53 protein-coding genes and 3 pseudogenes (2 of these 56 only partly in view) are annotated in these 56,424 nt (G+C 66.1%); 29 read left to right on the top strand and 27 right to left on the bottom strand.

Annotated features, from left to right (window positions below):
- Both aceB and pucL read right to left on the bottom strand, forming a co-directional pair.
- Positions 1–1,349, bottom strand: partial view of a malate synthase A gene (gene aceB, locus LDO13_RS16295; RefSeq protein ID WP_224047714.1) — the 5' portion only. 250 nt of this gene lie to the left of the window's left edge; 1,349 of the gene's 1,599 nt are visible here — the first part of the coding sequence; its start codon is at positions 1,347–1,349; the stop codon falls past the left edge of the window.
- Positions 1,350–1,505: 156 nt separating this feature from the next.
- Positions 1,506–2,414 carry a factor-independent urate hydroxylase gene (gene pucL, locus LDO13_RS16290; RefSeq protein WP_224047713.1) on the bottom strand — a complete coding sequence of 303 codons (909 nt, stop codon included), beginning with the start codon at positions 2,412–2,414 and terminating at the stop codon, positions 1,506–1,508.
- A 406-nt stretch (positions 2,415–2,820) separates the two neighbouring features.
- On the opposite strand from pucL, the gene LDO13_RS16285 reads away from it, so the two are divergent.
- From LDO13_RS16285 to LDO13_RS16260, 6 genes are all read left to right on the top strand, one after another.
- Positions 2,821–3,315 (top strand): nucleoside deaminase, encoded by a 495-nt coding sequence (locus tag LDO13_RS16285; protein ID WP_224047712.1) that lies wholly within the window; start codon positions 2,821–2,823, stop codon positions 3,313–3,315.
- 184 nt (positions 3,316–3,499) lie between these two features.
- The gene (locus LDO13_RS16280) at positions 3,500–3,637 is read left to right on the top strand and encodes a hypothetical protein (RefSeq protein WP_224047711.1); all 138 of its coding nucleotides are present in this window, start codon (positions 3,500–3,502) and stop codon (positions 3,635–3,637) included.
- On the top strand, positions 3,628–4,587 hold the full coding sequence (locus LDO13_RS16275) for an FAD binding domain-containing protein (protein ID WP_224047710.1): 960 nt from the start codon (positions 3,628–3,630) through the stop codon (positions 4,585–4,587). The genes LDO13_RS16280 and LDO13_RS16275 overlap by 10 nt, the downstream gene beginning before the upstream one ends.
- Positions 4,577–7,495 (top strand): molybdopterin cofactor-binding domain-containing protein, encoded by a 2,919-nt coding sequence (locus LDO13_RS16270; RefSeq protein ID WP_224047709.1) that lies wholly within the window; start codon positions 4,577–4,579, stop codon positions 7,493–7,495. The genes LDO13_RS16275 and LDO13_RS16270 overlap by 11 nt, the downstream gene beginning before the upstream one ends.
- Positions 7,496–7,502: 7 nt before the next feature.
- Positions 7,503–8,486 (top strand): aldo/keto reductase, encoded by a 984-nt coding sequence (locus LDO13_RS16265; RefSeq protein WP_224047708.1) that lies wholly within the window; start codon positions 7,503–7,505, stop codon positions 8,484–8,486.
- A gap of 20 nt (positions 8,487–8,506) precedes the next feature.
- Positions 8,507–9,157, top strand: a complete 651-nt coding sequence (locus LDO13_RS16260) for a uracil-DNA glycosylase (RefSeq protein WP_224047707.1) — start codon at positions 8,507–8,509, stop codon at positions 9,155–9,157.
- A gap of 25 nt (positions 9,158–9,182) precedes the next feature.
- Here the strand turns inward: LDO13_RS16260 and LDO13_RS16255 are convergent, their stop codons facing one another.
- The 4 genes from LDO13_RS16255 to uraD all read right to left on the bottom strand — a co-directional run bounded on the left by LDO13_RS16255 (position 9,183) and on the right by uraD (position 11,493).
- Entirely contained in the window at positions 9,183–9,905 is a 723-nt protein-coding gene (locus tag LDO13_RS16255; protein WP_346347024.1) for an SDR family NAD(P)-dependent oxidoreductase, read from the bottom strand.
- A 15-nt stretch (positions 9,906–9,920) separates the two neighbouring features.
- Positions 9,921–10,571 (bottom strand): nicotine blue oxidoreductase, encoded by a 651-nt coding sequence (gene nboR, locus LDO13_RS16250; protein WP_224047706.1) that lies wholly within the window; start codon positions 10,569–10,571, stop codon positions 9,921–9,923.
- Between the two features lie 86 nt (positions 10,572–10,657).
- The gene (uraH, locus tag LDO13_RS16245; RefSeq protein ID WP_224047705.1) at positions 10,658–10,999 is read right to left on the bottom strand and encodes a hydroxyisourate hydrolase; all 342 of its coding nucleotides are present in this window, start codon (positions 10,997–10,999) and stop codon (positions 10,658–10,660) included.
- A complete protein-coding gene (uraD, locus tag LDO13_RS16240; RefSeq protein WP_224047704.1) occupies positions 10,996–11,493 on the bottom strand; it encodes a 2-oxo-4-hydroxy-4-carboxy-5-ureidoimidazoline decarboxylase in 498 nt (165 codons plus the stop codon). Before uraD ends, uraH begins: the two co-directional genes overlap by 4 nt.
- Positions 11,494–11,585: 92 nt before the next feature.
- Here uraD and LDO13_RS16235 point away from each other — a divergent pair, with 92 nt between their 5' ends.
- Both LDO13_RS16235 and LDO13_RS16230 read left to right on the top strand, forming a co-directional pair.
- Positions 11,586–11,828 carry a hypothetical protein gene (locus tag LDO13_RS16235; RefSeq protein ID WP_224047703.1) on the top strand — a complete coding sequence of 81 codons (243 nt, stop codon included), beginning with the start codon at positions 11,586–11,588 and terminating at the stop codon, positions 11,826–11,828.
- Positions 11,829–11,903: 75 nt separating this feature from the next.
- Complete coding sequence (locus LDO13_RS16230; protein WP_224047702.1) at positions 11,904–12,863, top strand: serine hydrolase; 960 nt, start codon at positions 11,904–11,906, stop codon at positions 12,861–12,863.
- Positions 12,864–12,881: 18 nt separating this feature from the next.
- Here the strand turns inward: LDO13_RS16230 and LDO13_RS16225 are convergent, their stop codons facing one another.
- Positions 12,882–13,478, bottom strand: coding sequence for a hypothetical protein (locus tag LDO13_RS16225; protein ID WP_224047701.1), 597 nt, complete (start codon positions 13,476–13,478; stop codon positions 12,882–12,884).
- Positions 13,479–13,576: 98 nt separating this feature from the next.
- The gene (locus LDO13_RS16220; protein ID WP_224047700.1) at positions 13,577–14,422 is read right to left on the bottom strand and encodes an alpha/beta hydrolase; all 846 of its coding nucleotides are present in this window, start codon (positions 14,420–14,422) and stop codon (positions 13,577–13,579) included.
- A 180-nt stretch (positions 14,423–14,602) separates the two neighbouring features.
- Between LDO13_RS16220 and LDO13_RS16215 the strand changes: the two genes are divergently transcribed.
- Positions 14,603–14,770, top strand: coding sequence for a hypothetical protein (locus LDO13_RS16215; RefSeq protein ID WP_224047699.1), 168 nt, complete (start codon positions 14,603–14,605; stop codon positions 14,768–14,770).
- An 85-nt stretch (positions 14,771–14,855) separates the two neighbouring features.
- Here LDO13_RS16215 and LDO13_RS16210 read toward each other — a convergent pair whose 3' ends face one another.
- A complete protein-coding gene (locus tag LDO13_RS16210; RefSeq protein WP_224047698.1) occupies positions 14,856–15,374 on the bottom strand; it encodes a hypothetical protein in 519 nt (172 codons plus the stop codon).
- Positions 15,375–15,561: 187 nt separating this feature from the next.
- Positions 15,562–16,467 (bottom strand): serine hydrolase, encoded by a 906-nt coding sequence (locus LDO13_RS16205; protein ID WP_224047697.1) that lies wholly within the window; start codon positions 16,465–16,467, stop codon positions 15,562–15,564.
- 288 nt (positions 16,468–16,755) lie between these two features.
- On the opposite strand from LDO13_RS16205, the gene LDO13_RS16200 reads away from it, so the two are divergent.
- From LDO13_RS16200 to LDO13_RS16190, 3 genes are all read left to right on the top strand, one after another.
- Positions 16,756–17,688: a 2-hydroxyacid dehydrogenase gene (locus LDO13_RS16200; protein WP_224047696.1), complete on the top strand. Its 933-nt coding sequence runs from the start codon at positions 16,756–16,758 to the stop codon at positions 17,686–17,688.
- Between the two features lie 107 nt (positions 17,689–17,795).
- Positions 17,796–18,605 carry an MBL fold metallo-hydrolase gene (locus LDO13_RS16195; protein ID WP_224047695.1) on the top strand — a complete coding sequence of 270 codons (810 nt, stop codon included), beginning with the start codon at positions 17,796–17,798 and terminating at the stop codon, positions 18,603–18,605.
- Positions 18,606–18,753: 148 nt separating this feature from the next.
- Positions 18,754–19,779 carry a DUF808 domain-containing protein gene (locus tag LDO13_RS16190; protein WP_224047694.1) on the top strand — a complete coding sequence of 342 codons (1,026 nt, stop codon included), beginning with the start codon at positions 18,754–18,756 and terminating at the stop codon, positions 19,777–19,779.
- Positions 19,780–19,918: 139 nt separating this feature from the next.
- On the opposite strand, the gene LDO13_RS16185 is transcribed toward LDO13_RS16190, so the two are convergent.
- Entirely contained in the window at positions 19,919–20,239 is a 321-nt protein-coding gene (locus tag LDO13_RS16185; RefSeq protein WP_224047693.1) for a hypothetical protein, read from the bottom strand.
- 269 nt (positions 20,240–20,508) lie between these two features.
- On the bottom strand, positions 20,509–21,039 hold the full coding sequence (locus LDO13_RS16180) for a hypothetical protein (RefSeq protein ID WP_224047692.1): 531 nt from the start codon (positions 21,037–21,039) through the stop codon (positions 20,509–20,511).
- 364 nt (positions 21,040–21,403) lie between these two features.
- Between LDO13_RS16180 and LDO13_RS16175 the strand changes: the two genes are divergently transcribed.
- The 3 genes from LDO13_RS16175 (at position 21,404) to LDO13_RS16165 (ending at position 25,945) form a co-directional block, all read left to right on the top strand.
- A complete protein-coding gene (locus LDO13_RS16175; protein ID WP_224047691.1) occupies positions 21,404–23,143 on the top strand; it encodes an ABC transporter ATP-binding protein in 1,740 nt (579 codons plus the stop codon).
- Positions 23,140–25,164 (top strand): ABC transporter ATP-binding protein, encoded by a 2,025-nt coding sequence (locus LDO13_RS16170; RefSeq protein ID WP_275959904.1) that lies wholly within the window; start codon positions 23,140–23,142, stop codon positions 25,162–25,164. The genes LDO13_RS16175 and LDO13_RS16170 overlap by 4 nt, the downstream gene beginning before the upstream one ends.
- A gap of 79 nt (positions 25,165–25,243) precedes the next feature.
- Positions 25,244–25,945, top strand: a complete 702-nt coding sequence (locus tag LDO13_RS16165; RefSeq protein WP_224047690.1) for a hypothetical protein — start codon at positions 25,244–25,246, stop codon at positions 25,943–25,945.
- A gap of 48 nt (positions 25,946–25,993) precedes the next feature.
- On the opposite strand, the gene LDO13_RS16160 is transcribed toward LDO13_RS16165, so the two are convergent.
- The 7 genes from LDO13_RS16160 to LDO13_RS16130 all read right to left on the bottom strand — a co-directional run bounded on the left by LDO13_RS16160 (position 25,994) and on the right by LDO13_RS16130 (position 32,604).
- Positions 25,994–26,767, bottom strand: a complete 774-nt coding sequence (locus LDO13_RS16160; RefSeq protein ID WP_224047689.1) for a glucosamine-6-phosphate deaminase — start codon at positions 26,765–26,767, stop codon at positions 25,994–25,996.
- A 10-nt stretch (positions 26,768–26,777) separates the two neighbouring features.
- Positions 26,778–27,476 (bottom strand): N-acetylmannosamine-6-phosphate 2-epimerase, encoded by a 699-nt coding sequence (locus LDO13_RS16155; RefSeq protein WP_224047688.1) that lies wholly within the window; start codon positions 27,474–27,476, stop codon positions 26,778–26,780.
- Positions 27,473–28,456, bottom strand: a complete 984-nt coding sequence (locus LDO13_RS16150) for a BadF/BadG/BcrA/BcrD ATPase family protein (protein ID WP_224047687.1) — start codon at positions 28,454–28,456, stop codon at positions 27,473–27,475. Before LDO13_RS16150 ends, LDO13_RS16155 begins: the two co-directional genes overlap by 4 nt.
- Positions 28,453–29,349, bottom strand: coding sequence for a carbohydrate ABC transporter permease (locus LDO13_RS16145; RefSeq protein ID WP_224047686.1), 897 nt, complete (start codon positions 29,347–29,349; stop codon positions 28,453–28,455). The genes LDO13_RS16150 and LDO13_RS16145 overlap by 4 nt, the downstream gene beginning before the upstream one ends.
- Positions 29,349–30,314, bottom strand: a complete 966-nt coding sequence (locus LDO13_RS16140; protein ID WP_224047685.1) for a sugar ABC transporter permease — start codon at positions 30,312–30,314, stop codon at positions 29,349–29,351. The genes LDO13_RS16145 and LDO13_RS16140 overlap by 1 nt, the downstream gene beginning before the upstream one ends.
- The gene (locus LDO13_RS16135) at positions 30,293–31,600 is read right to left on the bottom strand and encodes an extracellular solute-binding protein (protein ID WP_224047684.1); all 1,308 of its coding nucleotides are present in this window, start codon (positions 31,598–31,600) and stop codon (positions 30,293–30,295) included. The genes LDO13_RS16140 and LDO13_RS16135 overlap by 22 nt, the downstream gene beginning before the upstream one ends.
- A 74-nt stretch (positions 31,601–31,674) precedes the next feature.
- A complete protein-coding gene (locus tag LDO13_RS16130) occupies positions 31,675–32,604 on the bottom strand; it encodes an N-acetylmuramic acid 6-phosphate etherase (RefSeq protein ID WP_224047683.1) in 930 nt (309 codons plus the stop codon).
- Between the two features lie 160 nt (positions 32,605–32,764).
- On the opposite strand from LDO13_RS16130, the gene LDO13_RS16125 reads away from it, so the two are divergent.
- From LDO13_RS16125 to LDO13_RS16105, 5 genes and pseudogenes are all read left to right on the top strand, one after another.
- Positions 32,765–33,670 carry a MurR/RpiR family transcriptional regulator gene (locus tag LDO13_RS16125; protein WP_224047682.1) on the top strand — a complete coding sequence of 302 codons (906 nt, stop codon included), beginning with the start codon at positions 32,765–32,767 and terminating at the stop codon, positions 33,668–33,670.
- Complete coding sequence (gene nagA, locus LDO13_RS16120; protein ID WP_224047681.1) at positions 33,667–34,896, top strand: N-acetylglucosamine-6-phosphate deacetylase; 1,230 nt, start codon at positions 33,667–33,669, stop codon at positions 34,894–34,896. Before LDO13_RS16125 ends, nagA begins: the two co-directional genes overlap by 4 nt.
- Positions 34,897–34,914: 18 nt before the next feature.
- Positions 34,915–35,351 (top strand): annotated as a pseudogene (locus LDO13_RS18615) (ATP-binding cassette domain-containing protein); the annotation flags it as partial.
- Between the two features lie 389 nt (positions 35,352–35,740).
- The gene (locus LDO13_RS16110) at positions 35,741–36,421 is read left to right on the top strand and encodes an ABC-three component system protein (protein ID WP_224047679.1); all 681 of its coding nucleotides are present in this window, start codon (positions 35,741–35,743) and stop codon (positions 36,419–36,421) included.
- A 241-nt stretch (positions 36,422–36,662) separates the two neighbouring features.
- Entirely contained in the window at positions 36,663–38,402 is a 1,740-nt protein-coding gene (locus LDO13_RS16105; RefSeq protein ID WP_224047678.1) for an ABC-three component system protein, read from the top strand.
- 79 nt (positions 38,403–38,481) lie between these two features.
- Here LDO13_RS16105 and LDO13_RS16100 read toward each other — a convergent pair whose 3' ends face one another.
- From LDO13_RS16100 to LDO13_RS16090, 3 genes and pseudogenes are all read right to left on the bottom strand, one after another.
- On the bottom strand, positions 38,482–40,119 hold the full coding sequence (locus LDO13_RS16100) for an AAA family ATPase (RefSeq protein ID WP_224047677.1): 1,638 nt from the start codon (positions 40,117–40,119) through the stop codon (positions 38,482–38,484).
- A 704-nt stretch (positions 40,120–40,823) separates the two neighbouring features.
- Positions 40,824–41,526, bottom strand: a pseudogene (locus LDO13_RS16095) (SCO1664 family protein).
- A 13-nt stretch (positions 41,527–41,539) separates the two neighbouring features.
- A complete protein-coding gene (locus LDO13_RS16090; RefSeq protein WP_224047676.1) occupies positions 41,540–42,205 on the bottom strand; it encodes an MSMEG_4193 family putative phosphomutase in 666 nt (221 codons plus the stop codon).
- Between the two features lie 92 nt (positions 42,206–42,297).
- Between LDO13_RS16090 and LDO13_RS16085 the strand changes: the two genes are divergently transcribed.
- Positions 42,298–43,686, top strand: coding sequence for a sigma 54-interacting transcriptional regulator (locus LDO13_RS16085; RefSeq protein ID WP_224047675.1), 1,389 nt, complete (start codon positions 42,298–42,300; stop codon positions 43,684–43,686).
- A 25-nt stretch (positions 43,687–43,711) separates the two neighbouring features.
- Positions 43,712–45,715: a VWA domain-containing protein gene (locus LDO13_RS16080; RefSeq protein WP_224047674.1), complete on the top strand. Its 2,004-nt coding sequence runs from the start codon at positions 43,712–43,714 to the stop codon at positions 45,713–45,715.
- A gap of 186 nt (positions 45,716–45,901) precedes the next feature.
- On the opposite strand, the gene LDO13_RS16075 is transcribed toward LDO13_RS16080, so the two are convergent.
- Both LDO13_RS16075 and LDO13_RS16070 read right to left on the bottom strand, forming a co-directional pair.
- Positions 45,902–47,062 carry a hypothetical protein gene (locus LDO13_RS16075; protein ID WP_224047673.1) on the bottom strand — a complete coding sequence of 387 codons (1,161 nt, stop codon included), beginning with the start codon at positions 47,060–47,062 and terminating at the stop codon, positions 45,902–45,904.
- 91 nt (positions 47,063–47,153) lie between these two features.
- Positions 47,154–48,119: an exonuclease domain-containing protein gene (locus LDO13_RS16070; protein WP_224047672.1), complete on the bottom strand. Its 966-nt coding sequence runs from the start codon at positions 48,117–48,119 to the stop codon at positions 47,154–47,156.
- Between the two features lie 979 nt (positions 48,120–49,098).
- Between LDO13_RS16070 and LDO13_RS16065 the strand changes: the two are divergent.
- The 7 genes and pseudogenes from LDO13_RS16065 to LDO13_RS16035 all read left to right on the top strand — a co-directional run.
- Positions 49,099–49,446, top strand: a pseudogene (locus LDO13_RS16065) (hypothetical protein); the annotation flags it as partial.
- A 186-nt stretch (positions 49,447–49,632) separates the two neighbouring features.
- The gene (locus LDO13_RS16060) at positions 49,633–49,893 is read left to right on the top strand and encodes a hypothetical protein (protein ID WP_224047671.1); all 261 of its coding nucleotides are present in this window, start codon (positions 49,633–49,635) and stop codon (positions 49,891–49,893) included.
- A gap of 155 nt (positions 49,894–50,048) precedes the next feature.
- Entirely contained in the window at positions 50,049–50,459 is a 411-nt protein-coding gene (arr, locus tag LDO13_RS16055) for an NAD(+)--rifampin ADP-ribosyltransferase (RefSeq protein WP_224047670.1), read from the top strand.
- 120 nt (positions 50,460–50,579) lie between these two features.
- Positions 50,580–51,239: a dihydrofolate reductase family protein gene (locus LDO13_RS16050; protein WP_224047669.1), complete on the top strand. Its 660-nt coding sequence runs from the start codon at positions 50,580–50,582 to the stop codon at positions 51,237–51,239.
- A gap of 138 nt (positions 51,240–51,377) precedes the next feature.
- Positions 51,378–52,253, top strand: coding sequence for an aminoglycoside phosphotransferase family protein (locus tag LDO13_RS16045; protein ID WP_224047668.1), 876 nt, complete (start codon positions 51,378–51,380; stop codon positions 52,251–52,253).
- 179 nt (positions 52,254–52,432) lie between these two features.
- Positions 52,433–53,290, top strand: a complete 858-nt coding sequence (locus LDO13_RS16040) for a phosphatidylinositol-specific phospholipase C/glycerophosphodiester phosphodiesterase family protein (RefSeq protein WP_224047667.1) — start codon at positions 52,433–52,435, stop codon at positions 53,288–53,290.
- Positions 53,291–53,336: 46 nt separating this feature from the next.
- Complete coding sequence (locus LDO13_RS16035) at positions 53,337–54,401, top strand: metallophosphoesterase (protein WP_224047666.1); 1,065 nt, start codon at positions 53,337–53,339, stop codon at positions 54,399–54,401.
- Between the two features lie 153 nt (positions 54,402–54,554).
- Here the strand turns inward: LDO13_RS16035 and LDO13_RS16030 are convergent, their stop codons facing one another.
- The 3 genes from LDO13_RS16030 to LDO13_RS16020 all read right to left on the bottom strand — a co-directional run.
- Positions 54,555–55,235 (bottom strand): VOC family protein, encoded by a 681-nt coding sequence (locus LDO13_RS16030; RefSeq protein WP_224047665.1) that lies wholly within the window; start codon positions 55,233–55,235, stop codon positions 54,555–54,557.
- A gap of 147 nt (positions 55,236–55,382) precedes the next feature.
- Complete coding sequence (locus LDO13_RS16025; protein WP_224047664.1) at positions 55,383–55,760, bottom strand: RidA family protein; 378 nt, start codon at positions 55,758–55,760, stop codon at positions 55,383–55,385.
- A gap of 226 nt (positions 55,761–55,986) precedes the next feature.
- A protein-coding gene (locus LDO13_RS16020; protein ID WP_224047663.1) for an amidohydrolase family protein crosses the window boundary here: on the bottom strand, positions 55,987–56,424 show its end. 705 nt of this gene lie beyond the right edge of the window; only the last 438 of its 1,143 coding nucleotides appear in the window; its start codon lies off the right edge, out of view; it ends in the stop codon at positions 55,987–55,989.

Genomic DNA, 56,424 nt, shown 5'->3' with positions numbered 1-56,424 from the left:
GCCGTCGCGGCGTCCTCCATCAGGTTGTGGATGGCGACGGCGCCGTTGCCCGAGATCCACACCGCCGTGTAGGCGACGGCGACGTAGAGGTTCAGCCGCAGGCCCGCCTCGGTGACCGTGCCGTTCGCGGAGGCGATGTCCAGGAGCTGGTCCGGGGTGACCGACACGTCCGGGCGCTGCCGGTCCAGCTGGTTCGGGCGTTCGCCCAGGACGGCGCCGAACACGTCCCGGCAGACCGGCACCAGGTCCGGGTGGGCCACCCAGGACCCGTCAAAACCGTCGTTCGCCTCGCGGGTCTTGTCCGCGCGCACCTTCTCGAACGCCTGGGCGGTCACGTCGGGTTCGCGGCGGTTGGGGATGACGGCCGCCATGCCGCCCATGGCGAAGGCGCCGCGGTGGTGGCAGGTCTTGACCAGCAGTTCGGTGTAGGCGCGCATGAACGGGGCGGTCATGGCCACGGTGGCGCGGTCCGGGAGCACAAAGCGCGGGCCGGCGTCGCGGAAATACTTGATGATGCTGAACAGGTAGTCCCAGCGTCCGGCATTCAGTCCGGAGGCGTGGTCGCGGAGCTCGTAGAGGATCTCGTCCATTTCGAACGCCGCGGGGATGGTCTCGATCAGGACCGTGGCGCGGATGGTGCCCTGCGGGATGCCGAGGTAGTCCTGGGCGAAGACGAAGACCTGGTTCCAGAGCCGGGCCTCGAGGTGGCTCTCCATCTTGGGCAGGTAGTAGTAGGGGCCCTGGCCGTTCTCCAGCAGCTGCCTGGCAGTGTGGAAGAAGTGCAGGCCGAAGTCCACCAGGGCGCCCACGGTGCGTTCGCCGTCGACCAGCAGGTGCCGTTCGCCCAGGTGCCAGCCGCGCGGGCGCGCCACCACAACGGCCAGCGGGGCGTCGGTCCGGAGCCTGTATTCCTTGCCTTCAGGGGAGGTGTAGGCCAGCGTGCCGGCAGCGGCGTCGCGGAGGTTCAGGATCGATTCGATCACGTTGGCCCACGTGGGCGTGCTGGCGTCCTCGAGGTCGGCGAGCCAGACTTTCGCCCCGGAGTTCAGGGCGTTGATCGCCATCTTGGCCGGGGCAGCCGGGCCCGTCATTTCCACCCGCCGGTCCTGCAGGGCCGCGGGGGCGGCGGCAACGGACCAATCGCCGTCGCGGATGTCGCGGGTCTCCGGCAGGAAATCGAGCCGGCCGGTGCGGGCCACGTCCTCGCGCTTGGCCGCACGGGCCTTGAGGAGCTCCCCCCGGGTGGCGGCGAAACGCTGGTGCAGTTCCTCGATGAAGGCCAGTGCCTCGGGGGTGAGGATCTCCCCGGCGCGGTCAACGGGGCGGTGGGCTGAAACTGTGAGAGCCATGGTGGTCCTTCTTCGTCGGTGAATCAGGCGGTGCATCACTTGGTGCGTCAGGCGGTGGATCTCCGGCGGGAGCGATCCGGGTCGGTCTTGGCGAACAGACTAGCCTCCCTGGACATGATTCCGGCCGCCCGCCGCCGATCATGACTGGGGCCGGCGCTAGCAGAAGCCGGCGATACCGGACCAGGCGGCCTCGGCCGGTACAGCGTCGTCGCGCTGCACGGCCGCCTCGATCAGGCCGTAGGGGCGGTCGGCGGCGAAGAAGACTTCATTGGGGTTGTCGAGGCCAAACGGCGAGAGGTCCACCAGGAAGTGGTGCTTGTTGGGCATCGAGAACCTGATTTCGTCGATTTCGCCGTGGGACTCGAGGACCTTCGCGCCCATGTCGAACAGGGTCTGCTGCAGGGCATGGGAGTACTTTTCGGTGAAGCCCTCCAGCAGCAGGGCCTTGATGTCCTCGTAGCCCTTGTTGAAATCGACGGAGCCAAAATCCGTGCCGGTCCGGTAGCGCCAGCGGGCGGAGACCTCGGTGGCAAGGATCCGGTCGGTGGTTTCGGGCAGGGTGGTGTAACTGTCGCGCGGGTAGCCGGCGAAACCGGATTGTGTGGACTTGAGGACGGTGAGGTCCTTGAGGCCCGAGAGCAGGTGCCGGTCGGCGCCGTCGCGGACCAGCACAGCGGTCCGCACCTCCTGGCCGTTGCGCACGAAGGAGTGGTCGTGGGGCGCGCCGTGGGCCTGGATTCGGTCCCAGCGGTAGAGTTCTGCTTCCCAGCGGCCGCCGGCCACCCAGTCGAAGCTTGACGTGAAGTGCTCGCCGAGCCGGAGCAGGAAGGCCTCCGGGGAGCCGATGCCCTCCCGGGCGAAGGCGTAGACGGTGTTCTTCTGCGTGTCCGTGGCCACCACGTGGCTGTTGTCGCCTTCCAGGTGGGCTGCGGCGAAGTCGCCGCGGAGCTGCGAGGTGACGTTGAGGTCTTCGATCTCGTGGCGCTCCGTGTCGCGGGTGATCTTGACGACGCGGACTTCGGCTTTACCGTACTGATTCTGTCCGAGGACGATCCTGCTGCTCATGGTGCGGTTCCCAACTTCCGGTAGGTGGAGCCAAAATGCCACATAGAAATTTCGTACGCGTTTCGCGTCCGTTTCTTCCTCCGCCGGCCCACAAAAAAGAGCCGGCGTCAGTTGACGCCAGCTCATTACAACCCTGCCTGCTGCTCCCAGGTCACGTGACGCACGCCACGAAGTAGGTTCAAGGCTAGTGCGGCGGCGGGCGCATCACAAGCATCAAAAAATTGATGGCGCAGCCACCTTTCCGCTGCTAGTCTCGCTCGTGTCAACGGCGGGCACCCGGGAGCCGGGAGGCTATCTACCAGGCGCAACACCACCTTCACCGCAAACGCTGAAGCCTGGTAACCGACGCCGACGGCTCATCGCCTTCCGGTACGGTTCCGGCTTCCACAGCAGAGGGAGTCGCATCATGACCGTCATTGCCACGGCCCAGCTGTATCTAGCCAGGTCCATAGAGCTGGCCACCGCCAACGTCATGAACAGCGGCGGGCCCTTCGGCGCCGTCGTTGTCACCGTGGACGGACAAGCGTTCGACGGCGTCAACCGCGTCACCGCCACCAACGATCCCACCGCCCACGCCGAGGTCACGGCAATCCGCCGGGCCTGCGCCGAACTTGGCCGGTTCGAACTCAGGGGAGCCACGCTCTACACCAGCTGCGAACCGTGCCCCATGTGCCTGGCCTCGGCCCTCTGGGCCCGGGTGGAGGGCGTGGTTTTTGCCGCCGACCGGCACGACGCCGCTTCGGTGGGATTCGACGACGCCGTGTTCTACGAGTACTTCGAGAAGGGCCAGCCGGCTGCCGTGATGCCCGTGCGCAAGCTGGCGCTGGACGGTCCGGAGGCGCCCGCCGTGTTGCTGCCCTTCACCACCTGGCAGACCCACCGGTCCCGGATCGACTACTAACGGGTTCCGCGCCGTTTTCGGACAGGCGCTGCGCTTTTGGACAGGCGCTGCGTGGATCCGGGGCGCGGAAATCCGCAACCGCAGCGGATTTTCGGCGGGCCCGGCCGGGGCGGTGCTTTCCCCGGCCCCCGTTTGGAACGAGAATGTGCAGACCATCGCCGCAGGGGAATTAGGGGGTGCAGCAATGTTGGATCTGATGCCCGACGGCGGCCCCCGCCGCGAGTTCGTCGGCTACACCGCCGGGGACGCGTTCGCCGTCGGGCTCACCTGCGGCGGCGAGCTGGAGGTCCACATCGAACTGCAGGAGACGCCATGGACATGAACTCCATCGAGGCGGTGGTCCGCACCTCGGATCCGGCCGACTGGCGGGCCGGGGACGCCTGGCTGGCCGGCGGCACTGTGCTGTTCTCCTATGGCAGCTACGCCTTCGGCACGGAACCGCTTCGGCGGCTCCTGGACCTCGGTTCCACGGGCTGGCCGGCCATCACAGTGTCCGAGTCCGGCATCGAGCTCGCGGCCACCTGCACGGTTGCCGAGCTCTATGCGCTGCCGGCCAGCGAGACCGGCCGGACGCGCGCGGCCGCCTGGGCCGCGCTGGAGCTGATCCGGCCGTGCTGCGATTCGTTTGTGGCGTCCTTCAAGGTCTGGAACATGTCCACCGTGGGCGGCAACCTCTGCACATCCCTTCCGGCCGGACCCATGATTTCCCTTTGCGCGGCCCTGGACGGCGTGGCCACGGTGCTCGGCCCGGGCGGGGCCAGCCGCGGCATCCCGGTGGCGGACTTCGTCACGGGGGACGGGCGCAACGCCCTGGCACCCGGCGAGCTGCTCCGCAGCATCCACCTGCCGGCGTCGGCCCTGTCCTCGCGGGTCGCGTTCCGCAGACTGTCCCTAAGCAACCTCGGACGTTCCGGCGTGCTGCTGATCGGACGGCTCGACGCCGACGGCGGACTGGTCCTCACTCTCACCGCCGCCACCAAACGCCCCGTGCAGCTGCGCCTCGGCAGCAGCGGCAGCGGAACAGCTACGGCTGCCGAGCTCTCCGCCGCGCTGGGCGACGCCATCCCGGACGGGCTCTATCACGACGACATCCACGGCCTGCCCGCCTGGCGCAAGGACATGACCTACCGGCTCGCCGAGGAAATCCGCGCCGAACTGGCGGCCCCCGCAGGCACGGGACCGGTCCATGTTTCCGGCGACTTCTGGCCTCCGCCGCGCACTACGCCGCAGGCTTCGGCACCGCAGCAGGAAGGGCCTGAGCATGGGCACTGAGATCAACGGCGCAATCGAGATCAACGGCGCAATTACGATCAACGGCGTCCCGGCCCAGGCCGAACCGAGTCCCGGGCAGTGCCTGCGGACGTTCCTGCGGGAGCAGGGCAACCTCGGCGTGAAGAAAGGGTGCGACGGCGGCGACTGCGGGGCCTGCACCGTCCACGTGGACGGCGTTCCCGTGCACAGCTGCATCTACCCGGCGGTCCGCGCTGAGGGCCGGGCGGTGACCACCGTGGAGGGCCTCGCGGCCACCGCCCCCAGTACAGAAACCGCCCCCGGCGCCGCGCTCCATCCGATGCAGCAGCAGTTCATGGAACGGCAGGGCTTCCAGTGCGGCTTCTGCACCGCGGGCATGGTGATGACGGCGGCCACCTTCGACGACGAGCAGAAGGCCGACCTGCCGCGGAACCTCAAAGGCAACCTGTGCCGCTGCACGGGCTACACCGCCATTGCGGATGCCGTCTGCGGTGAGGCCGCGCACGGCGAATCCAGCCACCCGGCCCCCGCGGGGACGGGATCCGGGACCGCAGGGGAGGGCCAGCCCGGCCCGCGTCCCGGCCAGCTCGGCGACGACGTCCCTGCTCCCGCCAGCCAGGCCATTGTCACCGGGACCGCGCGCTACACGCTGGACGTTCCCGCGGAGGAGCTACCCGGGCTCCTGCACGTGAAGCTCCTGCGCTCGCCGCACGCCCACGCCCGCGTGCTGTCCATCGATGCCACGGAGGCGTTGCGGATTCCCGGCGTGGAAGCGGTTTTCACCCACGAGGACTCACCCGCGCAGCTGTTTTCCACGGCGCAGCATGAGCTTTACACGGACGACCCGGACGACACCCGGGTGCTGGATGACGTGGTCCGCTTCGTCGGGCAGCGGATCGCCGGCGTCGTCGCCGAAACCGTCGCCGCGGCGGAAGCCGGCGTGCGGGCGCTGAAGGTGGAATACCAGGTGCTGGACGCCGTGTTCACCCCGCAGGACGCGATGCGCCCCGGAGCCCCGGCGATCCACGGGGACAAGGACGCCGCCACGGCCCGCATCGGGCGGCCGGAGCGCAACGTGGTGGCCGAGCTGCACTCCGAACTGGGCGACGTCGCGGCGGCCTTCGCCACCGCGGACTTCATCCACGAGCAGACCTACCGCACCCAGCGGGTGGCGCACACGGCGCTGGAGACCCATGCCGCCATCGCCTCGATCGACGACGACGGCCGGCTCCAGGTCCGCACGTCCAGCCAGGTGCCGTTCCTGGTCCGCCGCACGCTGAGCCGGGTCTTTGGCCTGCCGGAGGAAGGGATCCGGGTCGTCACGGGACGGGTGGGCGGCGGCTTCGGCGGCAAGCAGGAAGTCCTCACCGAGGACATCGTGGCCCTCGCCGCGCTGAAACTGCGGCGCCCCGTGCAGCTCGAGTTCACCCGCACCGAGCAGTTCACCGCAGCCACCACCCGGCACCCGTTCACCATCCACCTCAAGGCCGCCGCCAGCAACGACGGCAAGCTGACCGCCCTGCAGCTGGAGGTCCTGACCAACGCCGGCGCCTACGGCAACCACTCCGTGGGCGTGATGTTCCACGGCTGCGGCGAATCGCTGGGCGTGTACACCTGTGCCAACAAGAAAGTGGACGCCCACGCCGTCTACACGAACACCGTGCCCTCCGGCGCCTTCCGCGGCTACGGGCTGAGCCAGACGATCTTCGCGATCGAGTCGGCCGTCGACGAGCTTGCCACCGGAATCGGCATGGACCCGATGGAGTTCCGCCGCCGCAACATGGTCCGCGAGGGTGACGACATGCTCTCCACCCGCGCCGAACCGGCGGAGGACGTGCTCTACGGCAGCTACGGGCTGGACCAGTGCACCCGGCTGGTGCAGGACGCCCTGGAGCGCGGCCGGGACCGCTACCGGAACGCCGGCCCCGGCGACCTCGGGCCGGGCTGGGTCACGGGGGAGGGCTCGGCGCTGTCCATGATCGACACCGTCCCGCCGCGGGGGCACTTCGCGCATTCCAAAATCCGGGTCCTGCCGGACGGGAGCTACCAGGTGGACGTGGGGACCGCGGAGTTCGGCAACGGCACCACCACCGTGCACACCCAGCTCGCCGCCACCGCACTGTCCACCACCGCGGACCGGATCTCGCTCCGGCAGGCGGACACGGACCTCATCGACCACGATTCCGGCGCCTTCGGCTCGGCCGGGACGGTGGTGGCCGGCAAGGCGACGCTGGCCGCGGCAGAGGAGCTTGCCGTGCGGATCCGCGCCTTCGCCGCCGGCATCCGGCAGGTCCAGGCCTCCGGGTGCGTGCTCGAGGACGACGCGGTGATCTGCGAGGGAACCCGGGTGCCGCTGACGGAACTGTACGACGCCGCCGCAGCGGCCGGCGTCGAACTTTCCGGCGAGGGGCGCTGGGGCGGGACCCCGCGGTCTGTGGCGTTCAACGTCCACGGTTTCCGGGTGGCCGTCAACACCGGGACGGGGGAGCTGCGGATCCTGCAGAGCGTCCAGGCCGCCGACGCCGGCGTGGTGGTCAACCCGCGGCAGTGCCGCGGGCAGATCGAAGGGGGCATCGCGCAGGCGCTCGGCGCCGCGCTGTATGAGGAGGTCAGAGTGGACGACGCCGGGCGGGTCACCACGGACATCCTGCGGCAGTACCACATCCCGTCCTTCGCGGACGTGCCGCGCAGCGAGGTGTACTTCGCCGACACGTCCGACAAGCTGGGCCCCCTCGGCGCGAAGTCCATGAGCGAGAGCCCGTTCAACCCGGTGGCGCCTGCGCTGGCCAACGCCATCCGGAACGCCACGGGGATCCGGTTCGCGGAGCTGCCGATCGCCCGGGACAAGATCTACCTGGCCCTGAAGGAATCAGGCCTGGTCCCGCCCGTGTTCCGGGCACCTCACGTTGAGCGCACCCACGGCCTATAGTCGGATGATGGAACAGCGAACCTTGGGCAAGACCGGACGGAACGTCTCCATTGTCGGGCTGGGGACCTGGCAGCTCGGCGCGGACTGGGGCAACGTCGACCCCGCTCAGGCGCAGGCCATCCTGGCCGCCTCCGCGGAAGCCGGGGTCACGTTCTTCGACACCGCCGACGTTTACGGCGACGGCCGCAGCGAGCAGGCCATCGGCAAGTTCCTGGCGGCCAACCCGGGCCTGGACATCACTGTGGCCACCAAGATGGGCCGCCGGGCGGAGCAGCTGCCGGAGCACTACAACCTGGCCAACTTCCGCGAGTGGACGGACCGGTCCCGGCGCAAGCTGGGCGTGGAGCGGCTGGACCTGGTCCAGCTGCACTGTCCCCCCACGGCCGTGTACAGCAGCGCCGAAGTCTATGACGCGCTGGACACGCTGGTGGCTGACGGCGCCATCCGGAACTACGGCGTCAGCGTGGAGCGGACCGACGAAGCCCTCGAAGCGATGCGGCACGACGGCACGGCCACGGTGCAGATCATCCTCAACGCCTTCCGGCTCAAGCCCCTGGACGAAGTGCTGCCCGTGGCGGAGGCTTCCGGCGTCGGCATCATCGCCCGCGTCCCGCTCGCCTCGGGGCTGCTCTCCGGCAAATACACCGCGGACACGTCCTTCGCGGCGGACGACCACCGGAACTTCAACCGCACCGGATCGTCGTTCGACGTCGGCGAGACCTTCTCCGGCGTGGACTTCGAGCAGGGCCTCCAGGCAGTGGCCGAGTTCGAGGAACTGGTGCCCGACGGCGTCAGCACCGCCCAGGCGGCCATTGCCTGGATCGCGGCGCAGGACGGCGTCAGCACCGTGATCCCCGGGGCGCGCAGCGTGGAGCAGGCCAGCTCCAACGCCGAAGCGGCGGGGGTCAGCGGGATTGACTCAACGTTCGACGTCGGCGTCCACGAGATCTACGACCGCTACTTCCGCGCGTCGATCCACCCGCGCTGGTAGCAGTCCCGTACGGGCCGCTCATGACTGCACCGTCCATCGACGGATTTGTTGACCGGCTCGCGGCAGTGGCAACGGGGCCGGCGTGCAACAACTTCTTTGACCACTCCGTCCCCGGCAACGAGCAGCGCCGGCGGAACCTGGCAATCTACCTCCAGGAAATGCTGGACCGGCGCCCGAAGGTGCTGCTGGTGGGGGAGGCCCCCGGCTTCCGGGGCATGAGGATCACCGGCGTTCCCTTCACCAACCGGACGATGTTCGAGGGCCCTGCCAAGGGGTTTGGACTGTTTGGGCCCGGCAAAGGCTACGTGCTGCCGGCGGAAGCCGCGGGAGTTGCCGCGGAGCCGACGGCCACAGTGATGTGGGAAGTGCTGGCCGAGCTGGACTTCCTCCCCCTGCTCTGGAGTGCCTGCCCCTGGCATACCCACCTGCCCGGGCGGCCGCTGTCCAACCGCGCGCCCAGTGCTTCCGAGGCGGCCTTGGGGACCCCGTTCTGGCAGGCGCTGACGGAGCTGTTCCCGATCAAGACGGTGGTGGCCGTGGGCAATGTGGCGCACCGCAGCCTGCAGCGCAGCGGCTTGGACGTGCCGAAGATCAGGCATCCCGCGCACGGCGGCCGGTCCGGCTTCAAACTGGGGCTGCAGGAACTCCTGGCCGCCGGTATGGAGCAGTAGGCCGGCAGGGCCCGCCTCGACCGCGTCAGAGCCGGGCGCCCGTTTCGTCGGCGAGGGTTCGCAGGAGCTGGTCTTGGAAGGTGTGGTCATTGACTGCGCGGTGTGGCTGCTGCCTCTGCTGGTGGTACCAGTACCCGCCGCTCGTGAGCGCCCGGGGTTGATCGCTTGTCGCGAGCCATGCCTGGGTTTGGTGTCCCAGTTCCAGATCGTCCGGCGCCCCGGGTCCACCCATCCTGGTGGGCACCCAGCCGGGGTCCACGGCGTTGCTGAGCAGCTCCGGACGCAGCCGGGCCAGCGCGGCCGCGAGCGTGGTGACAAACAGCTTGCTGTCCGCGTACGACCCGGGCGTCTTGCCCTTCCAATCGACTCCGGCCAGCGAGGGCTGCCCGCCGAAATGCGAACCGCTGCTCAAGTACACGTGCCGCCGCGGCCCGTCGAGCAGGGCTGTGAGGAGGTAGGGCGCGATGATGTTGACCGGCATGACCGCCCGTCCGCGCCACACGCCGGCGTTGTGGATCACCGCGTCGAGCGGATCCCGGCCGTTCAGCTCGGCGGCGATACGCCGCACGGCATCGCGGTCAGTGAAGTCGCCCACCACGATGTCCGCACCGCGGTCCACGAGGGCGGCGAGGCTGGCCGCGCGGTCCTGGTTTCGGGCATGCAGGACGACGTCGTGCCCGCCGGACAGCAGGGAATCCGCCGCGGCCCGTCCGAGGCCTTCCGCGGATCCTGTGACAAGGATTCTCATGATTGCTGGTTCTCCTTACGCCGCGGGAGGCTGCGGCTGGACCGGGTCGAGGAGGTGCAGCTGCTCCGGGGTGTCCAGGTCCTCGCCGCCGGAGAGGTCGCTGCAGTCCACCAGATCGATGAGTTCCGGGTGGGCCTGCAGGAACACGCGCGCCCCGGCGTCGCCTGTTGCCGATTCCGCAGCCTCAGCGCGGAGACTGGCGTCCAGAAGCAGGGGATGGCCCCGCTGGAGCTTCCCGTCGGGGCCCCGGTAGGCGGCCGCGGTGACCCGGCCGGGCCGGTGGACTGCCAGCAGCCGGGCGACAGTATCAGCTGTCAGGCCGGGCTGGTCCACCAGCGCCATGAGCACGTGGTCCTCCGGCGCCGCCGCGGCGACTCCGGCCCGGAATGAGCTGCCCATTCCGGTGGCCCAGTCCGGGTTGTCGATGGCCCGGTGCCGGCTGAGGTCGGCGGTGGCGCGCACCGTTGACGCGTCCGCGCCGAGCACGGCCACCACTTCCCGGCAGCCGCCCGCGAGGAGGACGTCGGCCAGCACTTCAACCAGCGTGCGGCCGCGGAACGGGAGCAGCGCCTTGGGACCAAGGCCAAGCCGTGTCCCGGCGCCGGCGGCCAGCAGCACCGCCGTCGTTGATCCCGCCGTCGTGAGCCGTTCCGGTGAGTCAGCCATGGTCCCAGCCTATGCACCGAGTTGGCAGTTGACGGCAGTTCCGGGGCGGAACATTGCCGCCAACTGCACACTCGATGGGTTCTGGCTCAGCTGCCCCGGTAGGTGGAATAGGCGAACGGGCTGAGCAGAAGCGGCACGTGGTAGTGCTCCTCCGACTCCACCACGCCAAAGGTGATAGCTACTTCGGGGAAGAACGTGGCGGTGCCGCTGGCCGCGAAATACTCTCCGGTGGCGAACGCCAGGCGGTAGGTCCCCGTGGGCAGCCGGTCCGGGCCCAGTTGCTTGATCCGTCCGTCTGCGTCGGTGGTGCCCCCGGCGATCTGGACCCAGCGGCCGCCGTCGAGCCTGTGCAGGGTGACCGGAACATCCGCCGCCGGTTTGCCGGAGCCGGTGTCGAGTACGTGGGTGGTGACGTGGGACATGCTCATTGGCCGATCAGCCCTTCGAGTCGGAGCACCGCGATTTCCCGCAACTGCTGGCCAATTATTGCCTGTTCTTGCTCGGGCGTGTGGGCGAGTCTGGTGTTGAGTGCGGCCAGGATCTCACCACGGCTGCGGCCGGCTGCACGGATCAGGAACACCTGCCCAAACTTCTCCTCGTAGGCCCGGTTGCCTGCTGCCAGGGCTTCCGCGACGTCCGCGTCCGCCTCGCCGAGTCCTGCCTGCTCCGACTGGGACAGCCTGGCTTCGGTGCTGTTGCCCGGTGAACGCTCGCCGATCCGCGGGTGGTGGGCGAGTGCCGCCTCGATCTCCGCCGGGGTGAACGGGTTGGCTGCGCGGCGGCCAGCCTCAAGCAGCGCGGCAACGGTGGGGTAGGGCCGGGCGTCGGCGAGCTCGTCGATCCAGCGCGGGATGTCCAGGCAGGGGCGCAGGGTGTCGGCGGCCTGGGGACGGCTGGCCGAGTTGAACTGTTCAAGGTGCATGGGACGTGTCCTAGTGAGCGGCTGCTGGATCCAGTGTGTAGGGCCCACGTTAGTCTGGGGTGAGGATTGATCCGCGGACGAAAGGCAGTGTCATGAGTGATCCCAACGAACCGAGCACCGATCCGGCCGGCCTGCGCGGGCCGGGCGACCCGGACGCCGTCGAGGCCCGCCGGCCGCATGCCGAGCCCGGCCAGGCAGGCAATATCCGCGAGGAACAACTGACCCAGACCGCAGGGACGGTGCCCGCCGCCTATGTCGGGTCCGGCGACTCCGAAGCGGAGGACAAGCCGGAAGACGCCGCGGACACCACCGGCATGTGGGACGACGAGACCTGACCTCGGGGCCCTGCTGGGTGGGGTGACAGCTGATTCATAGCTCCGGCATAGCTGGCGTGGCTAGCTTGGGCAACTATGGAAGAACGCGCGCCTCGGCAGCCCAGTCACCGTCGCAGCGGCGCTGCGTCCCGGCTGCGCTCCCGCACGTTCCGCCGCGCCCGCGGTGTCATCATCGCGGTGTGCGCCGCGGCCCTGGCGGTGGCGGTGGGTGCCGGCGTCCTCTCCGCCGCGCAGGCCCGTCCGACGGCGGCCGTCCAGGCGGGGAGCGTGACGGACAGCCAGACGTCGGTGTCGACGTCGGACGGCCAGGTGGCCGCCTTGCCGGCCGCGGGCGCCATCGACGCCGAGCTGGACGCCAGGATCAACGCCATCATCGACGCCAACAGCGAGTATCAGCTCGGCGTCGCGCTGGTGGACCTGTCGGACGGTGCTGATGCAACCGCCGTCCATGAATACGGTGTCCAGGCGGCATTCGTCGCCGCCAGCACGGCAAAGGTCCTCGCCGCCGAGGCCTACTACCACCTCGTCGAAACCGGCAATGCCTCACTCGAGGATCCGCTGGGGGCCTATTCCGCGGAATTCCAGCTGCAGGCGTTGATCCAGCAGAGCGACAACGACTCCTGGTCCCTGATCATGGACGCGGTGGGCCACCAGGAGCTGACGGACTACGCGGCCTCGATCGGGGTGGACTACGCCCCCACACGCAATACGCTCACGCCCGCGGAGATGGCCCGCACCCTGGCCGCCCTGTACTCCGGGACGCTGCTGGAACCCGGACACACCGCGCAGCTGCTGTCGTACATGCAGGACACCAACTATGAATCGCTCATCCCGGCCGCCGTCCCCGCCGGCATCACCGTTTTCCACAAGTACGGACTCCTGGGCGGCCAGCTGCACGACGCCGGCATCCTCGCCCGGGACGGCCGGGCCTACGGCCTGGTGATCTACACCAAGGGGGCCGGCCTGGGCAGCGTCCCTGAGCGGACGGAAGTCATCCACCAGGTGACGACGGCGGTGGTGGCGGCTTTGTTCTAGGCGGACGGCCCGCCTGAATCAGCCCCTGCGCGCCAGCCCGGGCCCCGCATCAGTGACCGCGTCCTCTGCGGGGAGTGCCAAGACGGAATTCCCTGACGAGATCTGCCGTTTGACCTGCTCAAGCTCATCCTGGAGCAGGTCAACGGTTGCCCGGTATCTTTCGAAGTCCGCCGCCCGCCGCCTGGCCATGGCGAAACTGATGCCCGCGGCGAGAATCGCAAGCGGGAACGACGCCAGCAGGGCCCATCCGGACACGGCAAGGAAGTCCAGCGCTATGGGAAGTGCCCGCTTGAAGGCCAGGAACTCGTTCACGCCACCGACAACGCCGTTCAGGGCGGAGTCCAAGGGGCCCAGAAACTGCCCCACCATAGGCGTCTCGGAAAACGACGGAGCACTCAGCGGCTGTTCTCCCCCTGACCAGCGCGGATCGCCGAAGTGGTTCAGTACGTAGATCCCGGCACCAGCGTTGAGGGCCGCGAAGAGCAGGACGGAACCAAGCGCAGTCCAATGAAGCCGGCGCGGACGCCAGGCGCCGGCCGCCAGCACGAAGACGACGGCCGCAACCCACGAAAAGATTCGGAGTTCGTCGCGGCCCATGCCGCCCAGCAGATCCAAGGAATTCCCGCCCCTTACAGTTGGGACCAGGGGGTTCCGGTCCCCCGCGAGCCTACCCCAGTCACTCCGGGGCATGCCGCGGCCGCTACTGGCGCAGGCTACGCCCCGGGCTTCCCCAGAAACCCCAGCAGCGCGTTGTTGACCTCGGCGGCGTGGGTCCAGAGCATGCCGTGCGGGGCGCCGTCGATCTCCACATATTCGGCGCTGGGCAGGGCCTTGGCGAACCGCCGGCCCGTGACGTCGATCGGCAGGATGTTGTCCGCGGTGCCGTGGACAATCAGGGCCGGGACGTCGATTTTGGGGATGTCGGCGCGGAAGTCGGTAAGCCAGGTGGGCTGCGCGGCCACCGACGCCGTGGGGCCGCCCGACGTCGCGAGGTTCCACCCGGCCCGCATCACTTCCTCGGAAAGCCGGGGCGTGCCGAGGAACGTGTCGCTGTTGTAGAAGTTCTTGAAGAACTCGGTGAAGAAGGCGTAGCGGTCGGCGGTGACAGCCTCCAGCAGGCCATCGAACACGGACTGCGGGACGCCGTCGGGGTTGTCGTCGGCCTGCAGGAGGTAGGGCTCCAGCGAACCGAGGAACACGGCCTTCGCCACGCGGGCGGAACCGTAAGTGCCGAGGTAGCGGCCCACCTCGCCGGTGCCCATCGAGAAGCCCACCAGCACGGCGTCGTTCAGGTCCAGGGTGGTGAGCAGGGTGTTGAGGTCCGCGGCGAAGGTGTCGTAGTCGTAGCCGACCGTGGGCTTGCTGGACTTGCCGAAGCCGCGGCGGTCGTAGGTGATGACCCGGTAGCCGGCACCCAGCAGGGCCGTGGTCTGCTTCTCCCAGGAGGATCCGTCCAGCGGATAGCCGTGGATCAGGACCACCGGCTGCCCGTCCCCGTGGTCCTCGTAGTAGAGCTCGATGTCGGTGCTGTTCTCGGTTCCAACCTTGATGTGAGCCATTTCAGCAGTCCTCTCGGTACGGTTCGGAAGTCAGTTCGTGCAGGAGCGGCGCAGCGCTGGTGCCACTGTACGGAACCAACGCCGGCTGGCAACAGGGTGTTCCCGCGCACCGCATTTTTTTGCCCATATACCCCAGGGGGTATAGTGGTTGTGACGGACCTACCAAACGAGGAGAACCAGATGTGCCGACAGGTTGCATGCAAGAAATGCGGCAAGACCACTTGGGCCGGCTGCGGCCAGCACGTTGACCAGGTCATGCGGGGCGTCAAGAGCGCCGACCGCTGCAAGGGCCACGAGGGTGACGTCAGCACCAAGACCGGCTTCTTCGCCAAGCTGTTCGGCCGCTAGCCCCGGTTCTCGCGAACGACGGAAGCCCCCGTTGCACAAGGTGCAGCGGGGGCTTCCGTCGTTAAAGTCTCGGCAGGACCGGCCCCTACTTCAGTTCGGCGCAGATATCGCGCTGGGATCCGGTGCTGCTAACGAAAGTGAAGACGCCGGTCGTCGGGTCGATGTTGTAGACGAGTTGTCCGATGTAATGCACGGTGGAGGGTCCGGCGGGTACGTCGCTGGGAAACATGATGAGCCCGTTGTGCCCCGTTGCCGTAATGGTCTGGGTTCCGTCCGGGTTCGTGACAGTTTCGGTCACGGATCCGTCTGTCCGGATGGTTACGGATTTTCCTGCCACGGGCCGCTTCTTGTTATAGCCGTAGTTGGTGTACGTGATGACGACGCCTTTGCCGGCAGTGATGCTCCGGACCACGTTGCCGTTCGCGTCCTTGAATTCCTGGGTGTGGAGTTTGCCGCCTGTTGGGGCGTACCCGAGGTTGAACTCGCAACCGGTCCCGGCCGGAAGGACGATCCCGTCGGCAGCAGCGGCAGGTTGTCCTCCTGGCAAGGCAAACGCGGCCACCAATGCCACGGGCGCCAGACGACGTGCAAATACACTTTTCATGGACTCCTCGATTCATATCGAGTTGGCTCTTTCAGGCACCGCGAGCGGCGAACGGTTGAGACCATTGCCTTGTGAATGACGGAACATGCGTTCAATGCGGTGCAGCGCCCCTGGAACGGGGTATCTATTCCAGCGGGCGAGCGAGCGCCAGCGTACTCTCGCCGACCCCCGGGCGACAATAGCCCGATTACTCCCGCAGCGACCTCGCCACCACATCCGTCAACTGGTGGATCACGGCCAGCCGTTCCTCGCTCTCGCCGTCCTCACCCCAGGTGTAGATGGCCAGCGCATAGGACCGCTCGCCGGAACTCAGCAGGGCCGCGTCGTGGACATAGCCCTCCAGCTCGCCGTACTTGTGCTGCACCGTGATGTCCGGGCCGGCGGCGGCCGGGATGAGCCGTTCGTTGTTGGTCTGCTGCATATAGCCCAGCAGCTCCTCGGTGTGCTCCGCGTTCAGCAGCTTGCCGGTGGAGAGCTGTTTGAGCAGCTCCGCCATCTCGGCCGGCGTCAGCAGGTTCTGTTCCGGGTCGTAGCTGATCCCGATCGACGCGGCGTACTCGATCAGCTTCGGGTAGCCGATGTCCTGCATCAGCAGCAGCCAGGCGTCGTTGCTGCTCGCGTTGACCATCGCCTTGAGCTGGAATGCGGCGTCATAGCTGCCCAACGGCACGTCCAGGGTCTTCTCGCCGGTCTCCACCAGGTGGTAGTAGGCGGCCGCCGTGATGATCTTGGCCGTGCTGGCCGCGACGAACTCGGTCCCGTCGCCATAGCTGCGCGGCTCCCCGCCGTGCGTGTCCGCGAGGACAACGCCCACCCGGTAGCCGGAGTTCTCGGCCAGGATCCGCTTGATCTCGGCGTCGACGTCGACAGCGGCCCGCGGGGCCGGCGCCGCGGGGGCCGCCGCCACGGGCTCACCTTCCCACTGGCTCTGCAGGCTGTCGAGGAAGTCCGTCCGGGGAACCGGGCCGGTGCGGACGACGGCGGCCGTCACCATGCCCAGTAGCACCAGGACCGTGGCCGCCCAGACGAGAAGCAGCTTCCCGCGGGCATTGAGGGACGTGCCGGCCGGACGGGATGATCCCGAGGTGTTCATGGTGCAGGACCTTCCAGGTCAGTAAGGGGAGGGGGTCCTTGCAATGTATGCCCGGCCGCCGGGCATGTCCAAAAGACGCGCGGGCCGGCTCGAAGGTGAGGGCGAACTCCCAGCTGGGTCCGGCGCCGCGGTCGCGGGTGTTTCCCCGTCGACTGTCGACTGCTCCATAACCGCCCTTATGCGGCCCCAAAAGGGCGGTTATGGAGCAGCCGATGACGGGTTCGTCGTCTCGTTTGCCGGGCGCCGCCATCGCCGCCCCGCCGCGCCTGCCGCACTAGGCTGGCAGCTATGCCGAGGAAAATAACTGTGAGCCTGCCGGACGCCACCCTGCGCGAGTACCTTGCGCCGCACCCGGACGTCACCCTGCTCGAATGGGACCTGGCCGGGGAGCCTCCCGTGCCGCGGCTCGACATCGTGGTGCAGCCCTACATGGGCAGCACGGAGGTCCTGTGCGCCCTGGAGGGGGTGGACACCGGGCTCGTGCAGAGCCAGTCGATCGGGTACGACGGCGTCGCGGACTCACTGCCGCCGGGCCGCGTGTTCGCCAACGCCGCCGGCGTCCACGAAACCTCCACCGCGGAGCTGACCCTTGCCCTGATCCTGGCCAGCCAGCGCGAGTTCCCGCGGCTGCTGCAGAACCAGCAGGAGGGCCGCTGGGAGACCCGACCCACCGCCAGCCTCGCGGACCGGCGCGTGCTGATCGTCGGCTACGGCGGCGTGGGCAAGGCGATCGAGGACCGGCTCCTGCCCTTCGAGACCACCGTGACCCGCGTGGCCAGCAGGGAACGGACGGACCCGCGCGGCCACGTCCACGGCATCGACGAGCTGCACACGCTCCTGCCGGAGCACGACATCGTGATCGTGGGGGTGCCGCTCAGCGACGCCACCCGCCACCTGATCGACGACACCTTCCTCTCGGCCATGCCCGACGACGCCCTGCTGGTCAACGTGGCCCGCGGCCCGGTCGCGGACACGGACGCCCTGGTGAAGCACACCGGTTCCGGCCGGATCCGCGCCGCCCTGGACGTCACCGATCCCGAGCCGCTGCCGCACGACCACCCGCTGTGGCGGACCCCCGGCGTCATCATCAGCCCGCACGTCGGCGGGGCCAGTTCGGCCATGCGCCCGCGGATGGGGAGGCTCGTCCAGCGGCAGATCGAGCTCATGCTGGCGGGCGAACCGCCGGTCAACGTCGTGCTGGGCGGCCAAACGAACGGCTAAGCGCCGGGAGGGCGGCCCGTCCGCTTCGCCCACAGTGCTTGCAACCTGCTGCCGCCAGGGAATACCGTCCCAACAAGCGGTTGAACACCACAAGCGGAAGGCATTTCATGCTGAAGCAAGTCGCTGAGGGCGTCCTGGTTCATGAGAGCGAGTTCATCCAGAGCAACTCCGTTGTGGTGCAGGGCCGGGCGGGCGTGTTGCTCATCGACCCCGGCATAACGAGCGGCGAAATGGACTGCCTCGCGAACGACCTTCGCGGGCTGGGCCAGCCCGTCGTGGCAGGCTTCTCCACACATTTTCACTGGGACCACGTACTCTGGCACCCGAACTTCGGCGACGCGCCCCGTTACGGTACGGCCCGCACGGCAGCCTCCATCCAGGATCTGCTGTCGCACGCGGACTGGCAGGCCCTCGTGGCCGAGGGGCTGCCGCCGGAGTACGCCGACGAGATCCCGATGGATCTGCTCGGCCTCATCACCGGGCTGCCCGCCGGAGCCGCGCAGATCCCTTGGGATGGCCCCACACTCCGCATCATCGAGCATCAGGCCCATGCCCCGGGCCACGGGGCGCTGTTGATCGAGGAGCGCGGCGTCCTCGTCGCCGGCGACATGCTTTCCGACATCCTGATGCCGTTCCTCGACCTGGAGGCCGCGAACCCGATCGGGGACTACCTCTCGGCGCTGCGGCTGTTCGAGGGCGTGGCCGACGGTGTTGATGCCGTCATCCCCGGCCACGGCTCGGTCGGCGGAGCCGGGCAGTTACGGGCACGGATCAGACAGGACCGCGCGTACGTAGAGGCCCTGCGCGACGGCGGTGATCCCGACGACCCGCGCGTCGGTCTAGCGGCCCCGCTGGAATGGCTGCCCGACGTTCACAGGTGGCAAGTACAGCGGCTCACCCAAAAAGAACAGAACTAGACGCCGCCCGTGTGCTGCGCCCCGGCTGACGCACTCCACTCCCGACGCCGGGCCGCCCGCCACCATATAATTCGAGAATGCCAATCACCTGCCTTGACCGAGGCAACCTCGTCCAGCTGTCCGCCCTCAAACAGTACGGAAGCGGGCTGTGAGCGGCGGTCTCGTCGCCCTGCTGGACGACATCGCGGCCCTGGCCCGCATCGCGGCCGCCTCGGTGGACGACGTCGCTGCCGGTGCGGCCAAAGCGGGGGCCAAGGCCGCCGGCGTCGTTATTGACGACGCCGCCGTCACCCCTCAGTACGTGTCCGGGGCGGACCCGTCCCGCGAGCTGCCGATGATCAAGAAGATCTTCTGGGGCTCGCTCCGCAACAAACTGCTGATCATCCTGCCGGCGCTGCTGCTCATCAGCGCGTTCATCCCGGGGGTCATTCCGTTCATCCTGATGCTGGGCGGCACCTACCTCTGCTACGAGGGCGCCGAGAAGGTCTGGCACAAGTTCTTCGGCCACCACACGGCAGAAGAAGACACGCCGGCGGTCGACCGGGGCCCGGAGGCGGAGGCCAAGGTCACCAAGGGCGCCATCACCACCGACTTCATCCTGTCCTGCGAGATCATGGTCATCGCCATGAACGAGGTGGCCGAAGAGTCCCTGTGGGCCCGTGCGCTCATCCTGGTGGTCGTGGCGCTCGTGATCACCGTGCTCGTTTACGGCGCGGTCGCACTCATCGTCAAAATGGACGACATCGGAATCCACTTGGCAGCCAAGGACTCCGCGGGCTCCCAGCGCTTCGGCGAGCTGCTCGTCAAGGGGATGCCCGCCGTGCTGACCACGATCACCGTTGTTGGTACCGTCGCCATGCTGTGGGTGGGCGGCCACATCATGCTGCAGGGGGCCCACGACCTCGGCTGGCACCTGCCGTACGACCTGGTCCACGTCCTCGAGAAACCGTTCGTTGGGATCCCGGTGCTGGGCGGCTTCCTGGCCTGGCTCGTGAACACCCTGTGCTCAGCCGTCCTGGGCCTCGCCTGGGGCCTCATCGTGATGGCCGTCCTGCTCCCGCTGCTGAAGGTGCTGCCGTTCGGCAAGAAGAAAGACGCGCACGAAGAGGGCGACGTCCCCGCCGCCGTCGACGGCCACCAGCCGGCGAAGCACGACGCCGATCCAGCCTCTTAGTCCGGACCCACCGGGGTAATTGGCTCGCAGGCCAGCCGTCGCCGGACGGCACCTATGCGCCGTGAGCGGCGATTGACCTCGTGTTGGCCGGCGAGCCGCCGCTGAACGTGGTGCTGGGCGGCTAGGTCAGCCCGGGGTCCTAAACGGGCCTCTTGTTCTGCGCTTTTTCAGCGAGCCGCCGCAGCTGCCATCGATGCACGTCGGGCAGCCACTCCAACGGGGCCGAAGGACCGACGCGCGGGTCGTCGGGAACACCGCCGTCGCGCAGGGCCTCTACGTACGCGCGGTCCTGTCTGATCCGTGCCCGCAGCTGCCCGGCTCCGCCGACCGAGCCGTGACCTGGGATGACGACATCAATGCCGTCGGCAACACTCTCGAAGAGCCGCAGCGCCTCGAGGTAGTCCCCGAGCGGATCCGCAGCCTCCAGGTCGAGGAACGGCATCAGGATGTCGGAGAGCATGTCGCCGCGACGAGGACGCGGCGCTCCTCGATCTGGAGCGCCGCGTGGCCTGTGGCATGGGCACTTAATCGTCATCCCGCGCTAACTCGACGTCCTGAAACCCGGGACCGTGTCTACGGACGTCATGAGGTCCAGCAGGATGTTCGGTCCTATCTCGGTAGCGGGCTGCTCAGCTGGCTAGTGCCAGTGCTGAGACCGTGCGTTACGCAGTTCCCCGAAGGTTAACGAGAGGTCGCCTTTCGGAAGTCATGTCCAACGCGGTCCGGGAACTACGGAACGGTTACGTTCCCTTCATCGTCGACCTCGACCCACCGGATGTCGCCGTTGATGTCCACGCCGAGGGCGCGTTCGAGCTTGGCAAGCCACTTCGCAGCGGTCTGGTTGATATACCTTTTGCCGTCTACCACCTCCACTGAACGGATGCTGCCGGGTCGAGAATTCCAGCCGTTGACGGCGCGACCGTTCATGTATCCGGCCTTTTGTGCGAATCTGCGGATTTCATCGGCGCCGGCTCCCTCGCCCGTCTCGGCGTAGAACCGACCAATGCTTGCGATGTAGACCAGTGAACACATGTCTTGGGACTTCTGGTCCGCCTCCCGGTCCGGGGTAGCCCTCATAGGGAGCGGGTCGGTCAACGGGTCGAACAAGATGGGCTCGGCTGCCGCCGGTGCCCATGTAACGTCCTCAGAATGGGGCGCGGAAGTAAAGGCCTCGTCCCCGTCGCCGCGCATCGCGGTGAGGAATGCCTCGGCAGCAGCAGCAAGTGCTCGGCCGAGAGAATCTGAAGTGTACTCAGTCATAATAGGGTGTCCTTCCTGGTTCGAGGAGCCTTAGTATTCGCTAGCTCCGTATAGCACACGGTAGCTCATGTACTAGCGGGATGCAAGGGTCTCCTAGTGAGCCTATAGAACCCGGTAGCACATGCTCGTTTGTCGTCTCAGGGATCGCTTAGCCGGCGGGTAGCGGGATCAGTCCAGTTCGCTGGCCGATCACGCTCCCAAGGTCGAGCGATCAAATCCACAACCCGGCCAAGCTGGGCCGCAATGCGCCGCAGCCGCAGCCCGGCACCTCCAATCCGCCCTGAGAGGAACCACTTCCACCCCCAGCCTCCGGACGTAAACTGACCTTCGGATCACTCGGCGGAACGCGTGGCTGGGAGTACGGATGCTCTGGAAACTGCTCGTTGAATATCTGCGGCCGCAGCAGCGGCTGCTGCTCGCCGTCGTCGTCTTCCAGTTGGCGCAGTCCATCGCCTCGCTGTACCTGCCCACCCTGAACGCGGACATCATCGACCAGGGCGTGGCGAAGGGGGACACGGAGTACATCCTGCACACCGGCGGCGTGATGCTGCTGGTCACCCTGCTGCAGATCGCCTGCGCCATCGCGGCCGTGTACTTCGGGGCGAAGGCGGCGATGGCGATGGGCCGGGACGTGCGCGGGGCGATCTTCAGCCGGGTGGCGGCATTCTCCGAGCAGGAGGTCACCCGCTTCGGCGCGCCGAGCCTCATCACCCGCTCCACCAACGACGTCCAGCAGGTCCAGCAGCTGGTGCTCATGTCGGCCACCCTCATGGTGGCCGCGCCCATGCTCTGCATCGGCGGGGTGATCATGGCGATCCGGCAGGACCTGCAGCTGTCCTGGCTGATCGCCGTCAGCGTGCCGGTGCTGCTGACCGGGGTGGGGCTGATCATCACCCGGATGGTGCCGCTGTTCCGGCTCATGCAGACCCGGATCGACACCGTGAACCGGGTGCTCCGTGAACAGCTCACCGGCATCCGCGTGGTCCGCGCGTTCGTCCGCGAGGACGTGGAGACCGCCCGCTTCGCCCGGGCCAACGAGGACGTCACGGACACCGCGCTGCGCGCCGGCCGGCTGATGGCGCTCGCGTTCCCCGTCGTGATGCTGGTGCTGAACGTCTCGTCCGTGGCGGTGATCTGGTTCGGCGCGTTCCGGATCCAGGACGGCTCCATGCAGGTGGGGACCATGATCGCGTTCCTGAGCTACCTTATGCAGATCCTGATGTCCGTCATGATGGCGACGTTCATGGCGATCATGATCCCGCGCGCGGCAGTCTCCGCGGACCGGATCGGCGCAGTGCTGGGCACGGAATCCAGCGTCCGGCCGCCGGAGCATCCGGTGGGCTTTGCCGGCCGCACCGGCCGCGGCGAACTGGAGATGCGCGACGTCGGGTTCGCCTACCCGGGTGCCGAGCAGCCGGTCCTGTCCGGGATCGGCTTCACCGCCCGGGCGGGCCAGACGACGGCGATCATCGGCGCCACCGGCTCCGGCAAGACCACCCTCGTGAACTTGATGCCGCGGCTCTTCGACGCGACGTCGGGCTCGGTGATGATCGACGGCGTGGACGTGCGGGAGCTGCACCCGGACCTGCTCTGGGGCCACATCGGCCTGGTCCCGCAGAAGCCGTACCTGTTCTCCGGCACGGTCCGCAGCAACCTGCTCTACGGCAAGCCCGACGCCACCGAGGACGAACTCTGGCGGGCGCTGTCCATCGCGCAGGCGGAGGACTTCGTCCGGGAGATGGAGGGCGGGCTGGACGCGCCCGTCTCGCAGGGCGGCACCAACGTCTCCGGCGGGCAGCGGCAGCGGATCGCAATTGCCCGGGCGCTGGTGAAGCGACCCGAGCTCTACATCTTCGACGACTCCTTCTCCTCGCTGGACACCGCCACCGACGCCCGGCTCCGGCAGGCGCTCAAGCAGCACACCGCCGGCGCCACCCTGGTGATCATCGCCCAGCGGGTCTCCAGCATTGTGGACGCGGACCAGATCCTGGTGCTCGACGGCGGGCGGATCGTCGCTCACGGCACGCACGAGGAGCTGCTGGAGACCTCGGAGACGTACCGGGAGATTGTGAACTCGCAGCTCGCGGCGGAGGAGGCGGCATGAGCAAGGTCGAGTCTCGGACGCCCGGAACCGGTGCCGCGGGCGGAGGCCCCGGCGGCGCCACCAGGGAGGCCCCGCTGCGCATTCCCCGACCGGCGGGCGGGCCGGGGCGCGGCGGGCCGTTCGCCGGGATGAACGTGCCGGCGGAGAAGGCGATGAACTTCTGGCCGTCCGCGCGGCGGCTGCTGGGCCAGCTGCGGCCGGAGCGGCTGTGGCTGGTGCTGGTCCTGCTTCTCGCCGTCGTGAGTGTGACGTTCTCCGTGATCGGGCCGCGGCTCCTCGGCGAGGGCACCAACCTGATCTTCGCCGGCGTCGTCTCCAAGCAGCTCCCGGCCGGGATGAGCCAGGAGCAGCTGATCGCGCAGCTGCGCGCCGAGGGCCAGGACCAGCAGGCGGACATGCTCAGCGCCATGACGCTGACGCCGGGCGCGGGGATCGACTTCGCGGCGCTCGCCAACGTGCTGCTGTGGGCGCTGGTGCTGTATGTGCTGGCCTCGGGATTCATGTGGATGCAGGCATATATCCTCAACGGCGTGGTGCAGCGGACGATGTTCCGGCTGCGGGAGCGGATCGAGGCGAAGGTCAACCGGCTCCCGCTGCGGTATTTCGACTCGATCCAGCGCGGCGAGCTGCTGAGCCGGGTCACCAACGACGTGGACAACATCTCGCAGAGCCTGCAGCAGTCCATCAGCCAGGCGGTCACGTCGCTGCTGACTGTGCTGGGCGTGCTGGTGATGATGTTCATCCTTTCGCCCACGCTGGCGCTGATCGCGCTGGTCACCGTGCCGCTGACGCTGGTGACGACGGCGCTGATCGCCAAGCGGTCGCAGAAGCTGTTTGTGGCGCAGTGGAAGCACACGGGGGAGCTGAACGGGCAGATCGAGGAGACGTACACGGGCCACGCGCTGGTGAAGGTGTTCGGCCGGCAGCGGGAGGTGGAGGAGCGGTTCCGGCTGAAGAACGCGGAGCTGTATGAGGCCAGCTTCGGCGCGCAGTTCGTGTCCGGCCTGATCATGCCGGCCATGACGTTCATCGGTAACCTGGTCTACGTGGGGATCGCCGTGGTGGGCGGCCTGCAGGTGGCGGCGGGGGCGATGCAGCTGGGGGACGTGCAGGCGTTCATCCAGTACTCGCGGCAGTTCACCCAGCCGCTGGCCCAGCTGGGCTCGATGGCGAACCTGCTGCAGTCCGGGGTGGCGTCGGCCGAGCGGGTGTTCGAGCTGCTGGACACCGAGGAGGAATCGCCGGATCCGGCCGATGCTGTTGAGCCTCCGGCGACGCGGGGCCGGCTGGTGTTCGAGCACGTGTCCTTCGCGTATTCGCCGGACAAGCCGCTGATTGCGGACCTGAGCCTGGTGGCCGAGCCCGGGCAGACCGTGGCGATCGTGGGCCCGACGGGCGCGGGCAAGACGACGCTGGTGAACCTGATGATGCGGTTCTACGAGCTCGACGCCGGGCGGATCACGCTCGACGGCGTGGACGTCACCGCGATGACCCGCGACGAGCTGCGCTCGCGGATGGGCATGGTGCTGCAGGACACCTGGCTGTTCGGCGGGACCATCCGGGACAACATCGCCTACGGCCGGCCCGGAGCCTCGGAGGCGGAGATCCTGGAGGCGGCGAAGGCGACGTACGTGGACCGGTTCGTCCGGTCGCTGCCGGAGGGCTACGACACGGTGCTGGAAGACGAGGGCGGGAATGTCTCGGCGGGGGAGAAGCAGCTGCTGACCATTGCTAGGGCCTTCCTGGCCCGGCCGTCGGTGCTGATCCTGGACGAGGCCACGAGCTCGGTGGACACCCGCACCGAGGTGCTGGTGCAGAAGGCCATGAGCGCCTTGCGGAGCGACCGGACGTCGTTTGTCATTGCCCACCGGCTCTCCACCATCCGCGACGCCGACCTCATCCTGGTGATGGAGGCGGGCCAGATCGTGGAGCAGGGGACGCACGCGTCACTGCTGGAGGCAGGCGGGGCATACGCCGCGCTGTATGCGGCGCAGTTCGCGGCCCCCGTGGCGGAGGTCTGAGGCTTACCTTCAATTTCGCCCGGACGCACGATATCTATATGGTGTGGGGATCCATCCTGATTATCTTAAGGCACCCTAAATGAACGACCTTGTCGGACACCTCGCGTGGTTCACCAGGATGCTGGTGAACTTGAAACCTTCTGACTGGATACAGCTGTGGAGTGGAACCGTTGGAGCTTTCGTGGCCGCAGTTATTGGTGGTGTGGTATCGCTGATGGTCGTTTTTCTCGCAAATCGACGTCAATCACAAATTGCAGCACAGCAGTTGCAGCAGCAGTCCTACTTTGCCCACGAGCAGCTAAGGCAGCAGTGGGAAGTCACAGAGACTCAGCATCAGGCAGCTTCCCGTGCCCGGGAAAATGAAATTATCGCTAACCTGGTTGTCGCCGCCCAAGACATGATGGATGCGGTGTTGGAAGATGTCGAAGCTATGGAGACGGTCCGCCGTCGAATGTCAGCGGCAATCGTAGCTTGGAAATTCGAATCCAAATATGCGGAACTCTTTCGGACGCTGACGCCATGGCCTTACTGGATCGCTAATGCCGGAAAGCTCGCTCGCCACACTGGCACCACGACGGAGCAGCGACAAAAGGCCCACGCCGAACTTCGTGAACGCGTCAAAAAGCTCATATCGGCTTGTGAGGCTTGGCCGCGGACAACCGCCAGTTCTGAACGAGTGGAAATCATAAATGATCTGAAATTATCAGGTGGTGGACTGATACCAATCCCGGCCGATCCAATCCCCTGGCACGAAAGGCTAGGGGATGAGCGCGGCCACTAATCTATGTAAGTGGACGCGGCCGTCGTCGATTGTTCACGTGGCGGAGGTTTAGGGCGACACCCGGCTTCTCAACTGTGCCCCGCAGGCTGCTGTGGCCAGGGCGCCGGGCTGGAGACGGCTTGCAGCGGCCCCATCCAGGACGAGTGTGGCGCGGGGGTGGCGCTGGATCAACGACGCTGGAAAATCTTCCGTCACGGGGCCTTCCACGGCGCGCGCCACGGCTTGGGCCTTGCCCTCGCCGTGGGCGATGAGCAATAGCTGCCGTGCCTCGAAGATTGTTCCCAGGCCCTGCGTGATGGCGTGGGTGGGGACGTCCGCCGCAGCCCTAAAGAACCTCGCGTTGTCCTGGCGCGTTCTCTGCGCCAGTTCGACCACCCGGGTCCGGGAATCGAACGCGGATGGCGGCTCGTTGAACGCGAGATGCCCGTTGGAACCGATCCCGAGGATCTGGAGATCGATTCCGCCCGCGTCCCGGATGCTTCGCTCATACTCCGCCGCCTCCTGGCGCGGGTCGTCCGCCAGGCCGTCAGGGGTGCGGACCAGGGCGGGATCCAGGCCCAGGCGCTCGACCACGTCCCGCCTGATGGTCTGGGCGTAGCTCTCGGGGTCGGCGTGCCCAAGGCCCAGGTACTCGTCCAGGGAGAACGCGCGGACGCGGCGCAGATCCACGTTCTCCCGTTCCAGCGCCTCGTACAGGGTCTGGGGTGAGGAACCTGTGGCCAGGCCGAGGACCGCCGTCGGCTGGGCCGTAACGAGCGCAGCGACGAGTAGTGCGGCAGTGAAGCCGGCCTCCGCTGCGGTATCTGTTGCGATGATCCTCACAGGTAATTCCTCAGCCCTGGCTGTGCGCGGGCGTGGAGCGGACAAATCGTTCAGTAATGCGCATCGGGTTCGTGACGGCGGTGCCGATCACCACGGCGCTCGCGCCGAGCAGGAACGCATCCTCCACCTGGCCGGGTTCCCAGAACCTGCCCTCGGCGACGACGGGGACATTCACGGCGGCCCAGAGCTGTTCCAGCAACGCAAAATCCGGGCCCGCCGGCGGCGGTGCGTCCGACGTGTACCCGGCGAGGGTTGTCGCGATGAGTTCCGCTCCCGCTGCGGCCGCGGCCTGTGCGGCGGCGAGGGAGTCGACGTCGGCCATCACCGGCACCCCGAGTTCGCCGCGGATGCGCCGGATCAGTTCCCCCGCGGAATCCGGGCCCTTCCGGGGGCGGAGCGTCGCATCGAGGGCCACGATATCGGCGCCGGCCTCGACGATGACCGCCGCGTCGGCGAAGGTGGGCGTGATGTAGACGGGGCCTGCGTCAAAGACCTTGCGGATGCCGATGACCGGCAGTGTGCACCGTGCCTTGACGGCGCGGATGTCCTCTTCGCCCTGGACGCGGAGCGCGGCCGCGCCGCCCTGTTCGGCGGCGAGTGCAAGGGCAGAAATGTGGACCGGACCGTACAGCGGGTTGCCGGTCCTGGCCTGGCAGGACACGATCAGCCGGCCCATAAGCGACTTGATGAGCGCCGCGTGCGGGGTCATGGATTCACCCGCCGGGAGGTCAGGTACGGCTCCTGGTCCGGGAAGGTGGCGGGTGCCCGGAGCAGTTCACGGGCGAGGGCCAGGGCTCCGTCGAGGGAACCGCCGAGCGGCGGGCGCAGCTCGGCGTCGGGGCGGATCTCGCGGAAGCGCTCGGCCAGCGGCTCGAGGAGCAGCTCCCCGGCGTCGAACAGCCCGCCGGTGTACGTTGCGACGGGCGGGACCCCGGAGCCGAGCGCGGCGGCGAGGTTGTCTGCGAGCAGCGACCCCGCGCGCGTCCAGATGCCGGCGGCGACGGCGTCGCCGTCGTGCGCGGCCCCGGCCACATCCTTCGCGAAGGCCGCGAGGACACCCGCACGGTCGTCCCGGGTGTAAATCTTCCGGGGAAGCTCCTCCGGTGCGCCCCAGCGTTCGCGCAGTGACGCCAGCAGGGCGGGCGATCCGCCGGGCCGGCCGTCGTGCGCGGCGAGGGCGGCCCGGAGCCCGGCGGTGCCGATCCAGCTTCCGCTGCCCAGATCGCCGAGGACATGCCCCCAGCCGTCCACGCGGTGCCAGCACCGGCTGAAGTCGGTGCCCAGGCCAACGACGCCGGTGCCGGCGGACACCACGGCCCCGCCGCCGATGCCGAGGCCGCCCACGAGCGACGTGACGGCGTCCGAGGCCAGGGCGACGGGGATGGGACCCAGCTGGGCGTGGAGGGCGCGGTGGGCGTCGTCGGTGCCGGCCGTGAGGCTGAGCAGCCCGCTCATCCCGACGCCGGCGGCCAGGAGCTTGCCGCCGCGCTCCGCGACGGCGTGCAGGGCCTGCGGCAGAAGGGACGCCAGGATGGCCGGCAGCGCGATGCCGGCCGCGCCGACCTCGATCCTGGCCCCCGTGAAACTCGTCGGCGGTTCGCCAGCGGCGTCGACGCGCTGCAGCGCCGCCCGGCTCCCGCTGCCGCCGATGTCCAGGCCGAGAATCCACTCGCTCTGCACGGCACTCATTTGCTCATGCCGGCCGTGAGGCCGGCGACAATCTGCTTGGTGGCGACGAGGAAGAGCACCACGAGCGGGATGGTGGCAATGACCAGCCCGGCGAACAGGGTGGGCCAGTCGGTCTGGTACTCCCCGAAGAACGTGGTGAGCCCAACCGGCAGCGTGTAGTTCTCCTTGGAGCGCATCAGGATCAGCGGGTAGAAGAAGTCGTTCCAGATCGGCACGAACCGGAAGACGACGACGGTCGCGATCGCCGGTTTCACCAGCGGCAGCATGATGTGCCAGAACATCGTGAAGCTGCCGGCGCCGTCGATCCGCGCCGCTTCCTCCAGTTCCAGCGGAAGCTGCCGGAAGAACGATGTCAGCACAAACACCGAGAACGGGATGCTCAGCGCCGCGTACACCATGATCAGGCCGAGCTTGTTGTCCACCAGGCCCATCGCGTCCAGCAGGTAGAACACCGGGAGGATGGCCAGGTAGACCGGGAGCATCAGGCCGGACAGGAAGACGGCCTCGATGATGGCGGTGACCCGGGACCTGCTCCGTGCCAGCGCGTAGGCCGCCAGCAGCGAGACGATGGTGGAGATCAGCACCGAGCCGATGGTCACCAGCAGGGAGTTCGCGAAGAAGGTCCCGAAGGACGCCTGCACCCAGGCCTTGGTGTAGCTGCCGAAGTTGGGGTTCAACGGCAGTGCCAGCGGGTTCCGCGCCATCTCGCGGGTGGTCCGCAGCGAGCTGAAGACCATGACCAGGAGGGGCGCGACGGCGATGACCGCGTAGACCCAGAGGAAGCCCGAGACGGCGAACCGGCCGGCCGCACCCTTCCTGAGCGCCGGCTGGCGGCGCTTCGGTTCCGGCGCCGGCAGCCCGGCGGCGGGCTTTTTCTCTGTCAGGAGACTCATCAGGAGAGTTTCCTTTCCCTGCGTCGGATGATTGACGTGAAGAGCAGCGCCACGCCGAAGATGAAGAGGAACAGCAGCGTGGCCAGGGCCGAGGAGACCCCGATCGCGTTTGATGCCCCGGATTCAAAGGCGGTCCGGTAGAACATCAGCGACAGGACGTCGGTGGCTCCGGCCGGTGAACCGGTGGACCCGCCCATGGCGTACGGCAGCGCCAGCGCTTCCATGGACCCGATGAAGGTCAGGATGCTGACCGTGCCGATCGCCGAGGTCAGCAGCGGCAGCGTGATCGAGCGGAAGCGCTGCCACGCCGTCGCGCCGTCGAGCGACGCCGCCTCGGTCAGTTCCTCCGGGATGCCGCCGAGGGCGGCGCCGTAGAGCAGGATCGGGAAGCCGAGCCACTGCCAGGCGGTGACGAGCACGATCACCCAGAGTGCCGTGGACGGCTGGCCCAGCCAGGGCTGCGCCAGCTCGCCCAGGCCGATCGCCTTGAGCAGCGCGTTGACCGGCCCGAACAGGGGCGAGAGCAGCAGGGTCCACAGGTAGCCGATGACCAGCGGGCTGACGAGGTACGGCAGCGTGTAGAGCGTCTGGAACAGCTTCTTGAAGCGCCTGCGCTTGTACAGGAACGAGGCGATGGCCAGCCCGACGGTGTTCTGGAAGACCATGGCGCCGGCGAAGAGCAGGAGGTTGTGCATCAGTGCCCGCGGCAGCTCCGACTTGAACGGCTCCGCCGTGAACAGGGTGAAGAAGTTCTCGACGCCGGAGAACGCGCCGCGGGCGGTGCCCTGCCAGTCGAAGAAGGAGTAGCTGAAGGCGGTGATCATCGGGTACAGCACGAAGACGGAGAAGATGATCACCGCGGGGGCAAGGAAGATTACAGTCGCCGGCCAGCCAAGCACAGTCCCCGCCGGGCGGGGACTGCGCTTGCGCGGCTTGGGGCGGGTCAGCTGGTCGGCTTGAACCACTGGGAGACTCCGTCCTGGACCTTCTGCGCGACGCCGGCGGCGTCCTTGCTGCCGAGGAACAGTTCCTGGACGCCGGATCCCATCAGGTCGGTGCCGGAGGGCGTGCCGTAGCGGAAGTCGACCAGCAGCGTGTACGGCGCGGGGCTGGTCTGGTAGAGGTCCCAGATTTCCTTCATGACCGGGTCGTTGAAGGTGACGCCGGCAACCGGGGAGAACTGCTTGAGGTCATCCACGACGTGCTGGCCGAATTCCTTGCTCGCCATCCACTGCAGCAGCTTCAGGGAAGCTTCCTGCTTCGGGGACTTGGCGTTGATGGCCCAGTTGCCGTCGGCGTAGGCGGCCGAGACCGGCTTCGGGGAGGCGGAGCCGTTCCGGACGGGGACCTGGAAGACACCGAGGTCAAGGTCCGGGTTCTGCTTCTGGAAGAAGCCGAGTTCGAACGAGCCGCCCGGGAACATGGCGGCCTGCTCGTTGGTGAACAGGACCTGGGCGTCGGTGTAGCTTACGCCCACGACGTCCTTGGGCATAAAGCCCTGCAGGTCCTTCAGGTTCTGGACCGAGCTGACGTACTTGGCGTCGGTGAAGGTCTTCTTCCCGGCCTGGACGGCGTCGCGGAAGTCCTTGCCGCCGTACTCGGCCGAGCCGAAGATGTCGTGGATGAACGGCATCATCCAGGCGTCCTTGGCACCGACGGCAAGCGGGGTCATGCCGGAACCCTGGATCTTTTCGTTGACCTTGATGAAGTCGTCCCAGGTCTTGGGGACCTCGATGCCCTCTTCCTTGAAGATCTTCTTGTTGTAGAAGACCTGCATCGTCTGGGTGGCGAAGGGGACGCCGTAGGTCTTGCCGTCGGCCTTGCCCTGGGCGCCGGTGACGATGGTCTTGTCCATGCTGTCCAGGCCCTCGACCTTGCCGGTGATGTCGGTGAGGTTGCCGCCGGCGATCAGCGGCTGCAGTGCGCCGTAGGCGCGGGCCTGGACGACGTCGGGGCCGTTGCTGCCGGTCAGCCCGGTGGAGAGGATCTGGTTGTATTCCGTGTTCTTGAAGGCCTGGAAGTCGACCTTGACGCAGTTCTTCTCCTCGTAGGCGGCGAAGATCTTCTTGTAGGCCTCCACGTCCTCGGGCCGCCAGGACCAGACCTTCAGCGTCTCGGGCGAGGCGCACCCCGCGACGCTGTTTCCGGCGGCTTTGTCCGTTGCGGTCGACGAGGAGCCGGGCGCGCAGGCGGTGATCGGCAACATGGCGAGCGAAAGTGCCGCGATCAGGTGCCTGGGTCGTACCTTCATTGTGTGATCCTTCTGGTCGGAGGGTGCGGTGATACGAAGATCTGTTGGGTTATGCGGATGCGGATCCGGACGTGCTAAACCGTGAGGGATTCGACGGCGGCGCGCACGCCGCCGGCGGCGTCGACGGCGTCCCGGGAACGTGCCGGGCCGGAGCCGGTCAGCATCGACACCAGGGCCACCTTGAGATCGCCCCCGGCCGCCGCCAGGGCGGTCCGGCAGTGCTCCTCGTCCTGCCCTGTTGCTTCCATCAGGATGCGGACAGTCCGTGCCCGGAGCTTTTCGTTGGTGGCGAGGACGGAGACCATCAGGTTCGACCACGTTTTGCCGAGCCGGATCATGAGGGCGGTCGAGAAGCTGTTGAGCATCATCTTCTGGGCGGTGCCCGCCTTGAGGCGGGTGGAGCCGGCCAGGGCCTCGGCGCCGGTGTCGGCGACCATCACGAAGTCGGCCAGCGGCCCGAGCTCGGGGTTGACGGCGCAGGTCATGAGCGCGGTCGGAACGCCCAGCTGGCGGGCGCGGTCCAGGGCGCCGCCGACGTACGGGGTGCGCCCGGAGGCTGCGATGCCGATTACGACGTCGCCGGCCCGGACCTCGGCCGCGTCGGCGAGGCCGGCGCCCCAGGAGTCCTCAAGGTTCTCGACGGCCCGGATGAGGGCCTTCGAGCCGCCGGCATGGTGGGCGATGACCACGCCCTCGGCCAGATTGAACGTCGGCATCAGCTCTGCTGCGTCGATGATCCCGAGCCTGCCGGACGTGCCGGCGCCGAAGTAGTGCACGCGTCCGCCATTGGCTACCGCATGCGCGGCGGCCTCGACCAGCAGGGCCATCACCGGCAGGACCTGGCGTACGGCGTCCGGTGCGGTGCGGTCCTCGTCGTTGAGCGCCTCCAGGATGCCGAGGGTGGTGCGCTGATCCAGGTCCAAAGTGCGGGGGTTTCTCACCTCAGTGCTGATGTCCAGCCAAGCGCTGCCCAATTGCGCGCTGGCGTGGTTTTCTGAACTCACAAGGGTTCCCATCTCTCGAAAGACGGTTTGTGATCCCCGTCACCGGAGAACTTACGGCCTCAACCCCTATGTGTCAAACACTTACAGATGAGCATCGTTGTGTGTAACCTACTTACATGCGGGGTTTCCGCCCCGCCCACCAGCTAGAGGATGGCTTCTGATGAGCGCCGTGACAGGTCACCAATCATCCCGGACGGTCCTGGTCCGGATCCGGTCGGCCCTGCCGTCGCTGCGGACCTCGGAGCAGTCGGTGGCCAATGCGGTCCTCGCCGAACCGGCCCTCGCGGCCACGCTGTCCATCGGCGGGCTCGCCGAGAAGTGCGGGACCTCCACCACCTCCGTGGTCCGGTTCTACAAAAGGATCGGATACCAGGGCTACTCCGACTTCCGGATGGACCTTGCCCGGGAGACCACCCGCGAGCAGGCTGTCACCAATGTCGCTGTCGAGATGTATGAGGACATTGCCAAGACGGACTCGCTGCAGGACGTCGTGTCCAAGATCGCCTTCAATGAAACGATGTCCATCGCGGACACTGCCGAGGCGCTGGATGTCGCCCGGCTCTCGGACGCCGTGGCCGCCCTGTCCGGCGCCCGGCGGATCGACATCGTCGGCGTCGGCGCAAGCGCCTGGGTGGGCCAGGACCTCCAGCAGAAACTGCACCGGATCGGGCTGACGGCGCACAGCTGGTCGGACGCACATTCGGCCAGCACGTCGGCCGCCCTGCTCGGCCCGGATTGTGTGTCCGTTGCCATCTCCCACTCGGGCTCGACGCTGGACACGGTCGAGGCGATGCGGATCGCCGGCGAGGCCGGAGCCCGGACCATCGCCATCACGAACCATGCCGACTCGCCGCTGGCACGGGCCGCCGACGTTGTGCTCACGACGGCGGCGAGGGAGAGTCCGTTCCGCTCCGGCGCCCTCGGCAGCCGCATGGCCCAGATGATGGTCATCGACTGCCTGTTCGTCGGAGTCGCCCAGCAGTCCTATGATTCCTCGATCGCTGCCCTCCGCAAGACCTACCAGGCGGTGCAGGGCAGGAAAGTGCCGCAGGGGGCCAGGCCGTGACGGCACGGGGACCTGCCGCGTCCTATCTTCTTGCCGGCACCGTCATCAGCGACGGCGCCGCCTGTCCTGATTCAGTCGTTGCCGTTCTTGGTGACCGCATTGTCTACGCGGGACCGCGGAGCGGTTTTGATGCCTCGGCCCTGCCGGGCGTGGAGGAGCTTGAGCTTCCCTCCGGGAGCATTCTTCTTCCGGGACTGGTGGATCTTCATTGCCACGGGGCCGCCGGCGGCGACTTTCCGGCGGGCGACGACGGCGGCTGCCGTGCCGCGGTGGACTACCTGCACCGGAACGGGACGACGACGTTGCTCGCCAGCCTGGTGACGGCGGCGCCGGAGGACCTGCTGAGGGGCGTCCGGACGCTGAAGCTGTTGGCGGACGAGGGCCTGATTGCCGGCATCCATTCCGAGGGACCGTTCCTGTCCCACGCCCGCTGCGGCGCCCAGAACCCCGACTGGCTGCGCGATCCCGACCCCGAGTTGCTTCGGCAGTTGCTCCAGGAGGCGAATGGATGGCTGAAGACAATGACCTACGCCCCCGAACTTCCTGGTGCCGACGAGCTGGTCCGGATGCTGATCGAAAGTGGCGTTACACCGTCGCTGGGCCACACCGACGCGGATGCCTCGGTGGCTGCCGCGTCACTGGAAGCCGCCGCCGCAGGACTCGCCCGGTGGGAGGGGCGTACGGCCCGCCCGACGGTGACCCACCTGTTCAACGGGATGCCCCCGCTGCACCACCGGAAACCGGGTCCGCTGGCTGCATGCCTCCGGCTGGCCGGTGCCGGCACGGTCGCCGTCGAGCTGGTCGCCGACGGCGTCCATCTGGCCCCCGAAACCGTGCAGATGGTTTTCCAGTTGGTGAGGGCGGAAAATGTCGTGTTGGTGACGGATTCGATGGCTGCGGCCGGGCTTCCCGATGGGGATTACCGCCTGGGACGATCTGCCGTCTCCGTACGGTCCGGCATGGCCACGCTGCAGGGGGCCGATACCTTGGCCGGAGGCACCGCCACGTTGCTGGATGTGGTGCGCCGGACCATCGAAGCGGGCGTGAGCCCGGCTGAGGCTGTGGCCGCAGCGACGTGTGTTCCGGCGCGGGTTCTCGGTCTTGAGTCTGAGATCGGGAGTCTCCGCGGCGGTATGCGTGCTGATGTGGTGGTGGTTGATCAGCATTTTGGACTTGTGGCCGTCCTGCGTGGCGGTGAAGTAATAGGTCAGGTGGGAACGTCTTGAGGCTCGAAGTAAACGGATAAGGACACTAGGCTGTTCCGCGCGACCATTCCGGACGACGTCGCCTACGGGCGGCACTCCGCTACGGAGGCGGACATTCTGGAGGCGGCGAAGGCGAGTACGTGGACCGCTTCGTGAAGTCCCTGCCGCAGCGCTACGACACCGTGCTCGACGACGAGTGTTCCAAACTTGTCGGAGGCCGAGAAGCAGCTGCTGGGCATTGCCCGGGCGTTCCTGGCCCGGCCGTCGGTGCTGATCCTGGACGAGGCCACGAGCTCAGTGGACACCCGCACCGAGGTGCTGGTGCAGAAGGCAATGAGCGCCTTGCGGTCCGACCGGACCAGCTTCGTGATCGCCCACCGGCTCTCCACCATCCGCGACGCCAACCTCATCCTGGTGATGGAAGCCGGCCAGATCGTGGAACAGGGGACGCACGCGGAGTTGCGGGCGGGGCGTAAGCCGCGCTGTATGCGGCATGCCGGTGCGGCGCACGTAAGGCGAACGTAAAACGTTGTCCCCGGCGGGGGAAGGCGTTCCCGAGGCGGCGTTCTGGTCTAATTTAGAGAGAATTTCATCCTCGACAATGGAGAGTCAAATGCTTCGGGACGCCGCGTGGCGGGACTGGTATCGTGCCCAGCATGAACGAAGCTGCCTCCTCACTGGCTCAGCTTTCGAGGACTACGTAACCTCAGCCCTTTCGCGATTCCACCCTGACTTTTTCAACCCCTCGCCGGCCGGGACACTGGGGGATGGCGGCTGCGATGGACTTGCGGAGTCGGGAGGGATTTTGTATGCCTGCTATGGCTCCCGCGCTCAGCGAGATGCCGAACGGAAACTTCGGCAGAAGATGGAGTCCGATTTCAACCGTGCGCTTGAGAGCTGGGATACGTTCAAGGAGTGGCGCTTCGTCACCAATGCACCGGCCGGACCGGAGTGCGGCAGGTTTTTGGTCGATGTTCAGCTTACATATGGACCGGGCGCACAAAGGGTCGTGGCCGCCCGTTTCTGGGATGGTGACCGGCTCTGGACTGAGGTAGTGGGTAGCCTTGCTCCATCTAAGCTCAACGACCTCTTTCCGGGAGCGCCGGGCATTGAAAACGTGGAACTTTCGGACTTGATCCCGCTCCTTGATGTGTTGGGCGTCGACAGCGACGCCACAGAGGTGGAATCGTCTATTAACCCGGTCCCAGTGGCGAAAATGGACTATAACCGCCTTCCTCCCGCTAACAGGCTTGAATTCAATTCCGGGCGGACGATGGCCAGCCGCATCGACCGGTGGTTTGCTGAGCAAGCGGGGCCGGACCTCAGGGACCACCAGGGGCGCAACTTTCGTAAGATCTATGAACGGCATCGTTTGTCCACAATCGAACCGGGCGAGATCATTGAACGGATGTACGCGTCCATTGGCGGGCCTAACATCAGGTTTGACGGGCGCAGGGCAAACGCTGTGTATGCGATAACCGCGTATTTTTTTGACTCATGCCACATTTTCGAAGAGCCGCCTCCTGACTTTGGCGTGGTGGCTTAAGTGCTTTTGCCGACAAAGGGGATTAGCTACGATCGAGCCTTATTGACAGTGGGTGCGGACATACTCGATGCCCTTGCGACACCCGCTTCAATATCCGCGCTTTGGGAGCGGTTCATTGCGTCACCGTCCAGGAAGAGCAGCCACGAGCGCATCACGTTCGATTGGTTTTCCCTTGCACTGGCGATGCTTTTTACGATCCAGGCTATAGAGCAGAATGACGACGGCAGACTGAGGAGAACGAGTGTTTCTGCATAACCTGGGTTCGACGGACAAGCGATTCAAAACTGTCGGCCTGCACGCTGGTTTGAACCTACTGGTGGCAGAGCGCATGTCCGACGCCGACGGCGGCGATAGCCGCAACTCGACGGGCAAGAGCAGCTTTGTCCGGATCCTCCGATACCTTCTGGGCGGCAACCTGCCCGATGAATTCAAAACGGAGGCACTGTCAGGCCATTCGTTCTGGGGGGAACTCAGCCTGCCGTCAGCGAACCCTGCAGAGGAAGACCGAGTCTACGTACGCCGGTCCGTCTCGCCGACCACGCGCGTGAATGTTTCAGGCTGGAGCCGGCTTACAGGGACGGAGGATATTCACGTCGACGACTGGAGGGTTCTTCTTTCTGAGTTTGTCTTCAACCTGCCTGAAGATGCTGTTCGCCCAACGCTTGGGCAGTTATGGGGACAGTTAGTTCGAACTTCCTTCGGTAAGCCGACAAAGTCTTTTCCGATGGAGTCTGACTGGGAGACCGGCGTCAAATTGGGCTATCTACTCGGTTTGGCGCCTGAGATTCTCCTAAAGGCCGGCGAGTTAGACAAGCTGGTGAAGCAGCGAAAAGCGATTCGCGGTGCCATCCGAGAAGGGGCAATAAGTCACCTCCAGTTAGATGAGCCAAGCCTTCGTGCGGAACTAGCCACCACTCGTCGCCAGCGGGATCGGATGCAGGAGGACTTGCGGTCTTTCAAGGTCGACGAGCAGTATCGCGAGCACCAGAAGGCTGCCGACGAGCTGTCCGGAAGCATTCAGAGCCTCAATGATGAAGCTCTGGCTCTGGATCGGAGGAGAGGGCAGATACATCACGCCTTAGAGGTGGATGTAGATCTTAGCGCAGGTGAGGAGCTGCAGCGAAGGCTGACTCGAGTTTACGCAGAAATTGGTGTCGTTCTGCCCTCGGAAGTCAACCGTCGTTTCGATGAGGTCCAGGCTTTCCATACATCTGTGCTCAGGAACCGAGAGGTGTTTCTTCGGGATGAGTTAACCGAGGTCCAAGAGCGCCTGAAAGTTGCAGAAAAGCGTCGCTTGGACCTAGATAATGAACGCTCTTCGATCATGACACTTCTTCGTGATTCCGTCGCGCTCGATACGTTCTTGGATGCTCAGCGATCCTTTGCTCAAATGGAGGCGGCCGCAGCCGATTTGGAGCGGCGTCTCCTGTCCGCCTCCGAAATAGGCGAGATTGACAACACGATCAAGTTGAAAAAGGCTGAGACTGTGTCGGCCGTGCGCGCTGAAATCGAGGAACGGTCAACCTACTTGGACGGTCCTATAGCTCTGTTCAGTGAACTCGCAGCAGAAATATATAGCGACCGGAGCGCACGGCTGCTTGTGTCGCCCACGCAAAACGGACTCCTGGAAATCGAGCCCAAGATTGATGGCGATGCTAGCGATGGCATCCGTGGCGTTGAGACCTTTCTAATGGACGTTGTCGGTCTTATATCCGGTATTGAGAATGGTCGAGCCCCGCGTATTCTAGTTCACGACAGCCACCTCTTTGATGCCATCGACCACCGGCAGGTGGCATCCTGTCTCAATATCGGGGCCAGACTCGCTGATCAGTATCAGTTCCAGTACGTCGTAACAATGAACTCTGATTTTTTGGCATCCGTTGAGAGTGAGGGGGCTTTCGACCGTCTGCCATTTGTAACGGAGCTAGCACTCACGGATGCAAACGTTACGGGTGGCCTGTTCGGGTTCCGGTTCGACTAGATTGCGTAGCGAGCCATACCTGTTTTGAAATCAGAGACCCTCGCGTGGGCGGGCGTTCTCGGGCGGGATTCAAGGCAGTTTAGGACGTAGTAAGAATTCCTGAGACGTCCTGGCGGAGCGATTCCGCGAGCTCTTTGGACTCCCTGATGCAGACTAGTCCAGCCTTTTGATAATTTCTATAGGACTGAAAATCTAGTGCTCTCGCAACTTGGCTGCGAAGTTCCGTGTCGCGGACAGGTGTTGCGCGCACAAGAGCTTCAAGATCGTCGGCGCTGTGCATCTTCTGCAACTGCTGCAAAATCGAGGCGTAAGGCGATGGGAAGCTAATATTCACAGCATCATCGCTGACCTCATTTGGCATGTGTGCTATGAGCGTCCGAGCGACCTCATCCTTTGCTAGTTTCTTGGCCAGACGTTCGAGAGTTTGATCTTTCCCGAGGGACCCCAAGGCGTTCGCCTTCGCCTGGTCAACGTAAGTGCTCGCGTCGCCTCCCAAGATAGCGGTCTGTTTCTGCGCTACAGCCTCAATGATCTGGGGCAAATAGTAGAGATTTTCGATCTCACATACACCCAGCACGCCAATGCCTCGGGCTTCAAGCGACGCGCGCTCATTACTGGAACGGCCATCTCCATCGACGATGCCGACTGCCTGGACCCAGTGGAACTCACCACTCAGGTTTAGACCCGTCACATTTCGGATTACCGCCTCACAACTTCCGGTTGGCACCAGAGTCCAGTCTGGGAATAGCGTTCCGTACAAGTCCAGATCAAGACTTTCGTCGCTCCCTTCCACAAAAAGAATTCGCCTACGCCCACCAAGGATGGCTCGTCGCGCGGTGTCGGGCATCGGCGCGTCCGCTGCAATTTCGTGTAGATCCCATCGCACCGGATTTTGATCAGACCACTCGACACCAAGAGTTGCTACAGTCTTTCCTGGTCGAGAGGACAGGTTCGAGGCGAGATCGAGGTCGTGCGTAAACACGATGAATGCGCAATCGGCGCGAACTTCTAAAACGGCTTCGATCAACCGTGCGGAAATCGATCGGTGGAGATGCCTTTCAGGTTCGTCGAGCATCACAACCGCATTGATTGGAGCTGTTAGGACCTCTGCTGCCAGGAGGAGCGCACTTCGTTCACCATCGGACATTTGCGTAATCGGATAAATGACTTCAAGCATTCTATGTCTAGCGAAAAAAGTCTGCTGCTCCGTAATGCCGACGGTCACGAAGATGCCAGCGCGCTCAAGGACGCTGTTTAGTATATCGAATAGCCGAGGACCAATTTCGTCTGCAATCGCCTCAGGCGACTTGCGATCATTGTAAACTAGATTCGCCACACGCTGGTTCTCCGAGTTAATTTTACCCAACAGGTCGAACAAGGTGATATCCGTGCGCTGAGAATCCGCGCGATCCACGTAGCGTGAGTCCACACTCCTGTCCCAATGGGCCATATTAGTTCCATAGGTTTCGCGATTAGCCGAGCTTATGGAGGGGCCGGAACTTTGGAACCAAAGTTTGCGTTGAGCAAATACACGACGAAGGGGTGCCGCTCTTATATTTGTTGCCATCCATGTTGCTAGCGCGGACTTTCCGGTGCCATTTGCTCCCACCACAGTGATCACTTCGCCGGAGACGGCCTCCAGTAGTAGTGTTTTGTCTTCGGATGTTGGAATGTCCCAACTAACCGTCGTTGTCATCTGGTCGGCTGCAGTAGTCATTCCTTGATCTTATGGCGTAGGCGCTTCAATTCCTGGTCAGCAAGTGGGGACGCGATAAACCTGCAATACCAGCGCCGAGGCTGGCGCGTTAACTGGCACATCGGGGGAAAGCAGTCGCCTCACGGCGCGCAGTAGGCCTAGTCCACCGCGGCAATGGCGTCGTGGTCGTCCGCAAGAACGCCGCCCGTGATGTACGCGTCGGTCTTGGCAGTCTGGCTCGTCGATGGTCCCGGAAGGAATGTAGACACTGGGCATAGTGGCCTCCTCCAATGGCGCGACGACACCATACCAATCCGCCAGAGTTGAGTTCGGAAGTGCATGGGCTGCGGTCCCCAGACGACCACCGGCCGTGGCAGTACATTGTAAACACGGCGCAATGTTTGAGCCCGCCAGCAGTCTGCTTCGTGCCTCTTTTGCGCTTGATATCGGCTCCGTCCCCGTCCCGTTCGCTCCCAGTCGGGTCTGGATGCGGTAAACAAAAGCGTCGTCATTTCCGATGGGGCCATTGGCACTATGGTGTAGGGCCGTGAACTTTTGCTCGAGGACGACTTCTAGGGGCTGGAAGGTTGTAACGAGATCGTCAATGCCACGCGACCGGATGTTGGCGCGGACATTCAGGACGCGTCCCCCGCAGGCCCTTGCCACCTTGGATAGCGGCTGACGGGCACTGTCGGGAGGGCCTCGGAACCCGCGTGGGTGGGTGCCTATACAAGCGGCCACGGGTACCGCATGCCGGTGCGGTCAACCGGCAGCACGCCTGCGGCCAGCAAACGCTGGACGCGGTCTTGCAGGGCTGTGACCTCATCGTCGTCGAGCAGCTTGGCCACCTCGGGAGGCACAGCCTCGGCGAGCGGAGCGATGTCCTCCAACAGGGAACTCGCGATGGGGTCGCCGGCGAAGTCCCAAATTACGGCGCGGAGTTTGAACGCTGCCGAGAAGCACAGCCCGTGGTCGATGCCCCAGATCCGACCGTCGTCGCCGCGCAGCACGTGGCCGCTCTTGCGGTCGGTGTTGTTGGCTACGTAGTCGAACAGGGCGATCCGGGCCAGGCCGCGGTGCGTCTCGGGTGCGTCCTCGTAGAGCGTGAAGTAGTGCTCCTGGAAGTCGCACTCGATGAACCGCTGCAGCGACCCGATTCCCAACGGCGCCTCCTCGCGGATCACCGTCGGCGGGACGAAAACCCCAGCCCAGCGATTCGCTGAGCAGGTAGGCGGCGCGTTCGCGCTTGTAGAGCCCGGGCTCGAAATCGGATAGCGGCCGTTCGCCGGCCTCCGGTTTGTAGACCGCATACGTAGTGTCGTCCCCGCAGGAGACCTGGGCGAGAAACGTCTGGTTGCTGCTGCGCGGGATGCGTCCGAGCAGTTCGATGCTGCCCTCGGTGAGCAGCGTTAGCTCCCGGCCGGACACCGGCTGCCCCAACTCACAGCCCCCTCAGCCCGCTGAGCGGTTCCGACGTCGAATTCACCATCAGCACCGCCGGATCCTGACCCTCCACGAACGAGATGGCCGACACCGACCCCGGGCTGATGACAATGCGTTGGAACAAATCCAGGGGCGTGCCCAAAGCATGTGCGACGGCGGCTTTGATGGGATCGGCGTGCGAGAAGCACACCACAACACCCCCGGCGTGGGCCCCGCACAAGGCCTCCAGTGCTCCGACGATCCGCGCCTGCATCTCCGGAAAGCTCTCGCCGCCCGGGAATCGGAACGCAGACGGGCTGTGCTGCACGGTCTGCCACTCCGGCAAGACCGCCAGGTCGGCGATCGCGGCGCCAGTCCACTCACCGAAATCACACTCCAGCAGCCCGTCGTCGTGCTTCACGGCCAGTCCGGTGCGGGCCGCCGTCGGCTCCGCCGTCTCGCACGCGCGTTCCAGCGGCGAGGAGTAGAGGGCATCGACCGGAAGGCCGGAGAGCCGTTCCGCAACCCGTTCGGCCTGGGTCCGGCCCCGCTCGGACAAGTGCAGTCCGGGCGCGCGTCCCGGCAGCACCGTACCGGTCGTCGGCGTCTCCCCGTGGCGCACCAGAAGCAGGAGCGTGCCCTGCTGTGGGGGCTCCGCCGAAGGTCCGGACGCCAATGCAGTCATCAGAATCCAGCGTAAGCCGCACCCCGCACCAAAGCTCAGGAATCTCAAGAAATCCCTCGATTCCCCGCCCAGCAGAGGTCTACGGTGGAGGAGTGAGTGATCGCCCCGATATCTTCACTGTTGGTGAACTGCGCGCCTCCGGCCACGTCCACAAGGACCTGCGCCGCGAAATCCGCGACAACCTGCTCGCCGCGCTCGCCGCCGGCCGCGACCCCTGGCCCGGGATGTTCGGCTTCAGCCGGACCGTCCTGCCCCAGCTGGAGCGCGCCCTGCTGGCCGGGCACGACGTCGTCCTGCTCGGCGAACGCGGGCAGGGCAAGACCCGGCTCCTGCGCACCCTGGCCGGGCTGCTGGACGAGTGGTCGCCGCTGATCGAGGACTCGGAACTGAACGAACACCCCTACGAGCCCATCACGGAGCACTCCCGCGCCCTCGCCCTCACCGAGGGGGACCGGCTCCGGGTGGCCTGGCGGCACCGCTCCGAACGCTACGTCGAGAAGCTCGCGACGCCGGACACCTCCGTCGCGGACCTGATCGGCGACGTCGACCCGATGCGCGTGGCCGAAGGCCGCCGCCTGGGCGATCCGGAAACCATCCACTACGGCCTGGTCCCGCGTTCCAACCGCGGCATCATCGCCATCAACGAACTCCCCGACCTCGCCGAGCGGATCCAGGTCTCCATGCTCAACGTGATGGAGGAACGCGACATCCAGATCCGCGGCTACGTGCTGCGGCTGCCGCTGGACGTCCTGGTGGTCGCGTCCGCCAACCCGGAGGACTACACGAACCGCGGCCGGATCATCACCCCGCTGCGGGACCGCTTCGGCGCCGAGATCCGCACCCACTACCCGATCGAGCTCGACGACGAGGTGGCCGTCATCCGGCAGGAGGGGCACCTGGTGGCCGGCGTCCCGGCCGTCATCCTCGAGATCCTGGCCCGCTACACCCGGGCCCTGCGGCAGTCCCCGGCGATCAACCAGACTTCCGGGGTGTCCGCGCGGTTCGCCATCGCCGGTGCCGAAACCGTCGCCGCGGCCGCCCTGCGCCGGGCCAGCGTGCGCGGCGAGGACGAGGCCGTCGCCCGGATCATCGACCTGGACGCCGCCGTGGAAGTCCTCGCCGGGAAGATCGAATTCGAGTCCGGCGAGGAGGGCCGGGAACAGGACATTCTGGACCACCTCCTGCGCGTGGCCACCGCGGAAGCCGTGCGGGCGCACTTCCACGGCATCGACATGGGTGAACTGGTGGCCGCGCTCGATGGCCACACAACCGTGACCACGGGGGAGCTGGTCACCGCGCGGGAGTTCCTCGAAAACCTCCCGTCGCTCAACGGATCCAGCCTCTACGACGACATCAGTGAGCGCCTGGGCGCGGAAAACGACGGGCAGCGCGCCGCCGCCGTCGAACTGGCCCTGGAAGGCCTCTACCTTGCCCGGCGGATCTCCAAGGAGTCCGACGACGAGGCGACGGTCTACGGTTAGGCGCCGTTACGGCTAAGGAGGGCCCATGAGCGTTCACCACCGGTCCCGGTACAGCCGGTACAGGGGAGGGCCGGATCCGCTCGCGCCGCCGGTGGACCTGGCGGAGGCGCTGGACGTCGTCGCCGAGGACGTCATGGCCGGCTATTCGCCCCGGCACGCCCTGCAGGAGTACCTGAGGCGCGGCGGCCGCAACCGGGAGGGGCTCGACGACCTCGCCGGCCGCGTCCAGCAGCGGCGCAAGGACCTCTTGGGTCAGCACCGGCTGGACGGCACGCTCAACGAGGTCCGGAAACTGCTGGACACCGCGGTGCTGGAGGAGCGCAAGCAGCTGGCCCGCGACGCCATGATGGACAACACTGACCGCGCGTTCCGGGAGATGCAGCTGCAGAACCTGCCCAAGTCCACGGCGGCGGCGGTCAACGAGCTCGCCTCCTATGACTGGCAGTCCAGCACCGCCCGGGAGGCCTACGAGCGGATCAAGGACCTGCTGGGCCGAGAGATCCTGGACCAGCGGTTCGCCGGGATGAAGCAGGCGCTCGAGGGCGCCACGGAGGAGGACCGCGCGGCGGTGGCCGAGATGCTGCAGGATCTCAACGGGCTCCTCGACAAACACCGCCGTGGCGAGGACACGGACGCGGACTTCCAGGAGTTCATGGCCAAGCACGGCCAGTACTTCCCGGAGAACCCGCAGTCGGTCGAGGAGCTTATCGACGCGCTGGCCCAGCGCGCGGCAGCCGCCCAGCGGCTGCTGCAGTCCATGTCCGCCGAGCAGCGCGAGGAGCTGATGCGGCTCTCCGCCCAGGCGTTCGGCTCGCCGGAGCTTATGGCACAGCTGGGCCAACTCGATTCCAACCTGCAGGCTTTGCGCCCCGGCGAGGACTGGTCCGGCTCCGAACGCTTCGAGGGCGAGGAAGGGCTGGGACTCGGCGACGGCACCGGGGTGCTGCAGGACCTCGCCGAACTGGACGAGCTGGCCGAACAGCTCTCCCAGTCCTACAGCGGGTCCCGCCTCGACGACCTGGACCTGGACGCACTGGGCCGCCAGCTCGGGCAGGACGCCGCGGTATCGGCGCGCACTTTGGCGGAGATCGAGCGGGCCATGCGCGACGGCGGGTTCCTGCAGCGCGGGGCCGACGGCGACCTCCGGCTCTCCCCGCAGGCCATGCGGCGGCTCGGCCGGTCGCTGCTGCGGGACACCGCGAAGCAGCTCTCCGGCCGGCAGGGCCGCCGGGACACGCGCGTTGCCGGGGCGGCGGGGGAGCAGACCGGCTCCAGCAGGCCGTGGGAGTTCGGCGACGCCGAACCGTGGGACGTCACGCGGACCATCACCAACGCGATCCGCCGCACCATCGCCGACGGCGGGAACCCGCGCCACGGACTGCGCCTGGCCGTGGACGACATCGAGGTCACGGAAACCGAAGCGCGCACGCAGGCCGCCGTCGCGCTGCTGGTGGATGTGTCCTTTTCCATGGCCGCCGAGGGGCGCTGGGTGCCGATGAAACGCACGGCGCTCGCCCTGCACCACCTCGTGTCGACCAAGTTCCGCGGCGACCGGCTGCAGCTGATCAGCTTCGGCCGGTACGCGCGGACCATGGACATTGGCGAGCTCACCGCCCTGCCGGCCTTCCGGGAGCAGGGCACCAACCTGCACCACGGACTGCTGCTGGCCGGCCGGTTCTTCCGCCAGCACCCGTCGATGCAGCCCGTCCTGCTGGTGGTGACCGACGGCGAACCCACCGCGCACCTGCTGGCCGACGGCGAATCGTGGTTCTCGTACCCGCCGGACCCGGAGACCATCCGCGTAACCGTCGCCGAGCTGGACCGGCTGGGCCGTGCCGGCACGCAGGCCACGTTCTTCCGGCTGGGCGACGACCCCGGGCTGGAACGGTTCGTGGCCCGGATGGCCCGCCGGATCGGCGGCCGTGTGGTGGCGCCCGACGCCGGGGACCTGGGCGCCGCCGTCGTAGGGGAGTACCTCCGCGCCCACTTCCGCGGACGGGCATACGGCGACGAGGGCTGGGCTCCTTAGGTGAGTGGGTCCGCCATCGGCAGGATCCGCAGATTTCTGTCCGATCAGGCGGCATTACAACAAACTATGCGGGGCTGCTCCTGGCATCGCGTGGATCCAGACATCATCCCTCGACGCCGCCGGTTGCAGTGGTCGGGGCCGTACCGCTCGACGAGGGATGATCACATCCGGAAAAGAGCATGAAAGCTATCTGCCTCGAGCAGCCCAGTGGTCAGAAGCACGCCTGTGTATTGTGCCGGCTGAGCCTGTGAGTGCGGTCAGAAGGAACTGAAGCGGCCTTAGACGTGCCTGTGCAGGCTGGCGACTGCTGGCTTCTAATCTAAGGCCAGCGAGTGTTCGCCCAGCGCTGGTCTTTCCGACGTGTAGTTTCCTTGCCGCGGGCTCGCGGACCAATGCTCCCGGAAACCAGTCAGGAAGAGACCATCGCGAATGCGAATCACGGGTCAGGAACGACAGCACAAATAGCAACGTTGGCAGGGCCAAAACGACTGCTGTGCGGCCGGAGGCGTTAGCGGAATCCCCGGTGTAGATAATCAAAGAGAACGCCGTCAGTACCAGGATCAGGAGTAGCGGGGCGAAGAGCTTGCTGTCGAGGTTGGGGACGAACCAACCCTGTGCCATGACTGCAACTGAAGCTTGGATAATTGCGGTGGTCATAACGAATACGACGTAGTTTCCGAACCAGTCCTGCCAGTCCGCCCCTGCGACGAATGTGTCCATTAGCCCTACGATTGCCGCCAGCAAAAGAATGTGCGAAGGATTTACCAGGTAGGTTCGCGCCCTAGAACGCGGCGATGGTTTAGGCAACCTCAACCGCTCGTAGCGCGCATGAACGCGCTCCGCTTCTGCGAGCATCACCGGAAAGTTATTGCTTTCCGTTTGCTGGATCCTATCTGACGCATCCGCACCGATGAGGGAGTTCATCCCTGCTAAGACGATGACTACAAAGACATAAGCCATGTTTCCTGGTTTTCCGTCTTTCCCAAATGCGATTAAGACGGCGACTGCCAGGGTCCAGCTGACGGCCGTTCCCAGGAAAGCGAGCAGCCCAACAATCACGCGATGATTGAACTCGGCCAAGGTTGTGGACCTGCGAGAAAAGGCTCCATGGGCCATGACCTGCAGGGCGATCGTGCCTGTTGAGACTGCGGCAAGGGCACTCAGCACTTCCCCTTTGTCCATGGCAATCGGTTGAAAGGATTCCCAAGTTCCGCCAGATACAACATGACGGCCCCACTCCGCTACTAACGCTATCGCTGCGAGGACCAAGCCCCAGCCGAGAACAAAGCCAAATGTCATACGCTTCCGCGCGCTGCGCGAATGACTCTCCGCATCTAAATGGGGCATTCCGTGATCCATGTCTGTAAGTGGTGAGATGACTTTCTTGGCGTCCAGTTGCCTGCGAGCGTCAGGTTTGAAGAGCGGAGGTGGACGGCAGTTACAAAGAGTGACCGATGTCCTGAAGAGCCAAATCGCGAAATCCTTCAGTGGGTTCGAGTTTCTGCCGGAAGTCCGCCTCCGTCATGATCTCGAGAGTCTGGCCGCCGTCGACGAGCGCAAAGGCCTTTGCAAGGCTTGAGCTGTATTTCATGCCAGGGCGAAAGGTTCGCTCGTCGAAGTCGCCCGTGACCAGGATTGTCGTTTTTTTCGTTGGTTTCGGAGAAATGGAACCACCATGTCGGACCACCATTGCTTGGGCATCTTCCCGGACCCAAGAGATCTTCCCTGTGAAACAAACGACCTCCCCTGCCATCGGGCCGTTCGGATCGATCTCCAGCCCGTCGAGATTTAGCCGTACCCGCGCAGGGTTGGAAGCTTTCCGCGCGCCGCTCCAAGAGTCAGGGTCGATCCGGCCCATTCTGACGCCGGCGCACGCGACAAGGTCCTGCAGCGTGATTGCCCCCTTGGATTCCGCCAGCGCGATGGCAATTTGGGCGGCGGCAGTTGAGTCGGCGCCTGAGTCGTGATGGTCAAATGACGGGAGAGCCAGGGCCTCGGCTACCCACGGCAGCTTGTAAGCGGGGAGATCTAGGAGCGCCCTACTCATTACGAGGGTGCAGGTGTAGTCGATTGTCGGCCATGCTAGCCCAGCAAAGTCGCATGCCTCACGAAGGGCCCCAGCATCGAAGGCCGCATTGTGGGCAACGACGATATCCCCGTCGATGAAGTCCAAGATTCTGGACAGTGACGACGGCCAGTCAGGTGCATCCCGGACGTCGTGTGCCGTGATGCCATGGATTCCAATATTGAAGTCGTCAAATCCTGCGTCGTCTGGCGGAGTGATCAGCCATGATGTGGACGCTGTGATAACACCGTTGGTGACCTTGGTGAGGCCAACCGAGCAGATGGATCCTCGGCGGGAATTTGCTGTTTCGAAATCGATAGCGGTGAAGGAAAGAGGCATGGTGGAAGTTCCTCGGTCGGAAGTAATTTGGGTAGCACGACCAGCCCGGAGGCGTGTGTCACGAGTAGATTTGGATGTGCTGCGGTCGGTCAGTTGGCCATGGACAGTTCGTTGGCTGGGATCGGCCACGGTCTAATGACAGTGCCCGCGTCGTGGAAATACGACCTGTTTTTGCGAGTCCGGTCAGACTCGATATCGAGCCAGTAATTCAAAAGACGGATACAACCCCTCGCGATCCGGAGTGCTTCTTCAGAAACGGGCTTAGTGCAATCGGGATCCGACTCCCAAGCTGAAGATGGCGGCGGGGCCGGCCAATCTATGTCTTGCAGTGGAGCGAGTCGTTTTGTATCAGGTAGGAGCGCACCGGCTGCCTTGGCTGCCTTGCGGTCTGCAGAAAGCTGAAGGTTGTGAGCCAGCCGCCGGTCATTTTCGTCCCAGAAGTCTTGTTGGAGTGCAGCAACCCAAAATTCACAGTCTTGAAGGAAGGCCTCGGGCTTAAGCCGGGCCCAATCCAGAACGCGCTGTTCCCGGCAAGCGGTTAGTGCTCGTTCGGAGAGCAGCAAAGGACGGTTGTAGGAAACGCAGTCGAAGGCCGCACCGTCAAATCCATCGGTGACAATGGCGTTGCTAGACGATGCGCGCATCGGGCCGCCAGCGGCGTTCACTGAGACCTGCCAAAGGGCCCAACGACCCTCGTGTATATCCAGAATTGCAGCTCCGTGCGGCACGGCGATTTGAGCACCCACTGATTCCCCCAATATTAATGTTGAGCTCATCGTAGGTTATGCGACTGACAATAAAGTGCAGGTTGTGCTTGATTGCGAAGCCTGAACCGGCTCGAGCGCCCGCACCGTTACTGCGGCATGCTACGCACCGCTCCAACTGCCCACTGGCACGTGCTGCGTCAAGGGCCCCACTGTCGCCAGCCATCTTGGTCTTGGGCATCCCCGCTCGTCCCCAACGGCCCGCTGATGCAGGCCGCCAGCACCCGTCGATGCAGCCCGTGCTGCTGGTGGTGCCCGACGGCGAACCCACCGCGCACCTGCTGGCCGACGGCGAATCGTGGTTCTCGTACCCGCCGCATCCGGAGACCATCCGCACCACCGTCGCCGAGCTGGACCGGCTGGGCAGTGCCGGCACGCAGGCCACGTTTTTCCGGCTGGGCGACGACCCGGGCCTGGAACGGTTCGTGGCCCGGGTGGCCCGCCGGATCGGCGGCCGGGTGGTGGCGCCCGACGCCGGGGACCTGGGCTCCGCTGTCGTCGGCGAGTATCTCCGCGCGCACTTCCGCGGACGGGCGTACGGCGACGAGGACTGGGCGAAGTAGACGAACCACCGCACGTACCGGATGGGGCCGGGTCCATCCTGCGCTCCAGCTCGGATGCCGCACGAGGAACGTCGAGTACCCCGTAGCGCCAGCGGCCGTGGGTCCGCGCCAAACCCGTTGACATCCAGGGTGACGGGGTCTATGGGTTGGCATATCTGACACATTCAGACCGGCCTAGGAGCAGAAATGGAAGCCGCGCCCTACGGAGTCGTGCACTTTTTCGCAGGAGGCACGAAGGACCAGTACGAAGCCTCAATAGACGCTGTTCACCCGGGTGAGGGGCGGCTGCCCGAGGGCCAGATCTTCCATGCCGCTGGCGCTTCTGCCGGTGGCTGGACGGTCATGGCTGTCCATGAGTCGAAGGAGAGCTGGGAGAAATTCCGCGACGGCATCCTGCTTCCCCGGATGCAGGCGGGGATCGAGGGAGGATTCGCATCGCCGCACTAAGAGACCGTCGTCGATCTGTACAAGGTCCTGCCTTAGCGTTGCGGGAGGGCGGCGCTGACCGCTGCGAACGCAGCGATCAGTGGCGTCTCCACCGCCCGTAAATCGAGAGCCGGGCAGGCGGATGTTCGGCCATGTCGTCGGCTTAAGCTGTAGATATGAGCCAACCGATGGACGAGGGTCCGTTCTTTCACGGCACGAAAGCCGACCTCCGGGAAGGTGATCTCCTGAGGGCGGGCTTTAGGTCGAACTACCGCCCCGAAGTAGTGATGAATCACATCTATTTCACCGCTCTTCCGAACGGTGCGGGACTGGCTGCGGAACTCGCGCCGGGTGACGGCGCCCCGCGAGTCTACGCCGTCGAACCGACCGGAGCGTTCGAGGACGACCCGAACGTGACCGACAAGAAATTCCCCGGCAACCCCACCCGGTCCTATCGCAGCGGCGCCCCGCTTAGGGTTGTCGGCGAAGTCACCGATTGGACACGGCTGGAGCCCGCGGAACTGCAGACGTGGAAAGAGCGCCTGGCGGTACTCCGTGCGGACGAGCGAGGCGAAATCATCAACTGATGAGGACGGGCGCTTCCCGGTTCCAGGTGCACGGCGGCTTGATTCTCCCACCGTCGGTCTTGAGCCGTTGGGTTCGATCACCATAAGGTGATGCGAACAACAAGCACTTCAGGAGATGACATGTCCCTCGTCCGCGTGCATAACTTCTCGGTCTCCCTCGACGGCTTCGGCACCGGCGAGGGCCAGCAACTCGACGCCCCGTTCGGTCACGCAGGCTCACGGCTGATGGAGTGGGCCTTCGAGACGCGCACCTTCCGCGAGATGGGTATCCACGGGGAATCAGAGGGGTCCCTCGGTGTCGACGAGGCGTTCGCCAGTGCGTGGGGGCCCGGAATCGGCGTGGAGATCATGGGACGCAACAAGTTCGGTCCTCAACGCGGTCCCTGGGAGGACGAGGCATGGAAGGGATGGTGGGGCGATAACCCGGTCTTCCACACCCCTGTGGTTGTTCTGACGCACCATCCCCGGCCGGTTCTCGAGATGGAAGGCGGAACAACCTTCCATTTCGTTGACGCAGATCCCGGCTCCGCGCTCAAGCAGGCCCGCGCCCTGGCCGGTGACCACGACGTCCGGATCGGCGGCGGCGTCAGCACGATTCGGCAGTTCCTCGAGGCCGATCTGATCGACCACATGCACATCGTCATCGTGCCGATCGTCCTGGGCCGCGGCGAACGGCTCTGGGACGGACTCGAAGGGCTCGAACAACGCTTTGACATCGAAGCGACCCCGTCTCCATCCGGAGTTGTCCATCTGATCTTCACTCGTCGCGCGAACCGGTAAGCGGGCCTGCGAGCGATCGCCCGTGAACGTCGTCGTTCTGCGCCCCGTCCGCTCTAGTGGCTTGAACTATATTCGGACAACGTAAAGGATCGGACTGCATTGCCGGCACTAAGGAAGGCGGGTTTCTGAATGGCGGTAATGCCACCAGCCACGGTGGAAGTGAATGACGCCGTCGTCCAGTGCCTCATCCGGGACCAGCGGCCCGACCTCGCCGGCCGTCCTCTCGTGCGGGTCGCGAATGGCTGGGACAACGCGACCTTCCGGCTCGGCGACGACCTGGCCGTCCGGCTGCCGCGCAGGGCGGAGGCAGTTCCGCTGATACTTCATGAGCAGCGCTACCTTCCCGGGATAGGCCGCCGCTCCCCGGTGGCGGTTCCTGTCCCCATCCATGCCGGCCGGCCAACGCCGGACTTTCCCTGGCCGTGGAGCATCGTGCGGTGGGTCCCCGGAACCGCTGCGACCGACGTCGACTCCGCGGAGCGTGGGCCGGTCGCTGAAGGACTGGCCAATTTCCTCCTCTCCCTGCACGTGCCCGCCGCAACCGGCGTCCCGGTGAATCCTTTCCGCGGCGTGCCGCTGACAGACCGTGACGCTGTGCTGGTGGAACGGCTCGGGGACCGCGAACGCTACCCGCAGGGGGCAGCGCTGAGGGCGGTGTGGGCGCAGGCCCGTGCCGCCCAGGCCTGGGACGGTCCGCCGATGATGCTCCACGGGGACCTCCACCCCGGCAACATCCTGCTGGCGGACGACGGCTCGCTGGCCGGCGTCATCGATTTCGGCGACGTCGGGGCAGGGGACCCGGCTGTCGATCTCGCGGTGGGTTGGCTGATGTTCGACGCCGGCGCCCGCCAGCGCTTTAGGGGCGCCCTTGGCCCCGCAGTGGAAGGGGACACCTGGCTGCGGGCACGGGGCTGGGCCCTCGTCCTGTCCACCGCCCTGTTGAGCAACTCCGACGACAATCCGCGGATGTTCGCCGTGGGGGAGTTCGGGATCAGGCAGATCATGGAAGGCTGACCTACGGGAACTCGGGCGGGCTGCACTCAACCACGCCAATGGTCCTTCCCAGTTCACCCGCCAGCCACCAGCACGCCCTCCAGCGTTCTCCTGCGGCCAGCAGTCTTTTCACGTCCCCTTTTGCCCGGCAGGTCCCCCATGTGCCGGGCGGGAGAATCCCCGTATCTAAGGACTAGTCCGTGTTCGTGAAAAGAACCCTCGCCGCCGTCGCTCTCCTCGCGTCCCTGGCCGGGACAGTAGCCGCCCCTGCCCAGGCAGAGGCGGCCAAGCCGGCTCCCGTCGTCGTCGGCCAGCCGCTCGCCCAGGCGCATGCGCACAACGACTATGAGCATGACCGTCCCCTGTTCGATTCGCTGGAGCATGGCTTCACGAGTGTGGAAGCGGACGTGTGGCTGGTGGACGGCGAGCTGCTGGTTGCCCACGACCTGGAGGATGCCCAGCCGGGCGTTACGCTCGAGAGCCTCTACCTCGATCCGCTCCAGGACCTGGTCCGCGGCCAGGGCCACAGCGTCTACCCGAATTGGGATGGCAGCCTGCAGCTTCTGATCGATATCAAGAGCGACGGCGAATCCACCTACGCCGCAATCGAGCAGGAACTGGCCGAGCACCGCGACATCATGAGCCGCTACAACCACGGCGACACCAAGACCGGCCCGGTCACCGCGGTCATCAGCGGAAACCGCCCGCTGGCCACCATGCAGGCACAGGAGAAGCGCTTCAGCTTCTACGATGGCCGCTCGGCAGACCTCACCTCAGGAAAGCCTGCCGGCCTGATGCCGCTGGTCAGCGACAACTGGACCAAGCTCTTCACCTGGCAGGGCGTGGGCCCCATGCCGGAGGCCCAGCGCGCCAAACTTCGCGCCTACGTGGCCGACGCGCACGCCAATGGCCACCGCGTCCGCTTCTGGGCCACCCCGGACATGCCCGGCACTGCACGCGACGCCATCTGGAACGAACTCTTTGACGCCGGCGTGGACCACATCAACACCGACGACCTCGCCGCACTGCAGCAGTTCCTGACCGCACGCGGGGCCTAATCCGCGCACCTCAAGCCCCAGCCCCGCAAAGAAGAGGAACACCGTCATGCCTTCAAAGACCATCACAACGACGACGGCGGCAGCCGTCCTGGCGCTCGGCCTCCTGGCGTCCCAGCCCGCCACCGCCGCCGACAACACCGCCGACAACACCGCCGACAGCACCGCGGACAGACAGGCGTTCACGTTCGGCGTGATTGGCGACATCCCCTACGGCGAGGCCGAAATCGCGAAGTTTCCCGCCCGCATCCAGGACATCAACACCGACAGCGCGCTGAAGTTCGTCACCCACGTGGGCGACATCAAGAACGGCTCCTCGGTCTGCTCGGACGAGTACTTCGAGAACATCCGCACGCAGTTCGACACCTTCGAGCACCCGCTGGTCTTCACCCCGGGCGACAACGAATGGGTGGACTGCCACCGCACGAACAACGGCGCCTACAACCCGCTGGAACGGCTAGACAAGCTGCGGGATGTCTTCTTCGACCAGCCCGGGAAGACCCTGGGTGCCACCATGCCGGTCAAGACGCAGGCGGACCTCGGGCTGCCGGAAAACGTCCGCTTCACGCAGAACCGGGTGGCGTTTTCCGTGCTGAATATCCAGGGCGGCAACAACTCGCTGCAGCCGTGGACCGGCCTGGGCGAAACCACGGCCACGCCCGAGCAGCTGGACGAAGTTGAGCACCGGACGGACGCCGTCGTGGCCCAGATCCGTGTCACCTTCGCCGACGCCGAACGCCGCAACGACCGTGCCGTTGTCCTGATGACCCAGGCCGACATGTTCGACCCGTCCCTGCTCGCCGCCGCGACCGCCAACCCGGACACCGTGTCCGGCTTCCGCGAAATCGTGCAGGCCATCATCGACGAAACCAACAGCTTCGACGCCCCGGTTTACCTCATCAACGGCGACAGCCACGTCTTCGCCGAGAACCAGCCGCTCGCGGAGGGCTCACCCTGGCTGGACATTTACGGCCAGCCCGCCGCCGATGACCTGCAGCGCATCACCGTGGACGGATCCGCCAACGCCACCAACTACGTCAGGTTCACGGTCGCCGGCAACAGCGCCGACGGCGCCGACGTTCTGGGCTGGGAAAAGGTCCCCTTCAGCCAGTAGGCGCCAGACAGAAGCGGACGACGGCGGGAGGTCCCGCCGTCGTCCGCTCAACAAATTCATTCCTGGGTGCTGAGCTGCCAATGGGCTCGGAGCCTAAGGCTCGTCCAGCCTCAGGATTGTTTCCGGACGGACGCCGTCGAACTTCATCGCTGTTCAGCCTCCGAAGCGCCACGCGTCGAGCACCACACTGCCACGCGGCGATTCCAGCGTCGCGGTGAGCGGTGCGTTCTGCACAGCGTCGATCGGGCTCGTCTGAACGGCCGGAAGCTGCAGCACGTCGACCGCCTGAGTCGGGACGCCGCGCAGCACGAGGCCCTGGAGCGCCACATCAGTGAGGGGCATGTGGGCACACGGATGTTGCCCCTCCCATTCGATCAAGCTGGGCAGCGCGCCTGCGCATTCAACGCGGCCGTCGTCGCGGACGGTGATCCGCCACTTCAACAGTCCGTGAGGCGTGTCGCGTTGCGCTGCCAGCAACTCGCCAGGGTTGAGGGCGAAGCCGGCAAGGTCCCTGCGCAGCATCTCGATCTTGCGCGTGCGCGCCACTGCGTGCACCAGCCGAGGGGATTCGCGGACAGCCTCGCGCACCTCGGGGTGGTCGAGCCCGAACCAGCGCGGCCTCCCCGGCGCCGGCGCGTCGGGATCGATCGCGATGATCTCGAGGTAGCAGTCGGGGAAGCTCTTGCCGCTGATGGCAATCAATCGGTTGTGAGTACCCATCAACGGATGCTTGCCACCACCCGAGGGCTGAACGCCGAACGTTGCCGCGCACCAGGCCGCGCCCTGTTCCAGCGAATCGGCGGCGATGACCAGGTGATCGATAACGGCGTTCACAGCTCAACCGTACCGCTCGGGCTTTCGACGGACCGGCCCGGTGTCCCGGCCGGCGGCTCGCCAACGGGGCCCGGTACTACTAGAGCTGTCCCCAAGGGACAAGTAGCTGGCGAGCAATCATGCGGCCGGCTTCTGTCTTTCAGCGCCTCAGCGGGGTGCGCGTGCAGTGGCTGTTATTTCGATGTGGAGGTTCATCGGCAGTGCGGCGACGGAAACCGCCGTTCGAGCCGGAAGGATCTGGCCCGCGCCGAAATGCGAGGCGTATTCCTTGTTCATGGCCGGCCAGTCGGCGATGTCGGTGAGATAGCAGGTAACTGTCAGGACGTCGGCGAGGGTCATTCCGCCGGAAGCGAGAATAGCGGCGATGTTTTCCATTGCTTGGCGGGTTTCGGCCCTGATTCCGCCTGGTACGACGTCGCCCGTTGTGGGGTCGAGGCCGCCTTGGGCGCTGAGGTAGCAGATGCCGTCGCTGATGATTGCGGCCGAGAATGGGCCGACGGTGGCGGCTTCGAGTTTTCTTTTCATGCCGGGCTCCTCATCGTTGTCAGGATGAGCCTGGGCACGTTCCGAATGTTCCGGTCATCCTCTATCTGCAGGCATAGGCCTCGTGGTCCCATCGTCGCCCTCTCGGCGCTGTGCGCGCCAGCCTGCGGGCCCACGCCCGCGCGGGGAGGAGGTCCCCTCCGTCGTCCGCCGGGCCAGGCTTCAGCGTGAAGTCAGTTCTGCTTCAGCGGGATCTCGGGGCCAGCGTTCAGTGCAGCGCGTACACGCGGCGGGCGTTGTCGTGCGCGACGAGCTGCACGATCCTGCGGGCGTCCGCCCCGGAACAGTCGCCGTCGTCGATCCATCCGCCCACCACCTTGGTGATCGCGTTGCGCCACAGCCGCGCGCCGAGGTAGTGGAGTTCGGCCGGGCCGAACGCGTCGGAGGAGTAGAGGATTTTCGTGAAGGGAGCCAGTTCGAAGGAGCGGGCCACCAGATCCCGGCTCCGCGACCCGGTGTAGTTCACGGCAAGCCCCACGTCGAGGTAGACGTTTTCGAAGGCGTGGGCCAAGTAGCCGGCTTCGCGCTCGAACGGATAGCAGTGGAGCAGCATGATGGGAGTGTCCCGGACATCGGGGGACCGCAGAAAATCCAGGAGGTACAGGGGATTGGCCTTGTGGAGGTCCAGGTCGCGGTCGCCGAATCC

It is taken from the genome of Arthrobacter sp. NicSoilB4, assembly GCF_019977335.1.
Taxonomy (GTDB): Bacteria; Actinomycetota; Actinomycetes; order Actinomycetales; family Micrococcaceae; genus Arthrobacter.
The sequence above is the reverse complement of the archived record's forward strand: the minus strand, read 5'-3'. Positions and strand labels throughout refer to the sequence as shown.

Coding starts and splice junctions, on each gene's coding strand:
- LDO13_RS16165 (WP_224047690.1), top strand. CDS start 25,244: ATGAACGACCTTGTCGGACACCTCGCGTGGTTCACCAGGATGCTGGTG.
- LDO13_RS16045 (WP_224047668.1), top strand. CDS start 51,378: ATGCCACCAGCCACGGTGGAAGTGAATGACGCCGTCGTCCAGTGCCTC.
- arr (WP_224047670.1), top strand. CDS start 50,049: ATGAGCCAACCGATGGACGAGGGTCCGTTCTTTCACGGCACGAAAGCC.
- LDO13_RS16210 (WP_224047698.1), bottom strand. CDS start 15,374: ATGAAAAGTGTATTTGCACGTCGTCTGGCGCCCGTGGCATTGGTGGCC.
- pucL (WP_224047713.1), bottom strand. CDS start 2,414: ATGAGCAGCAGGATCGTCCTCGGACAGAATCAGTACGGTAAAGCCGAA.
- LDO13_RS16255 (WP_346347024.1), bottom strand. CDS start 9,905: ATGAGAATCCTTGTCACAGGATCCGCGGAAGGCCTCGGACGGGCCGCG.
- LDO13_RS16200 (WP_224047696.1), top strand. CDS start 16,756: ATGCCGAGGAAAATAACTGTGAGCCTGCCGGACGCCACCCTGCGCGAG.
- LDO13_RS16170 (WP_275959904.1), top strand. CDS start 23,140: ATGAGCAAGGTCGAGTCTCGGACGCCCGGAACCGGTGCCGCGGGCGGA.
- LDO13_RS16070 (WP_224047672.1), bottom strand. CDS start 48,119: ATGCCTCTTTCCTTCACCGCTATCGATTTCGAAACAGCAAATTCCCGC.
- LDO13_RS16145 (WP_224047686.1), bottom strand. CDS start 29,349: ATGAGTCTCCTGACAGAGAAAAAGCCCGCCGCCGGGCTGCCGGCGCCG.
- LDO13_RS16180 (WP_224047692.1), bottom strand. CDS start 21,039: ATGACTGAGTACACTTCAGATTCTCTCGGCCGAGCACTTGCTGCTGCT.
- uraH (WP_224047705.1), bottom strand. CDS start 10,999: ATGAGCATGTCCCACGTCACCACCCACGTACTCGACACCGGCTCCGGC.
- LDO13_RS16185 (WP_224047693.1), bottom strand. CDS start 20,239: ATGCTCTCCGACATCCTGATGCCGTTCCTCGACCTGGAGGCTGCGGAT.
- LDO13_RS16125 (WP_224047682.1), top strand. CDS start 32,765: ATGAGCGCCGTGACAGGTCACCAATCATCCCGGACGGTCCTGGTCCGG.
- LDO13_RS16150 (WP_224047687.1), bottom strand. CDS start 28,456: ATGAGTGCCGTGCAGAGCGAGTGGATTCTCGGCCTGGACATCGGCGGC.
- LDO13_RS16260 (WP_224047707.1), top strand. CDS start 8,507: ATGACTGCACCGTCCATCGACGGATTTGTTGACCGGCTCGCGGCAGTG.
- LDO13_RS16235 (WP_224047703.1), top strand. CDS start 11,586: ATGAGTGATCCCAACGAACCGAGCACCGATCCGGCCGGCCTGCGCGGG.
- LDO13_RS16205 (WP_224047697.1), bottom strand. CDS start 16,467: ATGAACACCTCGGGATCATCCCGTCCGGCCGGCACGTCCCTCAATGCC.
- uraD (WP_224047704.1), bottom strand. CDS start 11,493: ATGCACCTTGAACAGTTCAACTCGGCCAGCCGTCCCCAGGCCGCCGAC.
- LDO13_RS16230 (WP_224047702.1), top strand. CDS start 11,904: ATGGAAGAACGCGCGCCTCGGCAGCCCAGTCACCGTCGCAGCGGCGCT.
- LDO13_RS16155 (WP_224047688.1), bottom strand. CDS start 27,476: ATGACCCCGCACGCGGCGCTCATCAAGTCGCTTATGGGCCGGCTGATC.
- LDO13_RS16220 (WP_224047700.1), bottom strand. CDS start 14,422: ATGGCTCACATCAAGGTTGGAACCGAGAACAGCACCGACATCGAGCTC.
- LDO13_RS16060 (WP_224047671.1), top strand. CDS start 49,633: ATGGAAGCCGCGCCCTACGGAGTCGTGCACTTTTTCGCAGGAGGCACG.
- LDO13_RS16025 (WP_224047664.1), bottom strand. CDS start 55,760: ATGAAAAGAAAACTCGAAGCCGCCACCGTCGGCCCATTCTCGGCCGCA.
- LDO13_RS16080 (WP_224047674.1), top strand. CDS start 43,712: ATGAGCGTTCACCACCGGTCCCGGTACAGCCGGTACAGGGGAGGGCCG.
- LDO13_RS16265 (WP_224047708.1), top strand. CDS start 7,503: ATGGAACAGCGAACCTTGGGCAAGACCGGACGGAACGTCTCCATTGTC.
- LDO13_RS16275 (WP_224047710.1), top strand. CDS start 3,628: ATGGACATGAACTCCATCGAGGCGGTGGTCCGCACCTCGGATCCGGCC.
- LDO13_RS16050 (WP_224047669.1), top strand. CDS start 50,580: ATGTCCCTCGTCCGCGTGCATAACTTCTCGGTCTCCCTCGACGGCTTC.
- LDO13_RS16195 (WP_224047695.1), top strand. CDS start 17,796: ATGCTGAAGCAAGTCGCTGAGGGCGTCCTGGTTCATGAGAGCGAGTTC.
- LDO13_RS16135 (WP_224047684.1), bottom strand. CDS start 31,600: ATGAAGGTACGACCCAGGCACCTGATCGCGGCACTTTCGCTCGCCATG.
- LDO13_RS16075 (WP_224047673.1), bottom strand. CDS start 47,062: ATGCCCCATTTAGATGCGGAGAGTCATTCGCGCAGCGCGCGGAAGCGT.
- LDO13_RS16100 (WP_224047677.1), bottom strand. CDS start 40,119: ATGACTACTGCAGCCGACCAGATGACAACGACGGTTAGTTGGGACATT.
- LDO13_RS16090 (WP_224047676.1), bottom strand. CDS start 42,205: ATGACTGCATTGGCGTCCGGACCTTCGGCGGAGCCCCCACAGCAGGGC.
- LDO13_RS16110 (WP_224047679.1), top strand. CDS start 35,741: ATGGAGTCCGATTTCAACCGTGCGCTTGAGAGCTGGGATACGTTCAAG.
- LDO13_RS16285 (WP_224047712.1), top strand. CDS start 2,821: ATGACCGTCATTGCCACGGCCCAGCTGTATCTAGCCAGGTCCATAGAG.
- nboR (WP_224047706.1), bottom strand. CDS start 10,571: ATGGCTGACTCACCGGAACGGCTCACGACGGCGGGATCAACGACGGCG.
- LDO13_RS16280 (WP_224047711.1), top strand. CDS start 3,500: ATGTTGGATCTGATGCCCGACGGCGGCCCCCGCCGCGAGTTCGTCGGC.
- LDO13_RS16035 (WP_224047666.1), top strand. CDS start 53,337: ATGCCTTCAAAGACCATCACAACGACGACGGCGGCAGCCGTCCTGGCG.
- LDO13_RS16270 (WP_224047709.1), top strand. CDS start 4,577: ATGGGCACTGAGATCAACGGCGCAATCGAGATCAACGGCGCAATTACG.
- LDO13_RS16215 (WP_224047699.1), top strand. CDS start 14,603: ATGTGCCGACAGGTTGCATGCAAGAAATGCGGCAAGACCACTTGGGCC.
- LDO13_RS16175 (WP_224047691.1), top strand. CDS start 21,404: ATGCTCTGGAAACTGCTCGTTGAATATCTGCGGCCGCAGCAGCGGCTG.